Raw genomic sequence first — 55,903 nt, 5'->3', positions numbered from 1 at the left:
TTCAACAGGATCAAGCAGATGCGCGGCCTCGCCAGCCGCTACGACCGGCGCCCAGACAACTTCCTCGCAGCCCTCAAGCTCGCTGCCGTCCGCATCTGGATCAATGCGTTATGAGTCCGCTGCCTAGCAGGCTGTTTACGGCATCCGGCTGGAGCGGCCGCGGAACATGCCGATGACGGCCGAAACCAGGAACAGGATGATCGCGACGAAGAAGATGATCTTCGCGATCTCGATCGCCGTGCCGGCGATGCCGCCGAAGCCGAGAACAGCAGCGATCAACGCCACGACGAGGAAAGTAAGCGCCCAATTCAGCATGCCCGGTCTCCTTGATCGATGTTGCGGACGACGCCGCGTCACCGATACAACGAGGCCGGGAACTTCCGGTTCCCTGCCGGTTCACATGCGATTTGAAAGCTCCGGCGCGATGGCGCGCGCCTCGGCGACCAGGGCGGTGACGATCGGCGTCATTGGCTCGCGATCCAGGACCACCAGGCCCATCTGGTGGAGCACTTCCGGTTCCTCGATCGGAATCGAGCGGATATTGGGCGGGAAGGCGAACACGTCGGCCAGCGTCTTGGCCACCACGCTCGCCCATTGGCCGGTGCGCACATGGGAGAGCAGGGCGATGGTGGAATTGGCCTCCAGCATCGGCACGGTATTGTGGCCGGCGGCGTGGAGCTGGCGGTCGACGATGCGGCGGTTCTGCATGTCGGGGGTCAGCAGGCACAGCGGAACCTGTCCGATCTCCTCCCAGGTGACGCGCGCCCGGTCGCCGAGCGGGGCGTCGATCGAGGTGAGGAAGCGGTAGCCTTCCTTGTAGAGCGGCACGGTCTTCATGCGCCCGAGCGGATCGTTGTCGAGATAGGTGACGCCGGCATCCGCCTCCAGATTTTCGAGGAGCCGGAGGATTTCGTTCGAGGTCGCCGACATCAGCGTGAAGCGCACGTCGCCATGCCGGGCATGGAACGGGGTGGTGAGTTCGGAGAGCATCGGCATGGCGGTGGGGATGGCGGCGATGCGCAGATGGCCGGAGAGCCCCTTGCGCAGCGCGGCGATTTCCTGGCGCATGGCGCGGGCGTCGCCGATGATGCGCCGGGCCCATTGCAGCGCGCGCTCGCCCTCAGGGGTGAAGCCGATGAAGCGTGAGCCGCGTTCCACGAGCCGCACGCCGAGCGTTTCCTCAAGTTGCTTGAGGCCGGCCGAGAGCGTGGGCTGCGTGACCCCGCAGGATTCGGCGGCGCGTCCGAAATGGCGTTCCTTGGCGAGGGCGAGCAGCAGTTCAAAACGGTCGAGCACGCGAGGATCCCGGCACAGCGTATGAGGCGATAGTCTCTCTCTATCAGACTATCGGTTCGCCGAGCAGGTGCGAATTGGAGACATGAAAGACAAGAGTGCGACGCTCGCCTTTCCACTCGGCACATCCGGTCGCCGCCATGAGAGGCGAACGAACCGGCCTATTCCGCCGCCCCATGCGCGAAGGGCAGCGTGCCCGCGCGGGAATCCTGGTTGGCGGCCGCGGGCGGCGTCTCGAATTCGAGCTGCTCGATCCGCGCGCCGCGCCGGGCCACCTTGTCGGCCGAGATCAGCGCCTGCGCCACATCCTCGCCCGCCTGTCCGAAATGCTTCTGCAGATTGCCAATGCGCTCGCGCAGCCGCGCGACATCGGCCACCAGCGCCCCGCATTCGGCGCGGATGAGGTCGGCCTGCTCGCGCATGCGCGCATCTTTCGAGATCGCCTGCACCACCTGGATTGCCAGCATCAGCAGCGAGGGCGAGACAATGACGACGCGGGCGCGGAAGGCGCGCTGGATGGTCTCGTCGAAATGCTCGTGCAACTCGGCATAGACCGATTCCGAGGGCACGAACATCAGCGCAATGTCCTGCGTCTCGCCGCTGACCAGATAGCGGTCGGCGATGTCGGAGATGTGCTTGGCCACGTCCTGCCGGAGCCGGTTTTCGGCCTGCTTTCGCGCTTCCGGAGTCGATGCCTCGCGGAACGCGGTCACCGCCTCCAGAGGGAATTTGGAATCGACCAGAAGCGGGCGCGCATCGCCCGGCAGGAACACGGCGCAATCGGCGCGCCGCCCGCTCGCCAGCGTGTACTGGAAGGAAAAACTGTCGCGCGGCAGCCCGTCGGCGACGATCGCCTGCAGCCGGCCTTCCCCGAACGCGCCGCGCGCCTGCTTGTTGGCCAGCGTCTCGCGCAGACTCATGACCTGGCCGGACAATTCGCCAAGGCTGGCGCGCGCCTGGTCGACCAGCGCCAGCCGCTCGTTGAGCCGCACCAGATTCTCGTGCGTGCTCTCGCTGGCGCGGGCGAGGCTCTCGCCGATGCGGTGCGAGGAAGCGTCCAGCCGCTCGGCGACGGCGCGGGCCAGTTCGCCCTGCCGCTGGGCGAGAAGCTCTGCCATGGATTGCACGCGCCCCGTCGCCTCGGCCTGTCCGCGCGCCAGCTGGAGCAGGCGTTGCTCCATCTCGTCCGCCCGGCGGGCCTGTTCGTCGGCATCGAGGCTGCGCGCCCGCGCGCCGCGCACCAGCGCGACCAGCACGGCAAGCAGCAGCGCAAAGCCGGCCGCCGCACCGCCGATGACCAGTTGCGCGAGCGTGATCGAATAGGCGCCGAGGACGAACACGATCTGTTCCATCCGTCCTTCCTAGCAGATTTCGTCAAACATGCGAACGAAAAGTGAACATTAGCGCAGGCGCTCCGTTGACCGGCGCGCCCGCGTCGCTTATCTCGGCGTCATGTCGATACGTCCGCTGGTCATCATCCCCGATTCCCGCCTCCGTCTCGTGTCCGAGCCGATCGCGCGCGTGAACGCGAAGACGCGCGCGCTGGTCGAGGACATGTTCGAGACCATGTATGACGCGCCGGGCATCGGGCTCGCCGCGATCCAGATCGGCGTGCCCGAGCGGGTGGTGACCATCGATGTCGGCTCCCGCACCGAGGGCGACGAGGAGGGCGAGAAGCGTCCGATCGCGCTGATCAATCCCGAGATCGTCGCCGCCTCGGAGGAACTCTCGGTCTATCAGGAAGGCTGCCTGTCGATCCCGGAATATTACGAGGATGTCGAGCGCCCGGCGCGGGTGAAGGTCCGCTACATGGATATCGATGGCGAGATCCGGGAGATCGACGCCGACGGCCTGCTCGCCACCTGCGTGCAGCACGAGATTGATCATCTCAACGGCGTGCTGTTCATCGATCATATTTCCAAGCTCAAGCGCGACCGCGTGGTGAAGAAGTTCACCAAGCTCGCCAAGGAAAAGGCCCGGGACGGCGCGTAAGCCGCGTCTTCCGCAAAGGGGAAGGCCATGCGCATCGTTTTCATGGGCACGCCGGAATTCGCGGTGCCGACGCTCGCGGAGATCGTCGGCAGCGGCCATGAGGTCGTGGCCGTCTATACCCGTGCGCCCGCGGCGGGAGGGCGTCGCGGGCTGGAGCTGGTGCCGTCTCCCGTGCACCGCACCGCCGAGCGCTTCGGCATTCCGGTGCTTCATCCCGCGAGCCTGCGAGGCGAGGCGGCCGCGGAGGTCTTCGCCTCCCATGAGGCCGATGTCGCGGTGGTGGTGGCCTATGGCCGCATCCTGCCGCCCGCCATTCTCGCCGCCCCCGCGCTCGGCTGCCTCAATCTGCACGCCTCGCTGCTGCCGCGTTGGCGCGGTGCGGCGCCGATCCAGCGCGCGATCATGGCGGGCGATGCACAGACCGGCGTCGCGGTGATGCGCATGGAAGAGGGGCTCGATACCGGGCCGGTCGGCCTCACCGAGCGTGTCGCCGTCGGGCCCGACATGACGGCGGGCGAGCTGCACGACCGGCTGATGGGCATCGGTGCTGATCTGATGGGCCGGGCGCTGGCGGCGCTGGAGCGCGGGGCATTGCATTTCACGCCCCAGCCGGTCGAAGGCGTGACCTATGCCGCCAAGATTGAGAAAGGCGAGACCCGTATCGATTGGTCGCGCCCGGCACAGGCGGTGCACGACCATATTCGCGGTCTCGCCCCGTTCCCCGGCGCGTGGTTCGAGCGCGATGGCGCGCGGGTCAAGGTGCTGCGCTCCACGCTGGCGGCGGGTTCCGGGCGGCCGGGCGAGGTGCTGGACGAGCTGACCATCGCCTGCGGCGAGGGCGCGGTGCGCCTTATCGAGGTGCAGAAGGCCGGCAGCCGAGCGATGCCGGTTCAGGACTATCTGCGCGGCAATGCGGCGAGTGCCGGGGAAGTGCTGTCATGAACGCCATCCGCCCGCTGGTGCCCGGCGATCAGGCGGGATGGCTTGATCTCTGGCGGGGCTATCAGCGCTTCTATGAGGTCGATCTGGCGGAGACGGTGACCGCGACCACATGGTCGCGCCTGCTGGACCCGCGCGAGCCGGTCTGGGGTGCGCTGGCCGTCGAGGGCGACGCGGCGCTCGGGCTGGTGCATTACATCTTCCATCGCTCGACGTGGAGCGAAGGGGCGGTCTGCTATTTGAACGACCTGTTCGTGGCAGACGCCGCGCGTGGCCGCGGGCTGGCGCGCCAGCTCATCGAGCATGTGTATGAGGCCGCCCGGCAGGCGGGCTGCGCCAAGGTCTATTGGCTCACCCACGAGACCAATGCGACCGCGCAGGCGCTTTATGACAGGGTCGCCGAGCGCAGCGGCTTCATCCAGTACCGCAAGATTCTGTGAGGCGGAGCCCGACCGGGACGACGGCGTAGGCGGTGCCGTCGTCCCGGTCTCGTCGCATCACTTGCCCGGCTGGGCGACGACGCGCAGATAGGGCTTCAGCGTCTTCCAGCCTTGCGGAAACTTTTCCTTCGCCGCCTCGTCGCTGACGGAAGGCACGATGATCACGTCATCGCCGTCCTTCCAGTTCGCCGGGGTGGCGACGGAATGCTGGGCGGTGAGCTGGAGCGAGTCGATCACCCGCAGGATCTCGTCGAAGTTGCGTCCCGCGCTCGCCGGATAGGTCAGTGAGAGCTTCAGCTTCTTGTCCGGCCCGACGACGAACACCGAGCGCACGGTCATGGTGTCGGAGGCGTTGGGGTGGATCATGTCGTAGAGGTCGGCGACCTTGCGGTCCTGATCGGCGATCAGCGGGAAGTTCGGGGCATAGCCCTGCGTCTCCGCGATGTCGGCCGACCACTTGGCGTGGGCCTCCAGAGGGTCGACCGACAGGCCGATCACCTTGACGTTGCGGCGGTCGAATTCCGGCTTCAGCCGCGCGACCTGGCCGAGCTCGGTGGTGCACACCGGGGTGAAGTTCTTCGGATGCGAGAACAGCACGCCCCAGGAATTGCCGAGCCATTCGTGGAACTTGATCGGCCCCTCGGTGGTCTGGGCCTCGAAATCGGGAACGACGTCGCCGAGCCGGATGGACATGGGCACTCTCCTGATGCGAATATTACAATAAAACAATGTTGTATATATCATAATACTCAATTTGCTCCGTAGGAAGGGGCGCGCGCATCGCGGATACCGGAACCAAAGCGGGGCTTGAGCGTTGATGCCTCGGAATTTGGTGAAGCGGCACGATGGGCCGCCGCGTTCGGGAGAGAACAGATGCTCAGGATTATTGCGATTTCCGCTGTGGCGCTCAGCATGGCGGCCTGCACCACCACCGAGCGTCGCGCCGGCACCGGCGCGCTGATCGGCGGCGGCACCGGCGCCGTGATCGGCGGCATTGCCGGCGGCGGCACTGGCGCGGCGATCGGCGCGGGCGTGGGTGCGGCCAGCGGCGCGGTTATCGGTGCGGCAACGACCCCGCGCGAGTGCTGGACCCGCGACCGCTGGGGCAATCCGATCGCGGTGCGCTGCTGAGCCATCGGCGTGAGTTGAAGGAGGAAGGGCCCCGCGAGGGGCCCTTTGTCTTTTCCCCGCGCTACTGGCTCGCCCAGAGGATGCGGGCGATGAAGGCGAGCTCCTGTTCCTGGAACAGCCGGTCCTCGTGATCGGGATTGAGCGAACGCAGTTCGATGGTCTTGGCGGTGCGGCGTTTGAGTTCCTTCGCCAGCACCTCGCCTTCGCGCGTCTTCACGATCACCCGGTCGCCGCGCCGCACCGTGGCGGTGGGCGAGACCACCACGATATCGCCGTCGCGATAGAGCGGCATCATGGAATCCCCGGTGATTTCCAGCGCATAGGCGTGCTCGTCGCCCACATCGGGAAACATGATCTCTTCCCACGAGCCGCCGGCCGGAAAGCCGGCATCGTCGAAGAACCCGCCCGTGCCGGCCTTGGCGAGGCCGATCAGCGGGATAGCCCGGCCGGCCGGCGCCGTGCCGTCAACCATCTGCATGAAATCGTCGAGCCCGGTGCCGGTGGCGGCGATGATCTTGGCGATGCTCTCGGTGGAGGGCCAGCGCTGGCGCCCGTCGCGGGTCGAGCGCTTGGAGCGGTTGAAGGTGGTGGCGTCGAGCCCCGCGCGCTTGGCGAGGCCGGAAGGACTCAACCCGTGGCGCTCCGCCAGCCGGTCGACCGCTTTCCATATCTGAGAATGGGTCAGCATGGGGGCACGTCTCTCTGGTGTGAACGATGGACGCGAGCCGAATCTTGATCCTGAAATAGGAATTTATACCCTATTTCCGACAAAGTACAGCACGCTTGCACCGGTCGTCCCTCCGGTCTAGAGGTCGGGTTATCCGCCGTGGCGGCCATGCGGAGCTGTCCCTTGCCCGATCTCATCTACAAGATTGCCCCCCGTTCCCTCTGGGAGAGCGCGGAGCGCGCCGGCTTCTTCGAGGGAGCCCCGGTCGATCTGGCCGACGGCTACATCCATTTTTCGACCGCGGCACAGGTGCACGCGACCGCGGAGCGGCATTTCAAGGGGCAGGATGACCTCGTGCTGGCGGCGATCGATGCCGGCCGGCTTGAGGCCACGCTGCTGAAATGGGAACCCTCGCGCGGCGGGCAGCTGTTCCCCCATCTTTATGGTCCGCTGCCACTGGCCGCCGTGGCATGGGTTCGTCCCTTGCCGCTGGGGCCGGATGGGGAGCATGCCTTTCCGGCCGATTTGTTTCCCGGCGATAATGGCTGAGGCCGCACACGGAGCGCAGCCGTCATGACCTCCCTTCTCGACCTCGCCCTGCCGTTCGCCCGGCTGCTGGACCCGGAGACCGCGCACGGTCTGGCGATCCGTTCGCTGTCCTGCCTGCCGCCGCGCCCGGCGCCGCCGGATGACGCGCGGCTCGGCGTCGAGGCGTTCGGCCTGCGCTTTCCCAATCCGGTGGGGCTGGCGGCGGGCTTCGACAAGGAGGCGCAGGTGCCGGATGCCATGCTCGGCGCCGGTTTCGGCTTCGTCGAGGTCGGTACCATCACGCCGCTGCCGCAGCCGGGCAATCCGCGCCCGCGCAATTTCCGCCTCACCGAGGACCGCGCGGTGATCAACCGCTACGGCTTCAATTCCGGCGGGCACGGTCCGGCGAAGGCGCGGCTGACGGCGCGGCGCGGCCGGCCGGGAATCGTGGGCGTGAATGTCGGGGCCAATAAGGAGGCGAGCGACCGCGTCGCCGATTATGTCGCCGGCATCCGGGCCTTCGCCGGTCTGGCCAGCTATTTCACCGCCAATGTCTCCTCGCCCAACACGCCCGGCCTGCGCGATCTGCAGGAGGAGCGCGCGCTCGACGAGTTGCTGGCGCGGATCATCGAGGCGCGGAACGAGGCGGCGCCCGGCGTGCCGCTGCTGCTCAAGATCGCGCCCGATCTCGCGCTCGCCCATCTCGACGGCGTGGTGCAGGTCGCCCGCCGTCGCGGCATTGATGGGCTGATCGTCTCCAACACCACCATCTCCCGCCCTGCCACGCTGCGCTCGGCCCATAAAAAAGAGACCGGCGGCCTCTCGGGGCGCCCGCTGTTCCCGCTGGCGACACGCATGCTGGCGGAAACATATGTGCGGGCGGATGGCGCCTTCCCGCTGATCGGCGCCGGCGGCATCGACAGCCCCGAGACCGCGCTCGCCAAGATCGAGGCCGGGGCCAGCCTGATCCAGATCTATTCAGCGCTGGTCTATGAGGGGTTGGGGCTCGCGGAGCGGATCAAGGCAGGGCTGTCGGCGCGGCTCGCCCGCGAGAATCTGCCGCTCGCCGCGCTGGTTGGGCGTAAGGCGGCCGCGCGCGTCGCTGAACCCTTTCCGGCCTAAGGGAAGGAGCGCCTGACCAGCGCCGGCATGCGCAGCGCCTGGAACACGCCGCGCCCGGCCATGAAAGTAAGGTAGGCGATCCACAGCCCGGTATTGCCGAGCTGCAAAGTCAGCCACCACACCAGGAAGAACAGCCCGACCGCCGGCAGCATCAGATTGCGCATGTCGCGCGCCCAGGTGGAGCCGGCATAGATGCCGTCATAGGCAAAGGCGGCGACGCCGAGCAGCGGCGTCAGCGCCGCCATGGGCAGGAAATCCCGCGCCACCTGCCGCACCGCTTCATTGGCCGCCAGCAGGTCGATGATCGCTCCACCGCCAAAGATCAGCGCCAGACTTGCGGGGAGAGCGAAGGCAAAGCCCCAGAACAGCACCAGATTGACCGCGCGGCGGAAACCGGTGCGGTCGCGCGCGCCGATGCTCTGGCCGCAGATCTGCTCGGCGGCGGTGGAGAAGCCATCGAGGAAGAACGCGGTCACCATGACGATGTTGTAGAGCACGGCATTGGCGGCCAGCGTCACGTCGTCATGGCGCGCGCCCTGCGCGGTGAAGAACAGCAGCACCAGCATGAGCAGGCCGGTGCGGATCATGATGTCGCTGTTCACCGCCACGGTCTCGATCAGCCGCGCGCGCTCGACGATCCTTGACCACGGCGTGCGCCAATCGCGCCCGAGCAGCAGCCGGGCGCAGGCGAGGCCCGCCACCGAGCCGGCGACCTCCGCCAGCACATTGGCGATCGCGGCGCCGGCGATGCCGAAATCCCAGTACAGGACCAGCAACACGGTCGCGAGCGCGTTGACCGCGGCGATCAGCACCTGAAGGCCGAGCCCGACATCGGTGCGCGCGATGCCGACCAGCCAGCCGAGGATGGCGAAATTTCCGATGGCGAAGGGAGCGGCGAAGATGCGTACCGAGAAATAGACCCACGCCGCCGCGCTCACCGCCTCGCTGGTGCCCATGGCGGTGAAGGCGAAATGGCCGACCGGCACATGCACCACGATGATTGCGAGGCCAATGGCGACCGAGATCGCCAGCGCGCGGGCCAGCACCGCCCGGATTTCCGCCGCGTCGCCACGGCCGAGTGCCTGCGCGGTGAGGCCAGCCGTGCCCATGCGCAGCGAGCCGAACACCCAGAACACGAAGTCGAACAGCAGCGCCCCGACCGCGACCGCGCCGAGCAGCGCGGCATCGCCGAGCCGTCCGATGGCGCCGGTGGCGATGAGGCCGAGCAGCGGCGTGGTCATCTGCGCCAGCGTCGCCGGCAGGGCGATGGCGAGGAAGCGGCGATGCGTGACGTCGGCGCGCCCGGCGGCGGCGCCCATATGGGCGGTGGTCACGGGCTCAGCGCCCGCGATTTGCGATGCGCATCAGCAGCCAGAGCGGGATCACCACCACGGCGCCGAGCAGGAAATAGCCCCACAGCCGGCCGATGGCCTCGAAGCTGAAATTGAACAGATTGAACACCAGCCGCTGCAGGCTTTGCAGAATGTTCAGCGGATCGAGGCCGAGCGCGCTCAATATCACGCCGATCACCACGGAAAGCACGATCAGCCGGAGCAGCACCCACACGGGCGAGCCGCCCATGAAGCGGGAAAGCGGGTTGTCGGCCATGGAAGCGGCTCCATACGCGGGGCGAACGAGCCATTCACCTAGCATGCGGGCCTCAGGATTGGGAGGCGCCGGCCGGGCTCGCCAGCAGCGCTTCCAGCGTCGCCAGCCGGTCGGCCTCGCCGGGCGGCTTGTCCCAGCGCAGCCGGGCGATGCGCGGGAAGCGCATGGCGAGGCCCGAGCGGTGGCGGGTGGAGCGCGCCAGCCCCTCGAACGCCACTTCCAGCACCAGCCCGACGCTCGTCGTGTGCACCACCTCGCGCACCGGCCCGAAGCGGCTGACCGTGTTCTGGCGCACGAAGCGGTCGATCTCGATCAGCTCGGCGTCGGTGAAGCCGAAATAGGCCTTGCCGACCGGCACCAGTTCACCGGCTTCGGTCCAGACCCCGAAGGTGTAGTCCGAATAATAGGAGGAGCGCTTGCCGTGGCCGCGCTGGGCATACATCAGCACGGCGTCCACCGTGTGCGGATCGCGCTTCCATTTCCACCATGGCCCGGTCGGGCGGCCGGGCAGATAGAGGCTGTCGGCGCGCTTGATCATCACGCCTTCCACCGCCTCGGCGTCGGGCCCCGCGCCGTGCCCCGCCGGCTCGGCCCGCGCCTGCGCCAGTTGCTCCCAGCTTGCGAAGGCGATGAGCGGGGAGAGGTCGAGCGGCTGCGCCGGCGCGCGCGCCACCAGCGCCTCCAGCCGGGCGCGCCGCTCGTCGAAGGGCAGGGCGCGCACATCCTCGTCGCCATCGACCAGCAGGTCATAGGCGCGGATATGGGCGGGGAATTCCGCGATCAGCTTGGTGGACACCACCTTCCGGTTCAGCCGCTGCTGCAGCACGTTGAAGGACTGCACGCGCCCCTCGCGCAGGATCAGCAATTCGCCGTCGACCACGCCCTCGAACGCCAGTGCCTCGGCGAGATCGGGGAAGGCGCCGGAAATATCCTCGCCGGTGCGGCTGTAGAGCCTTGTGACCATGCCGCCGTTCAAGTCCCCTAACTCCCGCGCCCGCACCGCCTGCACGCGGATGCCGTCCCATTTCCACTCCGCGCGATAGGCGGCGGGGTCGAACGCGGAGAGGTTCGCCTCTTCCAGCGGATGGGCGAGCATGACCGGGCGGAACGGGGCCGGGTCCTGCGTCTGCGGCCGCTCGCCCCTTCCCTCGGCCCAGGCGAACAGCTCTTCATAGGGCGGGACAAGGCCGGGCCAGACCAGCTCGATCTCGTCCGGCGTCACCTCGCCCAGCGCCGCCACCGCGGTCTTGGCAAGGCGGGCGGAGACGCCGATGCGCAGGCCACCGGTGATCAGCTTGAGCAGCGCCCAGCGTCCGGTTTCGTCCAGCCGGTCGAGCAGCGAGGCGAGAACGGCCGGCATCTGCGTGCGCCCGGCATGGCTCAGCGCCTCGATCACGGCGGAGAGCGGCAGATCGGGGGCCGGGGATGTCTCGGCCACGGCAGCGGCTCCCGCCGGCGCCGGCCACATCAGCGCGACGGTTTCCGAGAGGTCGCCGACATAGTCATAGGAAAGCGCGAACAGCACCGGGTCGGTACGCTCGGCGATGAGCTGGCGGATCAGGCCCGGCTTGGCGTTGCGGAACGACAGCGCGCCGGTCAGCGCCGCCAGCGCGAAACCGCGCTCGGGGTCGGCCGTATGGCGGAAATAATCCGCGATCAGCGCGATCTTGCCATTGCGGCGGGGCTCATAGACCAGCCGGTCGAGCAGGGCGGCGAAGCGGTTCACGGCGCCTCCTCCGCTTGCGGCGTGGCGGCGGGGGCGCCCTCGGCCTCCTCCTCGCCATAGCCGACCATGTGGAGCGGCTGCGCGCGCAGGCCGGCAAGGCCGGCCCAATGCACCAGAGCGTCCTCCTGCCCGTGGGTGACCCAGAGTTCCGAGCACCCGGTGGCGAGGATCGCGGCTTGCAATTCGTTCCAGTCGGCGTGGTCGGAAATGATCAGCGGCAGCTCCACGCCATATTGCCGGGCCCGCGCGCGGATGCGCATCCAGCCCGAGGCGAAGGCGGTGACCGGATCGGGGAAGCGCCGCGACCACACGTCGCCAAGCGCGCTCGGCGGGGCGATCACCACCGCGCCGGCCATTTCCGCCGGTTTCGCCTCGCGGGCAAGGCGCACCGGCCCGAGCGGGATGCCCTGCGCGGCATAATAGGCGGTGAGCCGCTCCGCCGCGCCGTGCAGCAGGATCGGGCGCTCATGACCGGCGGCGCGCAGCAGCGCGATGACGCGCTGCGCCTTGCCGAGCGAATAGGCGCCGACCAGGTGCGCGCGCTCCGGGAACAGCGCCAGCGATGCCATGAGCTTGGCCGTCTCCGCCATGGCGGGCGGATGGCGGAACACCGGCAGGCCGAACGTGGCCTCCGAGATGAACACCTCGCAGCGCACCGGCGCGAAGGGCGCGCAGGTCGGGTCGGCGCCAGGCTTGTAGTCGCCCGAGGCGACGATGGTCAGGCCCTGCCAATCCAGCGCGATCTGCGCGCTGCCGAGAATGTGGCCGGCGGGATGGAAGGTGATGCCGACGCCGTTCATCTCGATCCGGGCGCCATAGCTCGCGGCCTGGGTGGTGCCGGCGAAGTCCTCGCCATAGCGGATCGCCATGATGTCGAGCGTCTCGCGGGTCGCCAGCACCGCGCCATGACCGGCCCGCGCGTGGTCGGAATGGCCATGGGTGATCAGCGCCCGCGCGACCGGGCGCACCGGATCGATGAAGAAATCGCCGGGCGGGCAGTAAAGCCCTTTCGGTGTGGGATGAAGTAGCTCTATCGGACGCATGTCGCTCCAGATATAGGGCGTGCGCCCGTCAATTTCGCCGGTGCATTCATCGATGGCAGTCCCGAGGGTTCCATGGCCGCCGTTCCGCTCTTCCTGTCGTCCGGCGATCCGTCGGTGGACCGGCGCATCGAGTGGGCGCGCGCGCTGCTGGAGGAGGGCAACCCTGCGGATGCCGCCGAGCTCCTCGTCGAGGCGCTGCGGCGGGAGAACGGTTATGCGCCCGGCTGGTTCCTGCTCGGCGAGGCGCGCGAAACCGCCGGCGACGCGGTGGGTGCCGCCGATGCCTTCGCCCGCGCGCTGGAGCATGACCCTCAGGACCGTCTCGGCGCCGGGCTGCGGCTGGCGCGGCTGACCGGCGGCGCGACCCCGGACATGAGCCCGGCCTATGTGCGCACCCTGTTCGACCAATATGCCGATCGTTTCGACGATGCGCTGGCGCGGCTCGGCTATCGCGGGCCGGAGCTGATCGACCGGGCGCTGGAGGCGGCCTGCCGCGCGCTCGGCCAACCTTATGCCTTCGCGCGCGCCCATGATCTGGGCTGCGGCACCGGGCTGGTCGGGGCGCGGCTGGCGGAGCGCGTCGGTTCCATGTGCGGGGTGGACCTGTCGCCGAACATGGTGGAGCGCGCGCGCCGGCGCGGCTGCTATGACGAGCTGGTCGCGGGCGACATGGTGGAGTTTCTGCGTGCCCGTCCCGGCGAAGACGCGGACCTGATCTTCGCGGGCGACGCCTTCTGCTATCTCGGCGATCTCGACCCGATCCTCGCCGAAGCGCACCGCGTGCTTGAGCCGGCCGGGCTGCTGGCCTTCACCGTCGAGACGCATGACGGGGACGGCATCCTGCTGCGCGAGACCATGCGCTACGCCCACACCGCCGACTATGTGCGCGCCGAGCTTGCGGGCGCCGGGTTGGCGCTGGCGAGCCTCGACGCGGATTCGACCCGCAATGAATCGGGCCAGCCGGTGCCGGGGCTGGTGGCGGTGGCGCGCCGCGTGGAGTGAACGTTAGGTGGCTCTTGGTTGTATTTGTGAGAAATTCAATTCTTAGTTGAAATCCGAACTTCGCTATTCGATGATACCGCTTCCGGCATGGGGAGCGTGGCGATGGCCGACGAGATCGAGGCAGGCAGACATCCGAGCCTGCCTGTGGCAGCAAATTCCACCACCTTTCCTCATTCCACCACGTCCCCCGACAGGCCCCCGCCTCATCCGCTCGATGGCGAGTGGCATCTTCACATTGACGGGCAGGTGTTCGGCCCCTTTACCGGCCACCAGCTTCGCGATTTCCTCCGCGAAGGCCGCCTGTCAGAGGACACCGACGTGGCGCGTCTGGGATCCGAGGAGTGGACCAAGGCGATCGACGACAAGGCGCTGGCGCCGCTGTTCGGCCCCCGCCGAGACCCGGCCGCCGTAGCGGCGCCGCCCTCCGTTCCGGTGAATGCTGGCAAGGGCGCAACCGTCGTGCAGGTCACCAACCACATCGCCGCGCCCGAGCCAAAACCGGTGCTGATCGTCGATGGCGGCGACGCGGCGCCGAAATCCGCCGGCCTCGCTCTGGTCCTGTCCATCCTGATTGTCGGGCTCGGGCAGATCTATAACGGGCAGGTCGGCAAGGGCATCCTCATGTTCTTCGGCTGCATCCTGCTGTGGTTCATCTTCCTCGGCTGGATCATCAATATCTGGTCGTGGATCGACGCCTATCAGACCGCGAAGGCGATGAACCTCCGATATATGCGCAATCTGGCGCTCGGAGTGGTTCGTTGAACCGGGGGCGGCAGGCGTCGTTCGCACGCTGCCCGCGCTGCGCTTTCCCGATCACCGAACGAACGCTGACCTGCGAGCATTGCGGGGGCTTCGTCCCGGCCGGGGAAGTGGCGGTGAGCGGCGTCCTAGACCGACTCTCCCTGCTTTTTCTGGGGCGGCCCGTCGCCACCGTTCCGCTGCCGCAGCTTGCCTTGTGGCTGGCGTGGGTTCCGCTGTTCATCGGGCCGCCGGTCGCCGCGCTGGTCATCGTCGGCTTGAAGGTCGGGCGGGATTGGAGAAGGCTGCACGCACGCGAATGGCGGGACCCGGCGCTCATCGCGGGGCTCAATATCGTGCTGAGCCTTCTGATCTGGAGCTATGCCGCGCAGGAGATCGCCGGGCTGGCGCGCGCCGGCGTCTCGGCGGCAGGCGCGCTGTTTCAGGAGGCGCGGCCGGCGCCGGCCCCGCGCGGCATGGCGATCTAGCCGCCAGCGCTTCCCCACAGCGAAGCGTGGAACTTTTGCAGAACATTCGCTAGTTTCACCGGCGTGAGCACCGACGCCGTTCTGTCCCCCGACGAGTTTCTGCCCGAGACCTTCCTGCGCTGGTTCGCCGCGCGGGGCTGGGCGCCGCGCGCGCATCAGCTTGAACTGCTGGCCAAGGCGCGGGCCGGGCGCTCCACTCTGCTGATCGCCCCGACCGGCGCGGGCAAGACCCTCGCGGGTTTCCTCCCGACGCTGGTGGAACTCGCCCGCCCGGCCAACCGGCCGCGCGGGCTCCATACGCTCTACATCTCGCCGCTCAAGGCCTTGGCGGTGGATGTCGCGCGCAATCTGGAGCGGCCGGCGGCGGAGATGGGGCTGCCGGTGCGCATCGAGACCCGCACCGGCGACACCCCCGCCTCACGTCGCCAGCGCCAGCGCCGCGACCCGCCCGACATTCTGCTCACCACGCCCGAGCAGATCGCGCTGCTGCTGGCCTCGGCTGACGCACCATTCCTGTTCGGCACGCTCCAGCGCATCGTGCTGGATGAACTCCACGCGCTGTCCGGCTCGAAGCGCGGCGACCTGCTCAGCCTCGGCCTTGCGCGGCTGCGCGCGCTGGCGCCGGAGGTCCAGACCGTCGGCCTTTCCGCCACGGTGGCGGACCCCGAACGCCTGCGCCGCTGGCTGGTGCCGCAGCAGGGGGGCGGCGAGATGGGGGATGTTGTCATCGCCCCGCCCGGCGCCGCGCCGGACCTCTCCATGCTCGACAGCGCGGCCTATGTCCCTTGGGCCGGGCACACGGCGCGGCATTCGCTGGCGGAGATTTACTCCCTGATTGGCCGGCACCGCACCACGCTGGTGTTCGTCAACACCCGCATGCAGGCCGAGCTGCTGTTCCAGGAGCTGTGGCGGATCAACGAGGAGAACTACCCGATCGCGCTGCATCACGGCTCGCTCGACGTCTCGCAGCGCCGCCGGGTCGAGGCGGCGATGTCGGAGGGCCGGCTGAAGGCGGTGGTTTGTACCTCCTCGCTCGATCTCGGCATCGACTGGGGCGATGTCGATCTCGTGGTCAATGTCGGTGCCCCCAAGGGCTCCTCGCGGCTGATGCAGCGTATCGGCCGCGCCAACCATCGGCTGGACGAGCCGTCGCGTGCGGTACTGGTGCCGGCCAATCGCTTCGAGGTGCTGGAATGCCGCGCGGCGCTGGAAGCGGTGCGGGCCGGGGCCCAGGACGGCGCCGTGGAGCGCGCCGGGGCGCTCGACGTGCTGGCGCAGCATGTGCTGGGCATGGCGTGCGCCGCGCCGTTCGAGACGGACGAGCTCTATCGCGAAGTGGTCTCTGCCGAACCCTATGCCGCCCTGTCGCGGGCGGATTTCGACGATGTGGTCGCCTTCAACGCCACGGGCGGCTACGCGCTGCGGGCTTATGAGCGCTTCGCCCGCATCCGCCAGCGCAAGGATGGGTTGTGGCGGGTGGCAAGCCCGCAGGTGGCGCAACAATACCGGCTGAATGTCGGCACCATCGTCGAGGCGACCATGCTGAAAGTGCGCCTCGCCTCGGAGAAATCCCGCTATGGCGGGCGGGTGCTGGGCGAGGTCGAGGAGTATTTCGTCGAGACCATGAGCCCGGGCGACACCTTCGTCTTTGCCGGCGAGGTGCTGGAATATCGCGCCATCGTCGAGGACGAGGTACGGGTGGTGCGCACCGCCGCCAAGGACCCCAAGGTGCCGTCCTATGACGGCGGCAAATTCCCGCTCTCCACTTTTCTCGCGAGCGGGGTTCGCGCGATGCTGGCCGATCCCGCGCGCTGGAAGGCGTTGCCGGCGCAGGTGCGCGAGTGGCTGGAGATCCAGAGGCTGCGCTCGCGCCTGCCGGGCCGCGAGGATCTGCTGGTCGAGACGTTTCCGCGCGGCGGGCGCTACTACCTTGTCGCCTACCCGTTCGAGGGCCGGCTCGCCCACCAGACGCTCGGCATGCTGCTGACCCGCAGGCTGGAGCGCGCCCGGCTGCGCCCGCTCGGCTTCGTGGCGAACGACTACGCCATCGCGGTCTACGGCCTCTCCGACCTGTCGCTGGCCATCGCCCAGGATCGGCTATCACTGGACGGTCTGTTCGACGCCGACATGCTCGGCGACGATCTGGAGGACTGGCTGGCCGAGGCGGCGCTGATGAAGCGCACCTTCCGGCAATGCGCGGTGATTGCCGGGCTGATCGAGCGGCGCTTTCCCGGCAAGGAGAAGAGCGGCCGGCAGGTCACCATGTCGACCGACCTCATTTACGACGTGTTGCACCAGCATGAGCCCGGCCACGTGCTGCTGCGCGCGGCGCGGGCGGACGCGGCGACGGGATTGTTGGACATTCGCCGCCTCTCCGACATGCTGATGCGCATCAGGGGTCGAATCGACCATGTGGCGCTCGGCCGGGTCTCTCCGCTGGCGGTGCCGGTGATGCTGGAGATCGGCCGGGAGATGGTGGCGGGCGAGGCGGCCGATGCGCTGCTCGCCGAGGCCGAGGAAGATCTGATCCGGGAGGCGATGGGTGAGCTGGGCTGAGGCGGACATGACGGAGGAAGCGCCGCCGGAAGGCGAGGCGATCGAACTCGCCGGCGCCCGGCTGCTGCTGGACGCCGCCGGCGCGCTGTTCTGGCCGGCGCAGGACATGCTGATCGTCGCCGACCTGCATCTGGAGAAGGGCTCCGCCTTCGCCGTTCGCGGCATTCCGCTGCCGCCCTATGACAGCCGGGCGACGCTGGCGCGGCTCGCCGGCATCGTGGCCCGCCGCCGTCCGCGCGTCATTCTTTTCCTCGGCGACAGCCTGCATGATCGCGGCGCCGGGGGGCGGCTCGGCGATGTGGAGCGCGATATGCTGGCGGACATCTCGCGCGGGCGCGACATGGTGTGGGTGGCGGGCAATCACGATCCCGACCCGGTGCCGCAGCTCGGCGGGATGCATCTGCCGGAGTTGAAGCTCGGCCCACTGACCTTCCGCCACGAGCCGGCGGGCGGGGATGCGCAAGGCGAGGTGGCCGGGCATTTCCACCCGGTGGCGCGGCTGGTGCGGCGCGGCCGGGGCATAAGGCGCCGCTGCTTCGCCAGCGACGGCCGGCGGCTGGTGATGCCGGCGCTGGGCGCCTATGCGGGCGGGCTGAACATTCGCGATGCCGCGCTGGCCGGGCTGTTCGCCGGCCCCTATGCCGCGCATCTGGTCGGCGCGACGCGGACCTACCGCATCGCCCACCACGCCTGCCTGCCGGACCGGTAGGCCGGTCTCTCAGCGCGAGGCGGTCTTGCGGGGAATCGAGGCGTCGAGGTCGATGCCCGAGCCGCTATTGGCCTTGGCGTCGACCATCAGCGGCGCCCAACCCTCGATCGAGGCGCGGGCGGCGTCGAGCGACTTGGCGTCCATCTTGCGGGCAACCTCGTCGCGCTTCACGGCGGCTTCGTTATCGCCGCTGGACGCAGCCAGAGAGAACCACTGCCAGGCCTCGGCCAGATTGGTCGTCACCCCGAAGCCGCGCGCGTAGAGCACCGCGAGATTGTACTGGCTGTCGCGCACACCGCGCTCGGCGGCGCGGGTGAACCATTCGGCGGCGCTGCGGTAATCCGGCTGGCCGTCGACGCCGGCCGCCAGCAGCACGCCGAGATTGTGCATGGCGCGGACATTGCCCCCGGTCGCGGCCTGCTCGTAGAGCTGGCGGGCACGGGCAATATCGCGCGGCACCTCTGCCATGCCCTTCTCATAGATCGCGCCGAGCCGGTAGGCGGCCGGGACCGAGCCATTGGCGGCGGCGTACTGGAACCACTCGGCGGCGCGGGTCACGCTCGCCGGCACGCCGTTGCCTTCCATGAAGCGGTGCGCGATCTCATACGCCGCGCCGGCGTCGCCGGAGAGCGCGGCCGCGCGCAGGCCCGGGCTGCCGATGCCGCCGGGAAGCTCCGCCGGCTGCGACATGCTGGAGGGCTGGGGAGCGGGAGAAGGTGCGGCTGGGGCCGGGGCGGGCGCCGCCACCTTGGGCGCGGGAGTCGCGGCCTTGCCGATGGAGCCGGTGATGTCGCCCGGCGCCATGGCGGGCTGGCCGCGCGCCGGCTGGCTGCGCGCGGTCATCGCCGGAGCGGGGGCATTGCCGCTGGCCTGAAGCTGCGCCTGCCGCATGGCGCCGAGCAGGTGCCATGATCCGAAGGCCAGCGCCGAGCCGCACAGGCCGATCAGCAGCATGGCGCGGATGCGGGCGAGCCAGCGCGTGGGCCGCTCGCGCTGCTGGCGGTGGCCGATATGGTGATGGCTCGACGGCAGCACCGGCGCGGCGCCCTGCGTGGCGCGGCGCGCGCGGGCGATGAACTCGACGCGGGCCGGGGCACCGTCATCATTCACCGCGTCGGGCACCGGCGGCGCGGGATGAAGCGCGTCGAGGTCGACCGGCGTGCCCAGCTCGTCGTCGAAATCGCGCGGGGAGGGCGCGACGACGGGTGGTGCAGGTGCGATCTCCGGCGCGGCTGCGCGCGCGGGCGTCGCTTCGGGTTCGACTTCGGGCTGCGCTACGGCAGGGATCGGCGCAGGGGGCGCGACCGGCGCCGCCGCGGCCTGCGGCTGGGGAGCCGGGACGGCCGCGACCGGAACGATTGCCGGGGAAGTGGGGGCAGGAGCGGAAGCGCGGACCAGTTCCTCAAGCGCGGCCCGCATCATCTGCGGCGCGAAGGCCTCGCGCGGGGCGGCGGCCGGGGCCGGCGAGGGTGCGCGCGCCGCGGGCGCCGAACTCGCCGCCGAGGCACGGCTCGCCTCGATGGTCGCCATCTCGCGCTTCAGAAGCGCGGCGCCGGGCGCGGGGCCGGTGTGAACGCCGGAGCGGGAAGGGCCGGGCGTGCGCGGTCCGGAGCCGGCGACCATGGTGGCGCGGGTCTCCTCGACCTGGATGAACAGGTCGTTGAGCGTGCGTTCGATGCCCGAGAGCTGCCCGGTGATCTGGCCGGAAATCTGGCCGGCGATCTCGGTGGCCGGGGCGCCGATGCCGTCGAGCTTGGTTGCAAGCGCCGCGATCTGGCGGCTCAACGTCTCGAATTGCTGGCTGGTGGCAACATCGGGCGTCACCGCCGGGCGCTCGATGCGTGTGAGGCGCTCGGTCAGGCCCTGGAACATGGCTTCCATGCCCGCCGGGGGCTCGCGGCGCACGCTGGCGACATTGAGCTGGATGGCATCGAGCCGGCGGAAGATATCGTCGACCGGGATGGCCGGCACCTTGGCGCCATGGGTCTCGATGCGGTCGGCGATCCGGTCCAGCCGCTGCTCCAGCGGCGCGACCAGCGTGCGCATCATGGTTTCCTGCGCACCGGACAGGTCGGCGATCTTGCCCGCCAGCAGCGCCACCTGTTCAGCGAGGCGCTGAACCGAATCGGCGGAGAGCGTGCGGGCGAGCAAGTCGCGGATTTCCGAGGACTGCGCCTGAAGCCGGCTGATGGCGGAGGCGTCGATCGATTTGGCGTTCAGCAGGTCGATCTTGCGCGCCAGCGTGTCGATCCGGCCGGTGACGACCGTGCTGTGCTCGGGCAGGCGCAGCGCACCGATGGTCTCGCGCAGCGCGCCCAGTGTGGCCTTGATGTCGTCATTGGCCGCGCCGCTGCGCTCCACGCGCTCGGCAAGGCTGGCAACGGTGCGCTGCAGTTCGGCCACCGCACGGCGCGGGGCGAGCTGGTCGAGCGCCTCGCGCATCTGCGACAGTTCATGATGCAGCGCGGCGATCGCCTCATTCGCGACCGGGGCCTCGGGAGCCCTGGCTTCCGAGGCCCGCGCGGAGCGCTCCAGGTTCAGCTCGGGGCGCGGCGCGCGCGGCAGCGTCGGATAGGCCGGCAACTCGCGCGGCGCCGGCACGGCGGGCTCGCGCGGCAGCGGCTGCTGGAAGGCGGGCTGAGCGGCGACCGGCTCATGGATGGAAACATCGCGTGTGCCGCGGCCGGCGGCGAGCGCGTCGAGTTCGTTCTGGCGCGCGGCGATTTCCGCCACCGCCGCCTCGATGCCGTCGGCGGTTACGGGCGCGGAATCGTAGGCCTGCGTCGTGGCGTCCGGCGCATGCAGGATGTCGTCGAGCTGGCGCCCGAAGCTCGCGGAGGCGAGGGGATCGGCGGCGCGCAGATCCGGCCGCCGGGGCGGCGTCTCGACAGCGGGGCTCTCGGCCGCTCGGGGGCGCGCGGCTCCAATCTCGCTCATGCGCTCGTTAATGTGGCGGATCGCGGCTTCCAGCTTCGCCTCGGCATAGGCGGCGGGCGAGGGGCGGCCGGGTGTCGGGTCGGCGATCGGGGCTGGCGCGGCGCGATCGGCGAGCTGCTCGATCTGGCTGGCCAGCTCCTGCACGCGGCGGTGCAGGTCGGCGACGCTGCCGGGGCTGCCCGGCGCGGTGTCGGCGGCGAGCGCCTGCGCGCCGAACAGTTGCGCCCGCAGCCACTGGTCGAGGGGAAGGCCGGCACGCTGCGCGGCGTCGCGCATCGCGGTCCAGGCTTCCGTTGAAATCTGCCCGGTGGAAGTGGGGGCTTGCTGCCTCACCGTTCTCTCCGTCGCGTCGGGCGCTGGACGCGGCGGGAATCGCCGGCGCAGCGCAGGAAGCTACCGGGGGCAACTCTTTCGATTTTTGGTAAATGTGGCGTTAATGCCGCAGGACCGTGGCGAGCCGTGGGACGTGTTTCACCGGCGCATCGCGATTCATTCCACACACGACGCAGGGCGTGTGCGGCTCGTGATTTGCGCATCTACCAATGGTGCAGTGCGGCGCGCGAGCGGTTTAACCTGCCGGAACGTAAAGGTGCGTGCGGCCATGCCTGCGGCGTCAAAACGGAATTATGATAGTAAAATCAATTATTTGAATTTTCGTTTAACAGTAAGTTGCCCTAAGGGAGGGTGCGAGTTTCTCCCCCTAGGGCAACTGCGCCCGTACAGTTCATGGCAACGACGCTGACCTTCCCCGTCACACCCGGAGTTGCCATTATGGATTTTACCTCCTTCGAGGCAGACCGCTCGCTTGACGCCTCCGTCCCCGCCGCCGGCGAGACCGAGCTGTTTACCATTGGCGACCTCGCCCGCGAGTTCGACATCACCCTGCGCGCCCTGCGCTTCTATGAGGATAAGGGCCTGCTGTCGCCGCGCCGCGAGGGCCTGACCCGGCTCTACAGCGCCGCCGAGCGTGCCCGCCTCGCCATCATCCTCAAGGGCAAGAAGCTCGGCTTCACCCTCGCCGAGATCAAGTCGATGGTGGCGCTGCGCGAGGGCGGCCCGGTGCCGGCCGGCGGCCTTGCCTTGACCCGCGAGAAGTGCGTCGAGCAGCTCGGCCTGCTGGAACAGCAGAAGCGTGAAGTGGAAGAGGCGATCGGCGAGCTCCGCCAGATGATCGCGGCTTTCCCGGTCCGCGCCGCCGCCTGAGCGACGACCCACCGACATGCAAGCGGCGCCTTCGGGCGCCGTTTTCATGTGCGGGCAGGCGGCGCCTTCGGGCGCCGTTTTGTTTTGCGGGGAGAGGCCGGCGGCTGGACTTTCCGGCGAGGGACGGACCGTTTAGCGTGACAGACCGTCACCTTCCGTCATTGCCGAGTGCCGCGTCCATGTCCCGCCACATCGATTATTACTTCTCCGTCGTCAGCCCGTGGGCGTTCCTCGGTCACGACGCCTTTCTCGACGTCGCGCGGCGGCACGGTCTGCGCGTTTCGTTCCGGCCGGTGTTCCTGGGCGAACTGTTCTCGCAGACCGGCGGCCTGCCGCTGGCCAAGCGCCACCCCGCGCGCCAGCGCTACCGGCTGGTCGAACTGAAGCGCTGGCGCGAGGCGCGCGGCATCGATTTCAACATTTCCCCCGCGCATTGGCCGTTCAATCCCGCGCTTGCCGACGGGCTGGTGATCGCGGCGATCGAGGGCGGACACGACGTCTCCGCGCTGGTCGGCCGGATGTGTTCGGGCGTCTGGCAGAGGGAGGAAAACCTCGCGGATCCGGCGACGCTGGCGGCGGTGCTCGCCGAACTCGGCCTGCCGGCGAAGCTGCTCGACGCGGCGTCGGGCGAGAAGGCCGCCGTTGCTTATCAGGCGAATCACGATGCGGCTGTGGCGGCGGATGTGTTCGGCTCGCCCGCCTATGTGCTCGACGGCGAGGTCTTCTGGGGTCAGGATCGGATCGATCTGCTCGATGCCGCGTTGTCCAGCGGACGGGCGCCGTTCACGCCGTGACGGCGGGCGGCGCCTCTCCTGCCGGGAGGGCCGCCGATGACCTCGAATCTCGTACATCTTGCCATCACGCGCGCCGCTTGCCTGGGCGTCGGCCTGGTGCTGTCGGTGGCCGGTGCCTCGGCCCAGGACAGGGTAGAGGCCGCGCCGCAAGCGGATGGGCGCTTCACGATTCAGCCGGTCGACGGCGGCATTCTCAAGCTCGACACGCGCAGCGGCGCGATGTCGTTCTGCCGCGCGCGCGGCGCTCCCGCCGGCGCGACCTCCTGGGTGTGCGAGGCGGTTCCCGAGGATCGCGCGGCGCTGGAAGCCGAGATCGCGCGCCTGCACGCCCGCATCGCGACGCTGGAACAGCAGGCCGTGCCCGACATCATGGCGCCACCGGCGCCGGTGCCCGGCACGCCGCCCGGCAGTGCGCCAACCCCTCCGCCGCAAGCCGGCAAGCCGATCCCGGAAGAGGAGCGGACCCGGCTGCGCGAGGCGATGGATCAGGCGATCGACATGGCGGAATATGCCTTCCGCCGCTTTCGGGACATGGTGGACCGGCTGCGCAGCGAGCCGCCGCAGGGCGAACGGCTCTGAACCAGGCGTATCGGCGTCGGCCTCATGCGGCGGAGATGAAGCCGTGAATGCGCGCCAGCGCAGCGTCGGCCAGCGTGCCGGGGAAGCCGATGAACACATGGCAGCCGCCGGGGAATATCTCGAGTTCGGCGCGGTTGCCCGCCGCCAGCCAGCGTGGCGCCATGAACAGCGTGTCGTCCAGTAGCGCATCGCGGGTGCCGACCGTGAACAGCGCGGGCGGCAGGCCGGACAGATCGCCATGGAGCGGGGAAATGTCCGGCGTCGCCACATCGCCGCCCTCGCGCAGATAGTGGCCGACGAAGACGTTGATGTCGCGGGTGTTCAGCACCAGCGGCTCGTCGCCCCATTGCCGCGCGCTCGGCGTCAGGCCGAGGTCGTAGCAGCCGGCGTGCAGGCTGGCGGCGCGGAACGGGGTGAGACCGTGGCGGTCGCGCAGCCGCAGCAGGGTGGAGACCGCGAGATTGCCGCCCGCCGATTCCCCACCAATGGCGAAGCGATCGGTGCCGAACTGTGCCGGCCCCTCCCGCACCAGCCACAGCGCGGCGGCCTCGCAATCGTCCGGTCCGGCCGGGTAGGGGTGCTCGGGCGCGAGGCGGTAATCGACCGAGACCACGGCAAAGCCGGTGCGCTCGACGAAACGGTGGTTGAGTCCGTCATTCTCGCGGGCCGATCCCAGCGTCCAGCCGCCGCCGTGAAAGTGCAGATAGACGCCCTTCGGCGCCTCGGGGCTGAGGATGCGCAGCGGTACCGGGCCATGCGGGCCGTCGATCTCGATCACCTGCGCCAGCGGGCTTTCAGGGGCGAGCGGGAACGGGCCCTTGCCCTCCAGCCGCAGCTTGCGCAAAACCGCCATCGGGTAGATCCAGCGGTCCGGCACCGCGCCGAGCGCCTTGACGATGCCGGCATTGATGGCGCGGGTGTCGGGAGCGATGGCGGCGGGATCGAACAGGGCGGGGTCGAGCTTGAGCACGGCGGCGGACATGGCAGGTTCCGGCAAATGTCAGGGAAGGAGCGGCTGTCGCCAGGAAGGCGCGCAGCGCGGCGGGCACCAGCGGGTGAGCATGGCCTATCCAAGACCAGCCATGGCCATTCGTCCAGCACCCAGAGATAGGGAAACACGCGATGAGCCTGCTACGTTATGACGATCTGCGCGAGACGGCGGTGACGCGGCGGGTGACCGCGCGCCTTGTGGTCGACACGCGCGGGCGCGGATTTACCGAGCTCACGCGGGAGGTTGCGGGCTTCCTGGAGCGGATCGGCGCCGGCGATGGCGAGGTTTCGCTGTTCTGCCGCCACACCTCGGCGTCGCTCACCATTCAGGAGAATGCGGACCCAGATGTCCGCGTCGACCTGCTGACCGCGCTCGACCGGCTGGCGCCGGAGGACGCGGGCTGGGTGCACGACATGGAAGGCCCGGACGACATGCCGGCCCATGTGAAGGCGGTGCTGACCGGCATCAGCGTCACTGTCCCGGTGATCGCGGGGCGCATGGCGCTCGGCACCTGGCAGGGCATTTACCTTGTCGAGCACCGGGCGCGGCCGCATCGGCGCGAATTGGTGGTGGCGTTTGTCGGAGATCGTAACTAAAGGTCGTCATGTGACAATCATGCGCGGTGGCGGCCGCGACGAACGGCGCTTGCGTGTGGTGGTCGGGCGAACCAAGATCTGCGCGCGCAAATGCGACGAAGGGCGTATAGGTAGGGGCGAGGCATGGGTCATATGCCCGCGCCGGTGGAAGGGGCCGCTGCAAGGTGGACACGACGACGAGTTTCCGGCTGGCCATCGCCGATGATCACCCGCTGTTCCGGGGCGCGCTGCGTGAAGCGGTGCTACGTCAGTTTCCGGCGGTCGAATTGTTCGAGGCGGGCGGCTTCGAGGACCTTCAGGCCCTGCTGGAGCGCGAGGCCGACATCGATCTCGTGTTGCTGGACCTGACCATGCCCGGCGTGCGCGGCTTTTCCGGCCTGATGTATCTGCGCGCGCAATATCCCGGCATTCCGGTGGTGGTGGTCTCGGCCAATGAAGAGGCCGGGGTGATCCGCCACTGCATGGAGTTCGGCGCGTCCGGCTTTATCCCGAAGACCAGCGCGGTCGACACCATGCGCGAGGCGGTGGCCGCCGTTCTGGAAGGCCGGGTGTGGACCCCGCCGGATATCGACCTTTCCACCGATGGCGACCGCGAGACCAAGGCGCTGGTGGCGCGGCTCGCGACGCTAACCCCGCAACAGGTGCGGGTGCTGATGATGCTGTCGGAAGGGCTGCTGAACAAGCAGATCGCCTATGAGCTCGGGGTTTCCGAGGCGACGGTGAAGGCGCATGTCTCGGCAATCCTGCAGAAGCTGGGCGTGGAGAGCCGCACCCAGGCGGTTATCGCCGCGTCCAAGATCGAAGGCGGCACCTGGGCGCAGACCGCGAACTGAGTGGCGCCGGCACCCGCGTCATTCATCAACCGCGCCGGTGTCGCGGCGGCGCCTGCGGTTGCGTACTGGATGTCAGGGCCTCGTGGGGAGCGCCGAACCCGAGCCTGCGCACCGAGCCCCGAGGCTTTCCCGATCGCCGCCAGGACTGAACGAACGCGGATCGGTACGCCCCGCGCCGGCGATGGCCTCGGCCGACAGCGCAAGCGCCTTGCCGCTTTTCGGAGCGCTATCTCCTTCATGGGACCGACGCCGGACGTGCTCCGGCCTCGTTCCGGAGGCCGTCCAATCCCTCCTCGCGGCCGCTCCCTGTGGAGAGTGGCCGGGCAGGAGCGCGTGCCTCTTTCATCACGGATCATCAACAGGCGTGTCGGCATCGGCGCCGTCGATTGTCTCGTCGTGCCTGCCTGCCTTATATTGCAGGCGCGGAAGGACGGCCGGTCGCCGCTGGCGCCAGCTCGCCGTGTCACCCTGCTTGCAGATGGCAAAAGGTTCGGCGGCGAACGGGCAGATGTAAGCGCGTTCGCCAGGCCGGTCGGCCGATCATGCCGTTTGAGCATAAGGGCAGCCGACGCCGGGCCGGGCGCCTCTCCGGGAAGCGCGGCCTGCCCGTCAGTCTTCGGACGGTGCTAGGTGCGCCGTCTGCACGCCGTTATTCATCTTCTTGAGCTCGTTGACATATTCCTCGGGCACCAGCAGGTGCGAGGGCGTCTTCAGGCCCATATAGGTGGCGATCTGGCCAATGAACCAGGTGCAGTTGGTGGTGCCCGCGTTCCAGAACGGCGTGGTGTCCTGAAGTTTGCGTATATAGGCGAAGACCTTCTGCGCATCCTCGGCGGAGAGGTAGACGCGGTAATTCGCCGTCAGATATTCTTCATCGAGATCGCCATAGCTCGCGCCGGTCTCGGACTTCACCCACATCACGTGGCCGAGAATATAGGGCACGACGCTGTCGGTGGCCGGATGAAGACCGGCGACGTCCACCTCGCGCTGCGTCGACTTGCCGAACCAGGTGAAGGCATGGCCGTAGGACGCGGCGGTACGGGCACGGAAATCGACGTAATAGGGGCCGGGCACGATGTCGCCATTGGGGCTCATCAGTTCCGGATCCGGCGGCCGCGGCGCCACCAGAGGCAACTGGGCTGCCGTTCGCCGCGAGGCGGCCGTGCCGTTCTGCTGCATCTTGGCGGCGGTCGCCTGTTGCGACGTACCTCCGGCGCCCTGCGTCGATGCGCTGGCGGACAGGCCCGGCACAGCAAGGAAACAGATGGCGCTCAACGCAACAGCAAAAAGGTCGCGCATTCCCGCCTCCGGAGAGACTTTCATGGCAACACCCCGTCCAGTCATCAGGAATAATCTACCGGCTTAATTCGGCCTTCGCGGCAGACGGGTGGCCCGCTGCCGCGAAGGCCGGAAACGGATGCCGTATCCGGTTCCGAAAGGCTTATCAGCCCTTGGTGACGATCGGCTCGGGAGCCTTGCCAACCGGAGCCTTGCCGATCGGGGCCTTGCCGATCGGAGCAGCTTCGGCCGGAACCGGCTGGGGCTGGGGCAGGTCGGCGGCCAGAGCGGCGCCGATCATGGCCAGGGAGGACGAGATCACAAGAAACGACTTCAGCATTGGTATTCCCCTAATAGGCTCCGGCCCAACGATCCCCGCCAGCCGGCTCACCGAACTATTCCACGGCACAATATGCATACATGGTGCCGCCATCTGTGCAATTGCGCGCGCCGCAAACTTGCAACCAGACATTGGGTTTTTTTGTGATGTGGCAAAAATGGCGCGCGTTATGGGGTTTCCGCCTGCCTCATGGCACTTGGGTATTGCCTCCATCCCCGTCCTTGGACGAAATCGACGGGCGCCATGGCCGTCGCGGCCAGGCCGCCTGAAGACCCTCCGGGAATCGCCGCGCCTTGTCCTCGACGGGAAGAACCATGTCACGCCGCCGCCTGTTCTGCGTTTCCGCCCTGCTCGCCACGCTCGCCGCCGTCGCGCCGGGCCATGCCCGCGAGACCGTGCCGTTCAAGGATGACGGCCTGCGCCCTGGCACGATCGTGGTGAAGACCAAGGAGCGCAAGCTCTATCTGCTGGTCGGCGACGGCAAGGCGATCCGCTATCCGGTCGCGGTCGGCCGCCGCGGCAAGCAGTGGAACGGCGCGGTGCGGATCGACGCGAAATATGTCGAGCCGGCCTGGTCGCCGCCCGAGGAGGTGCGCCGCGACAATCCCAAGCTGCCCGACGTGATCCCCGGCGGCACGCCGGAAAATCCGATGGGCGCGCGCGCGATGACGCTTTCGGGCGGCGGGCAATACGCGATCCACGGCACCAATGCGCCGAAGTCGATCGGCACCTTCGCCTCCTATGGCTGCGTGCGCATGCATAATGACGACATCATCGACCTCTACGCCCGCGTGCGGGTCGGCACCGCCGTGGTGATGGATCCCTGACAGGGACTCCTTAAGGCGAGCCGCCGCCTATTCCGCGGCGATCCGCATTGCGCGCCACTGCGCCAGCAACGCCCGCAGCGCCGCGGGGCGCACCGGCTTGTTCAGCACCTCCATCTCGGTCTCGCGCGCAGTGTCGCGCACCCGGCGCGAGCGGTCGGCGGTGATCAGCGCGGCGGGCAGCGACTGGCCGAGCTTCCAGCGCAGATGCTTGGTGGCTTCGATGCCGTCATTGTCGTCGAGGTGGTAGTCGATCAGCAGCGCGTCCGGCCGCAGCCGCTTCTCGCGCAGCGTCGCCAGCGCCTCGCCCACTTCGGACGCCTTGATCACGCGGCAGCCCCAGCCGGTCAGCAGCGTCTCCATGCCGTCCAGAATGGCGGGGTCGTTGTCGATGCACAGCACGTTCAGCCCGGTCAGGGTCCCGGCCGGCGCGGCGGCGGGCGGGGATTGGCGCTCCAGCGCCGGGATCGGCGGGGCGGAGGGCACGTCGACCATGAACATGGTGCCGCGCCCGGGCGTCGAGACCAGCTGGAGCGGATGATCGAGCACCCGCGACAGGCGCTCCACGATGGACAGGCCGAGCCCGAGCCCGCGCGCGGCCTTGGCGCCCTGGTCCAGCCGCTGGAATTCCTTGAAGATCAGCTTCTGCTTGGAGGGCGGCACGCCGAGGCCGGTGTCCAGCACCTCGACCCGCGCCCGCCCGCGCCGGTGCCGCACGCCGATCAGTACCCGGCCCTGCGGCGTGTATTTGATGGCGTTGGAGACGAGGTTCTGCAGCAGCCGGCGCAGCAGCCGGCGGTCGGAACGCACGGCGGCGCTGGTCGGCACGAAGGTGAGGCGCAGGCCCTTCTCCTTGGCCAGCGGCGCGAATTCCAGCTCAAGCTGGCGGAAGATCTCGTCGAGCCGGAATGGGGCGATCTCCGGCTTCATCGCGCCGGCGTCGAGGCGGGAAATGTCGAGCAGCGCGCCGAGAATCTCCTCCACCGCTTCCAGCGAGGCGTCGACATTATGCGCCAGCCGGCCTTCCTCGCCCCGGCTGTCGCGCTCGACGAGGCTGGTGGCGTAGAGCCGGGCGGCGTTGAGCGGCTGGAGAATGTCGTGGCTGGCGGCGGCGAGAAAGCGGGTCTTGGAGATGTTGGCCTCGTCCGCGGCCGCCTTGGCCTGGGCGAGCTGGGCGTTCAGGTTTTCCAGCGCCTTGGTGCGCTCCTTCACGCGGCGCTCCAGCGTCTCGTTGGCGCGCTCCAGCGCCTCGGCGGCCTCCACCGTCGCGGTGATGTCGGTGAAGGTCACCACCACGCCGCCATCGGGCATGGTGTTGACGCGCACCTCCATCACCACGCCGCGCGGTGATAGCCGCTCCTGGAAGGTGACGTTGCGCCGGGCGTAGCGGCTGAGCTTTTCGCGGACGATCTCCTCGACCGGGCCGGGGCCGAACAGGCCGCTCACCGCGTTGAAGCGCAATATGTGGTCAATGCCGACGCCGATCCGCACCAGCTCGGAGGGCAGGTCGAGCATGTCGCCGAACTGGCGGTTCCAGCAGATCAGCCGCAGGTCGCGGTCGAACACCGCAATGCCCTGGCGAACATGGTCGAGCGCGGTCTGGAGGATTTCGCGGTTGTACTGGATGGCGGCGGAAGCATCGTCCAGCAGCTTCAGCGCCGCCTTGGTGGAGACGGTGCGCTTGCGCAGCATCAGCGACAGCACGAGGCGCGAGGAGGCGGCGCCGATCGCGGAGGCGAGCAGGTGCTCGGCATAGCGGATGAGCTGGAAATCCGCCTCGCGGCTCGGCTCCAGCGAAAGCCCGCGCATCGCCGCCACGCTTTCGAACGAGGCGCGGGTACGGTCCTCGCCGAGATAGCGCGCCACCGTCCCAATGAGCTCGCCCACCGTGACCGGTGAGCGCCACAGCCGGAACGAGGGCGCGGAGGCCGAGCGGTCCGCCTCCACGAACACGCTGGCCTGGAGGCGCTCGATCGGCGCGGGCTGGCGCATCAGCGAGACCGCGATGAACACGATGAAGTTGATCGACAGGCTCCACGCCACGCCATGGGTCAGCGGCGAGGCGCCGAGCCCGAACAGCGATTGCGGGCGCAGCCAGCTCACCGCGAACGGCCCTTCCGCAAGCAGGCCATGGGTGAACAGGCCGGATTCGACCAGGCTCGGCAGCAGCAGCGTATAGGCCCAGACCATGACGCCCGCCGCGATGCCGGCAATGGCGCCGAGCGCGGTGCCGCGTCGCCAGACAAGGCCCAGCAGCAGGGCCGGGCCGAACTGGGCGACGGCGGCGAAGGAGAGCAGGCCGATCTGCGCGAGCTGCGCCTCGCCGGTGACGCGGTAATACAGATAGGCCAGCAGCAGGATCGCGAAGATCGCGATGCGCCGCACGGTGAGCAGCATGTAGCCCATGTCGCGCGGGGGCGAGGCGGTGCCGTCATGGGCCGTTCCGCCGTCATCCGTTCCGGTGCGCCGGCCGCGCACCATCAGCGGCATGAAGATGTCGTTCGACACCATCACCGCCAGCGCGATGGTCTCGACGATAACCATGGCGGTCGCCGCCGACAGCCCGCCGACAAAGGCGATGAGCGCGATGGACTTGGCCCCGACCGAGAGCGGCAGGGCCAGCACATACATGTCGCCGTCGATGAAGCCCGGCGGAAAGGCGACGAGGCCGGCAATGGCGATCGGCACGACGAAGACGTTTATCAGCACCAGATAGAGCGGGAACAGCCAGGAGGCGGTGCGGATTTCCCGCTCCGAGGTATTCTCCACCACGGCGACGTGGAACTGCCGCGGCAGCAAAATGATGGCGAGCGAGGACAGCACCGTCATCGCCAGCCAGTCGCCGAGCGAGAAGCCGTCGGTGAGCACCGGCAGCACGCCCTTTTCCTCGGCCTGCGCCAGGAGGTCCCCCGGCCCGGCGAACATGATGAAGGTCACGAACAGGCCGACGACGAGGAAGCTGACCAGCTTGACGATCGACTCGGTCGCCACCGCCAGCACCAGCCCTTCCTGATGCTCGGTGGCGTCGATGTGGCGGGTGCCGAACAGAACGGCGAACACCGCCATCGCCACGGCGACCAGCAAGGCCAGGTCGCCGATGACCGGATAATGCAGGCCGAGCCCCTCGAAATCGCCGAGCATCGCCACCAGCGAGCCCGACACCGCCTTGAGCTGCAGGGCGATGTAGGGCAGCGAGCCGATGATCGCGACCAGCGCCACCAGCGCGGCGACGCCCTGGCTCTTGCCATAGCGCGCGGCGATGAAGTCGGCGATGGAGGTGATGTTCTGGGCTTTGGCGAGGCGCACCATTCTGAGCAGGAACGGCGCGCCGAAGGCGAAGACCAGCATCGGGCCGATATAGATGGTGAGGAAGTTGAGCCCCTGCGTGGTGGCAAGGCCGACCGAGCCGAAGAAGGTCCACGAGGTGCAGTAGACCGCGAGCGAGAGCGCGTAGATATAGGGCCGGCCCTGCCCCTTGGGCGCGCGCGGCAGGCGGCTGTCGCCGAAGCTCGCCACGGCGAACAGGAAGCCGATATAGACCAGGGCGACGGCGATGATGACCCAGGCCTGAAGCATGGGGTCTCCGAACGGAACTGCGACCGTGCTACTTATGCGCTCGCGCGTGCCTCATCGGCAAGCGGGCGGCTTTTGCCAAAGACCGCTTGCCGGCACCGGACGCGCACGACAGACTCCGCGCGAGGGTCGGCGAATCGCAAGGGGATGTGCCATGTCCAAGGTCTTGAACGAGTTCCGCGAATTTGCCGTGAAGGGCAATGTCGTCGACCTCGCGGTCGGTGTCATCATCGGCGCGGCCTTCGGCCGGATCGTCGAATCGGTGGTGTCCGACCTGTTCATGCCCATCGTCGGCGCGGTGCTCGGTGGGCTCGACTTCTCGAACTATTTCGTCGGCCTGTCCTCCAACGTCACCGCCACCTCGCTGGCGGCGGCGCGCGAGCAGGGCGCGGTGTTCGCCTATGGCAACTTTCTCACCATCGTCATCAACTTCCTGATCGTGGCGTGGATCCTGTTCCTCGTGGTCAAGGGCATCAACCGGCTGCGCCGCAAGGCGGCCGAGCAGCCCGCTCCTCCGGCCCCGCCGACCAAGGAAGAGGTGCTGCTGACCGAAATACGCGATCTTCTGGCCAGGAAGGCGTGAGATCGCGCCGAAGGACATGAACGTGTCCTTGCCGAGCGGTTTGCGGCAGTTCGCGCGGCGCCACGGCAGGCTGGCGCGCCAGTTCTTCGTGTTCGGCGTGGTCGGCGGCATTTCCGCCATAGCGCATTTCAGCGTGCTTGCGCTGCTGGTGGAGACCGGCATGGCGGGTCCGGTCGCCGGATCGGCGGCCGGCTTCGTCGTCGCCGCTACCATGTCCTATGCGATGAATCGGGCCTTCACCTTCAACGCCACGCGCGGCCATGCCGAGGCGGCGTGGCGCTTCGCGGTGGTCGCCACGGCGGGCTTCGTGCTGAACGCCGTGCTGATGGAGCTGTTTGCGGCCCGGCTGGGCATCTACTACCTTCTCGCCCAGCTTCTCACCACGCTGATCGTGATGGTGTCGAATTTCCTCGGCTATCGTCTCTGGGCGTTCGCGCATACGGACGCGCCGCATGAACGGTGACGGCGCGGCCGGCCCTTTTCCCTGAAGAAGTTGGAACGCATGACCACCTTTACGCGCCTCGCCATTCCCGATGTCGTGCTTGTGGAGCCACGGCGCTTCGGCGATGCGCGCGGCTATTTCTGCGAAACCTACAAGAAGTCGGCCTTCGATGCGTTCGGCCTCGATCTCAGCTTCGTGCAGGACAATGAATCGCTGTCGCGCGTGGTGGGCGTGGTGCGTGGGCTGCATTTCCAGACGCCGCCCTTCGCGCAGGCCAAGCTGGTGCGGGCTGTGCGCGGCGCGATCTTCGACGTTGCGGTCGATATCAGGAAGGGCTCGTCAAGCTACGGCGCATGGGTGGGCGCGACGCTTTCCGGCGAGAACGGCCACCAGCTGCTGGTGCCGCGCGGCTTCGCCCATGGCTTCTGCACGCTGGAGCCCGATACCATCGTCGCCTACAAGGTCGACGCGCCCTATTCGCAGCCCCATGACGCCGGCATTCTGTGGAACGATCCGGCGCTGGCCATCGAGTGGCCGGTCGCGGCCGAGGCCGTCACCTTGTCGGACAAGGACCTCGCGCTGCCGCTTCTGGCGGATTATCCCACGCCCTTCGCGCTGTAATCGTCGGCAACGGGGCGGTCAGATCGCGTCGGTGCGCGGGGCGAGGCTCCCGCGCGGGGCGGGGGCGTTCAGCGCATATTCGTTGTCGCGCTCCAAATTCGGACTGAAATGCGGATCGGTGCGCGTCGGCATCTCCCACAGCTCCTCGAAGCGTGCGCGCTCGGCGAGCCGGTTCGGCCGTTCCTTTCCGGTCGCGTGGCCGCGGGAGGCGGATTCGTGGTGGATGAGCCGCGCGAACGGGGTGAACACCACTTCAAAGCCGGCGCGGCGGGCGCGCAGGCAGAGATCGACATCGTTGCATTCCTCGGCGAAGCGCGCCTCGTCGAGCGGGCCGGCGGCATCGAGGCAGTCGCGCCGGATCATCAGGCAGGCGCCGGTGACGGCGGACAGGTTCTGCCGGACCAGCAGGCGCTCCCGATAGCCCGGCGCATCGGCACCGGCATGGGGAAACCAGTGGCTGCCCGCCCCGCTGCGCAGGCCGATGATGAAGCCGGCATGCTGGAGGCTTCGGTCGGGATAGAGCAGCTTGGCGCCGACGATGCCGGTCGCCGGCAGGCTGGCCAGCGCCACCATCTCGCCGAGCCAGCTGGGCTCGACGATCTCCATGTCGTTGTTGAGCAACAGCAAAAGATCGCCGCGCGAGGCCGCGATGCCGGCATTGCACAGGCGGGAAAAATTGAAGTCGCCGTCATCGCGCACGATCCGGGTCGCCGGCCACAGTCGCGCCGCCTCCTCGAACAGCGCGAAGGTCGCGGGTTCGACCGAGCCGTTGTCGACGATCACCAGCTCGAAAGGACGATAGGCCGTCGCCGCGATCAGGGTGCGCAGCGTGGTGCCGAGCAGGCCGGCGCGGTCGCGGGTCGGGATGATGATCGAGACCAGAGGCGCGGGTTCGGGCAGCGGGTAGAGGGGGCGCAGATGGCGCCCGTTCGCGCTGGTCTCCACCGGCACGGAAAGCCTTTGTGACAGCGCCCCTGCCGCCAGCCGCGCCGTCGCCTCGTCCGCGAAGCCGGGCGCCCGCGCCGGACCGGACCAGGCAACGCGCGGCACATGCCGGATCGCGGCGGGCGGCAGGCCGTCGAGATAGCGCAGCGTGAGATCATAGAGCGCCGCGCCACCGAATTCCGGGCGCAGCGGGAAGGCGCGCAGCCGCTCCGCCCGCATTACGCGGAGAGAGCCGACATAGTCCATGGCCTGCAGCAGGTGCCGGTTGAAGGCCGGCTTGAACACAGGGGCCTCGGGCTGGCCGAAGCGGTCGAGCCCTTCTTCGTCCGTGTAAAGAAAATCGCAGTCGGGGTGATCGGCGACGGCCGCGCGGATCAGCGCCACCGCGTCGCGCGTCGGCGTGCCGTCGGCGTCGAGCGGCACGGCGAGGCCCTCGCCGATACCCGCGAGCGCCGCCGCCAATGCCTCGGCCTCGCTGACGCCCGCCGTTGCAACCAGTTCGCCATGTGGCCCGACCGCCGCCTTCAGCGCCGCGCCCTCGCGCGCGAGCCGCGCCTCGGGCACGCCGACGCGCCAGCGGAACTGCCGATCGGTCTGCCGGGCGAGCGCCGCCGCACAGGCCGCGAGCCGTTCGAGCGAAATCGTCGCCGCACCGCTCGCGAAATGCACGGTCGTCGCGCCGTCCGCCGGTGCCGCCGGGGCAAAGGTTCCGACATGCTGCTGGCGGAAGCGCTTATAGGCCGGCAGGCCCATGAGCGCGGCGGCGGGGGAGGCCCAGATGACGCGCTTCAGTTCGCGGCGCATCAGCCGGGCTACGCGGTTCGCCCCCTTGAAGCCGCCGGGCGTGCGCTGGCGCAGCGCCGCGAGCAGGAGCCGCCAATGTTCCAGCGGATAGTAGCCGAGCCTAGCCGCCCCCGCGCCCGTCCCGTTGAGCACGAGGCCTGCGGCGTCCGGCGGCAGAAGCACGCCTTCGAGCCGCCCCGGGGCCAGTATCTGCGCGCACAGGGGCTTTCCGGTCTCGTCCACGATATCGAGCCGCTGCGGGCCATCGGCCTCGACCAATGTCAGCACCGCCGGCAGCGGCCGGGGGCCGGGGCGCAGGCGACGCGGAAGCGGCAGCTCCTGCCGGTCTGCCGTGCGGCGCGAGGCGGAAAGAGGCAGGGGGGAAATCGTGCTCGCGCTTATGAACATTCCAGGACGACTGAACAGTGTATCGGGCCAGAGGCCGGTTCGAGGCGGGCGATCAGCAGAGCGCAGCGTTGCTGATGTCTCGTGTGTACATGCCCCGTGTGTATTAGAACCAGCATAGATTGACAGGTGAAACCGCAAAATCGGACAAGACACCCGTCATCCGTCACCCGCGAGACGATGCGCGCGGGGCAGACCTCCGAAACGGTTTCCGAAGGATCGCAAGCCTGCCATGTCGACGCCGATCAACATCGCCGTCCTGGTGCCATGCCACAATGAGGCTTTGAGCATCCGTGCCGTGGTCGAGGACTTTCGCGCCGCTCTGCCGGGTGCGACGGTCTATGTCTATGACAACAATTCCACAGACGACACCCTCCGCATCGCCGCCGATGCCGGCGCGGTGATCCGGCAGGAGCGGCGGCAGGGCAAGGGCCATGTGGTGCGCCGGATGTTCGCCGACATCGAGGCCGACGTGTACGTGCTGGTCGATGGCGACGACACCTATGACGCCAGCGTGGCACCGGAAATGGTTCGCCGGGTGGTGGAGCGCAATTGCGACATGGTGAACTGCGCCCGCGAGGCGGTGGCGGACGAGGCGTTCCGGCGCGGCCACCGGTTCGGCAACTGGATGCTCACCTTCCTGGTCAGCCAGATTTTCGGGCGCCAGAACAACGACATGCTGTCGGGCTACAAGGCTCTGTCGCGGCGCATGGTGAAGTCGTTCCCGGTCAAGAGCGAGGGATTCGAGATCGAGACCGAACTGCTGGTGCACAGCCTCGAACTCGGCCTGCCGATCGACGAAATCTCCGCGCCCTATCGCGAGCGCGGCGCGGGCTCGCATAGCAAGCTCAACACCTATCGCGATGGGCTGCGCATCCTGCGCCTCATCAGCCACCTCATTCGCGAGGAGCGCCCGCTTCCCTTCTTCTCGGCCATTGCCGGTCTGCTGCTGGCGGCGGCGCTGGTGCTGGGCGTGCCGGTCTTCATCGAGTTCGAGCGCACCGGGCTGGTGCCGCGCCTGCCGACCGCCGTGCTGGCGACCGGTCTGGTGCTCTCCGGCTTCCTGTCCTTAACCATCGGCCTGGTGCTGGACGGGGTGGCGCGCGGACGGCGCGAGAACAAGCTGCTCGCCTATCTGACGCAGCCCGCGCCGCGCCGGGAGTGAACGTGGCGACCGTTGAATTGCAATTCCCGGTTAGTTTGACTACCAGCAACACGACGCACGGGAATTGGCGAAAGCTGATTCAGGGGGAGCCGGGCAGGCATGGCAGAAGATAGGACGGCAGGGCGCGCCGGTGCCAAGCCGGGCGCCGCCATCCGGCGCAAGAAGAAAAAACCGGGATTTCTGCGACGCCTGCTGGCCATGCCGTTCCTTCATTCCGACGGACGGCCGAGGAAGTGGCTGTACCGGCTGCTGTTCCACCGGAACGGCGCACCCTGTCGGCGCACCCGTTTTCTGGTGCAGAACAGGGCGGGCCGCCCGCGCATCTGGTTCCGCCGCTGGCTCGACGAACTCACCCGCAAGCGCCTTCTGGCCTCGGGCGGTCTCGATGTTCCGATCCTCTGGTTCTTCATGGGCGACACGCTGGACTGGCTGTCCTCGCATGAGCATGTGACCGGCGTCGGCCGTGTGACCACCGAGCTGTTCATCGGCGGTCTGGACGGGGCGCGTCCGCCGCTGTGGTATCCCGCCGTCGCCGGCGGCTCGGGCGTGCGCGCCTGGCGTCCGCCCGGTGCGGACCGGAAGCGCAAGGGAAAGGTCAAGGCCGCCGTTGACAATGCACGCCCCGCCAACGCCGCGCTGCGCGCGTTGCTTGACCGCGTGCCGTCGCCTCATGTCGAGCCCAAGGCGGGCGATCATGTCCTGTTCACCGGCGTGGTGTGGAACGCCCATTATGTGAACCTGTTCCGCAAGATCACCGGTGAGGGCCTGACCTTCAGCGTGCTGGTGCACGACATCATCCCCATCCTCGACCCGTCGCTGAGCGAGCCGCGTGCTCTCGCCGAGTTCACCGAATGGCTCGACGTGGTGATGTCGAAGGCGCAGATGGTGTTCGTGTCCTGCGCGAGCGTGCGCGCGGATATCGAGCAATGGTGCGCGGCGCGCGGCATTGAGCGCCGGGCGCCGATCGTGGTCATCCCCTTCGGGCCGAGCCTCGCACCGGCGGCCGCCGGACGGACGGAGCTGCGCGACGGCATAGCCGCGCCCTATGTGCTCTCGGTCGGCACCATCGACCGGCGCAAGAACCAGGTCTTCCTGTGCCGTGTCTGGCGGCGGCTGCTGGACGAGAAGGGCGGCGCCCAACTGCCCATGCTGGTTCTGGTCGGGAGGGACGATCTTGATCTGGCGCGTTCCGCCGATGTTGCGGCGCTGCGGGCGGCCGGGCGCATCGCGCTGCTGAGCGACGTGAACGACGACGAGCTGGACCGGCTGTATCGCGACTGCCTGTTCACCGCGTTCCCCTCGACCATGGAGGGTTACGGCCTGCCGGTGGCGGACAGTCTCGCCTATGGCAAGCTGCCGGTGACCTCGGACCTTGCCCCGATCCGCGATTATGCCGGCGATCTTCCGTTCTATTTCGATCCGCGCGACGAGGACGGTGCGACCCGCGTGTTCCGCCGGGCGATCGAGAATGGCGAGGAGCGGGCCGCCGCCGAGCAGCGCATCGCTGCGTGGCGGCCGGGGAGCTGGAGCGCGGCGGCGGATGCGCTTTATCGCCCGCTCATGCTCGCCCTTGCCGCCCGCGCCGGCGCCGACAAGCTGCTGCCGGGCCTGCGCCACGGTCTCACGCAAGCGCAGCTCCACGAGCGGGCGCGGCCCTGGTGCAGCCCGACGCCGGACGTCTCGATCCTGGTGATCAACTGGAACGCCGCGGCGATGACGCGGCTGTGCATCGAGCATATCTGGGCCCACACTCAGGGCCTGACCTATGAAATCCTGATCGCCGACAATGGCAGCCGGCGCAGCGATCTGGCGCTGCTCAGCGATGTCGGCCCCGGCGTGCGGCTTTATCCGCTCGGGGTGAACCGCTTCTTCGGCGAGGCCAACAACATCATTGCCGAGAAGGCGCGCGGGCGCCTGCTGTGCCTGCTCAATAATGACGTGTTCGTCTCGCCGGGCTGGCTGGAGACGCTGGTACGCGAGTTGGAAGGCAATCCGGACATCGGCGCCGCCGGCCCGGTGTTCCTTTTCCCGGACAATACGGTTCAGGAAGCCGGCGGCAGGCTCGGACCTTCCGGCATTCCCGACCGCCAGCTTCGCGGGGAGCCGGCGGAGGCGATCGCGGGCCATGTGTCGCAGGATGTCGACTATATTTCCGCGGCCGGGCTGGTGATGCGCCGGGAAACGTTCTTCGAGGCCGGCGGTTTCGATCTCGCCTTCGAGCCGGCCTATTACGAAGACACCGACCTGTGCTTCAAGCTCGCCGCGCTTGGCCTGCGCGTCCGGCTTTGCCCGTCGGTGACGGTGGTGCATCTGGAAGGCTATTCCATCAACGAGGAGGCATTGCCCTCGCAGAGCAAGAAGGCGCTCGGCGACCTCAACCGCGCCAAGTTCCTCGCACGCTGGGGCGCCTATCTCGAAGCGCGCGATCCGGCGGAACTGGCAAAGGCGCGGGCGCGATTCATGCCGCGCCCCGCCGGGCCGGCCGGCCGTCACGCGCGCCGGGCGCTGCTCTACACAGCCTACAACCTCACGCCGGGCGGGGGTGAGCGCTATCTGCTGACGATCGCCGCCGCGCTGACCGCCGATCACGAGGTGACGCTGGCGACACCCCATCCCTATTCCCGGTTGCGGCTGAACGAGCTCGGCACCCTGTTCGGGCTTGACCTGTCGGCCTGCCGCCTCGTCACCGAGCCCGAACTGGAGGCGCAGGCGCCGTTCGACGTGATGGTGACGATGGGCAATTTCGTGCTGCCGCCCATAGGCGGGCTGGCGGCGCGCAATTTCTACCATTGCCAGTTCCCGTTCCGCCCCGGAAAGGGCGAGCGGTTCGATCCCGAGACCCTGGCGAACTACGAGGCGTTCATCGTCAATTCGGGCTTCACCCGCGCGGCGGTGGAATCGCAGCTCTACCAGCGCGCATTGCCCGACCGGCCGGTCCATGTGGCCTATCCTCCGGTGCCGCATTATCGCGGCGACGCCGACGCCAAGAAGCCGATCATTCTCAATGTCGGGCGTTTCTTCGTCGGCGGGCACGCCAAGCGGCAGGATCGGCTGATCGAGGCATTTCGCGTGCTGCGTCAGCGCGTGGGCGGCGAGGTGGAACTGCATCTGGCGGGCTCGTCCACCCCCGGCGCCGAGCATATGGACTATCTGCGCGAGCTGCAGGATCTGGCCGACGGCCTGCCGGTGGTGTTCCACGTCAATTGCTCGACCGAGGAACTGGACGCGCTGTATCGCGATGCGGCGATTTACTGGCACGGCACCGGGCTCGGCGCCGATCTCGTCGGTCGCCCGGAACTCGCCGAGCATTTCGGCATCGCCATCGTCGAGGCCATGTCCGCGCAGTGCGTCGCCTTCGCGCTGAAGGCCGGCGGTGCGCCCGAGATCATCCATGACGGGGTGGACGGCTTCCTCTACGAGGACGAGGCCGAGCTGGTGGTGCGAACGGCGGAGCTGCTGTCCGGGCCGGTGGAGACGCGTGTGGCGATCGGTCGCCGCGCCGGGGACCGGGCGGCGGCATTCGCGCCGGAACGGTTTACGAGCCGTATCAGGGAGCTGGTCTCATGGTCGCCCGCGAGCCGGGATTAGCCGCGCTCGGCGATCGCCTGGAGCACGGGCTCGCCATAGTGAGCCGTCCGCCCTGTCCGGCCGCGCTCCATCCGCTGCGCGACCGGCTGGCGCAGCACGGCCTCCTGCTGGTGTTCGCGCTGTTCGTGGTGTTCTTCGGCGTAGCGGGCTTTATGCTCGGGGGCGACGGCACGCCGGATCTGCGCATCTATCACCGCTATAACGGCTTCGCGGCGGTCACCGGCGGGCGCCCGCAGGACATCGCGCCCGCGCAGCTCCAGAGCTTCTTCTATCCCGGGCTCGACGCGCTGTATTTCCGGCTGACCGACGCGCTTAATGCCTGGCCGCGCCTGCTCTCGGTGCTGATGGCGCTGCCCTATGCGCCGGCGGCCTTCCTGATCTTTCTCGCCGGACGGCTGACCCTTCCCGACGACTGGCCGCGACGCGACGGGCTGGCGGCGGCCGGGGCGCTGTTCGGCATCACCGGGGCGGCGGCGTTTTCCACCCTCGGCACCACGATGAGCGAGATCGTGCCGGGCCTGCCCTTTCTCGCCGGTCTGGCGCTATGGCTGTCGGGTGTCGCGCGTCCGGGCAGGGCGGGCAGCGGCGGCTTCGCGAGGATCGCGGCGGCGGGCCTGCTGTGCGGGGTGACCGTCGGGCTGAAGCTGACCACGGTGCCGCTGTTTGTCGGCCTGTTCCTCGCGGTGTTCCTGTCGGAGCTGCCGCGCGGAAGGCGCGCCATTGCCGCGGCCGTCGTGTTCGGCGCCTGCGGCGTGCTGGCGACGCTGGTCGTGGCGGGTCCATTCTGGTGGAGCAACTACCAGCTCACCGGCAATCCGGTGTTTCCCGCCTACAACGACATCTTCCGCTCCGACTGGGTGGGGCCGGGGCGCTGGACTGACGAGCGCTTCAAGCCGCAGGACTGGCCTTCGATCCTGCTCTATCCGGCGAGCTGGGCATTCCGGCTGTCGAACCGGGCCATCGAAATCCACATGCGCGACCCGCGCATGCTGATGCTGCTGGCGGCGGTGGCGTTGATCGCACTGAAATTCGTCGTCGCCGGTCGTGAGGCCTGGCGCGAGCCGAGCACGCGGCGGGCCGGTCTGGTGGCGGTGTTCCTGTTCGTCGCCTTCGTGCTGTGGCAGGTCCAGTTCTCGATCTACCGCTATCTGTCGCTGATCGAGAGCTATTCGGGAATCGTCATCGTCGCGGCCGCGCTGATGTGGGGGGAGCGGCGCTACGCTTTCATCGTCGGCTGGCTGCTGATCTGCCTCGGCGCCTATGCCGTCAAGGCCACCTCCTACCCCTGGTGGAGCCGGTCGCTGCCGGCACCCCATGCCTATGAGGCCTCGCTGCCGGCGGTGCCGGACGGCGCGCTGGTGGTCTTCCTCGACACATCAGCTCTGTCGCATGTCATTCCCGGTCTTCCGCCAGGCGTTCGCGTCATTACGTCCAATAGCAACCTGGTGCGGCCCGGCGATCCCGGAACGCTCTCTCGCCGGATCGACGCGACGATCCGGGACTTTCAGGGGCCGATCTGGGGATTCGAGAACACACGCGACTTTCCCGGCGTGGCCGACGCGACGCTGGCCTATCACCACCTGCGCCGGACGTCGGATTGCGCGCCGATTCGCACGAATGTCGATGAGGCTCCTCATCGCGGCTGCCGGCTGGAGCGGGTGGCGGAGCCCGCATCAACGCCCTGAGACGACCGCGCGCCGTGCTGGTGCGCCTGCCTTGTGCGTAATTCTTCGCCAGCGCCGAAAGCCTTGGTGCAGGCCGGAATTGCCGAGGTTTGCGGCTTGACCTTGCATGGTTAACTGTTCGATATGAAATCGGGGTCGAGGTGCAGAATCCGGCTCACCGCGTCCATTCTACAGAGATCGAGAAACTTCATGTCGTCTAAAGTTGAACGTAACGGTAAGGTCGCGCTGATCACTGGCGTTACCGGACAGGACGGTGCCTATCTCGCCGAACTGCTGCTCGGCAAGGGCTATGTTGTTCATGCCATCAAGCGGCGTTCCTCGTCGTTCAACACGGGCCGCATCGAGCACATCTATCAGGATCCGCACGCGTCTGACCCGCGTTTCATCCTGCATTACGGCGACATGACCGACTCGACCAACCTGATCCGCATCGTGCAGCAGGCCCAGCCGGACGAAATCTACAACCTCGCCGCGCAGTCGCATGTGCAGGTGTCGTTCGAGACTCCTGAATATACCGCCAATGCCGACGCGATCGGCGCGCTGCGCCTCCTGGAGGCGATCCGCATTCTCGGGCTGGAGAAGAAGACGCGCTTCTACCAGGCCTCGACCTCCGAGCTCTACGGTCTGGTCCAGGAAGTGCCGCAGTCGGAAAAGACGCCGTTCTATCCGCGCAGCCCCTACGCCGCCGCCAAGCTCTATGCCTACTGGATCGTGGTGAACTACCGCGAGGCCTATGGCATGCACGCCTCCAACGGCATCCTGTTCAACCATGAGAGCCCGCTGCGCGGCGAGACCTTCGTCACCCGCAAGATCACCCGCGCCGCGGCCGCGATCCGCCTCGGTCGGCAGGACAAGCTCTATCTCGGCAATCTCGACGCGCGCCGCGACTGGGGCCATGCCCGCGAATATGTGCGCGGCATGTGGCTGATGCTGCAGCAGGACGAGGCGGACGACTATGTGCTCGCCACCGGCGAGACGACGGAAGTCCGTAATTTTGTCACCTGGGCGTTCGAGGATGTCGGCATCGATATCGAGTGGCGCGGCACCGGCGTCGACGAGAAGGGTTACGACAAGCGTACCGGCAAGGTCGTGGTGGAAGTCGATCCGCGCTATTTCCGTCCGACCGAGGTCGAACTGCTGATCGGTAACCCGGCGAAGGCCCATGCCAAGCTCGGCTGGAAGCACGAGACCCCGGTTCGCGAACTGTGCCGCGAAATGGTGACCGAGGATCTCAAGGTCATGGAAACCTCGACCATCATGAAGGAAGCCTGAGCATGTACGATCTCGCGGGCAAGAAGGTTTGGGTGGCCGGCCATCGCGGCATGGTCGGCTCGGCCGTGGTGCGCCGCCTCGGCTCGGAACCCTGCGAGCTTGTCGTCTCCGACCGCAAGACGGTCGATCTCAAGCGGCAGTCCGATGTCGAGGCGTTCATGGCCGACACCCGGCCGGACGCGGTGGTGCTGGCGGCGGCCAAGGTCGGCGGCATCCTCGCCAACGATACCTACCCGGCTGACTTCCTCTACGACAACCTGATGATCGAGGCGAACATCATCGACGCCTCGCACCGGGTCGGCGTGGAGAAGCTGCTGTTCCTCGGCTCGTCCTGCATTTACCCGAAGCTGGCGGCCCAGCCGATCGAGGAGAGCTCGTTGCTCACCGGCCCGCTGGAGCCGACCAACGAGTGGTACGCCATCGCCAAGATCGCCGGCATCAAGCTCGCTCAGGCGTATCGCAAGCAGTATGGCTACGACTTCATCTCGGCCATGCCGACCAATCTTTACGGCCCCGGCGACAATTTCGATCTCAATTCCAGTCATGTGATGCCGGCGCTGATCCGCAAGGCGCATGAGGCCAAGATCGCGGGCGCGCCCTCGATCACCATGTGGGGCACCGGCACTCCGCGCCGCGAGTTCCTGCACTGCGACGACTGCGCCGACGCGCTGGTTTTCCTGCTGAAGAATTATTCCGGCTATGAGCATGTCAATGTCGGCTCGGGGGAGGACGTCACCATCCTTGAGCTGACGCAGCTTGTCTGCGAGGTGGTGGGCTATACCGGCGAGATCGTGCACGACTTTTCCAAGCCGGACGGCACGCCGCGCAAGCTGATGAGCGCCGACCGCCTGCGCGAGATGGGCTGGGCGCCGAAGATCGAATTGCGGGCGGGCATCCGCGATGCATACGACGCCTTCCTCACGGGGCATTATTCCGAGCGGGTGCAGGGCTCCGCTGCCTGAACGTCGTCGGCGCGGCGGGTCGTGCGGAATTCTTAGCCGGCATCGGGATTGGTCGGTGAGCCGTGGGGCCACTGCCTTGTTGCCGCATCGGAATCTGGAACATGGTGCGCTTGCGGGGCGGTGACGAAAATCCCCAGATCTTGCCGTCCGTCCGGGCCTCCAATGTTGCGGAATGGTTAAAGGCGCACTAGTACTGAGCCTGTGACCGCGCCCTCAACGCGCGGCGGGTTCTTGCTTTCACGTAAAGGCAGGCGGACGAAGAGTGCCATCGCCGTTCGCATCGATAGAGATCGGTTCTCCCGCAGCTATTCGGGTGGCGCGTCAGGTCCGCCGGGGGGCGGCTCGATGGCGTGAGGCCGTCAGGTGCGGCTTGTGAGTGGGCTTTGCTTCGGCCGCCCTGAACTTGTCGCCATCTCGGGCCTGTCAGTGCTTCCTGAAAATACTGTGGAGAAGGTCTGGTCGCGGGGGGTGCCGCCGCGCGCCCGCGATGTCGTCTCCGTGATTTCTCCCCAATTCCGTCTCTGTATGCCGGTTTCGGCCGGTTTGGATCGCAATCTATGATTTCTTACGCCCAGAATTTCGAAGATGTCATGATTGCGCGGCTGTTCCCTGAAGATTATCGGGGGACTTACATCGATCTTGGCGCCGCCGATCCGCTCTATGTATCGGTGACGAAGCATTTCTACGATGCCGGCTGGCGCGGCATCAACATCGAGCCGCTGCCGCGCTTCTTCCGGCGACTTGAGGCTGGGCGGCCCGAAGATATCAATCTTCAGGCGCTCGTTGGCGACGAGACCGGTGTCGCGACGTTCTATGAGATCGTCGACTACCCGGAAAACTCGACGATGGACAAGAACGTCGCCGACATGCTCGCCGCGCAGGGTCATGTGGTGCGCGAGCAGACCGTGGACATCGTGACGCTCCGCGATGTCTGCGAGCGCCATGTCGGCGAGCGGCAGATCGACTTCCTCAAGATCGATGTCGAGGGTGCGGAACTCGCGGTGCTCAAGAGCGCCGACTGGACCCGCTTCCGCCCGGTTCTCGTCGTGATCGAAGCCGTGGTCGTCAATGGCACCGAGCCGACCTGGCAGGAATGGGAATATGTGCTGGTCGAGAACGGCTACGAGAAGGTCTGGTTCGACGGGCTGAACAATTTCTACCTGCGCAAGGAAAGCCTCGACCTGCGCAAGCATTTCGTGCTGCCGCCGGGCGCATTCGACAATTTCAAAGTCGCGAACTTCGTGCCGCGCGGCTGGGACGAGGGCCCGGTCTTCGGCGTGATCGAGGAGGTGATCGACGAGCTCAATGTCGACCGCCGCGGCAAGCAGGACGCGATCGAAGGCCTGCTGGAACAGATGAGGGAGGCCGGCGAGACCATTACTCGCCAGCAGCAGGAAGTGGAGCGACTGTCGGGTCGGCTCGCCGCCATCGAGAAGGAGCATCTCGACGGGCAGGCCGCCGTGCGGAAGATGTCGCGGGATCTCGCGGCATCCATGACGCGGACCCATGACGCGGTGCGTAAGGCCGAGCGCGAATTCGACGACCGGCGCTGGGGTTGCCGGCTTCCGCGCGCGATCGCTGCGGTTAAAAAATATGGCGAGTGGCTGTTCCAGGGAATTCTATGCCAGGAATTCCCCTTGCTCCCGGCCAAGCCGCGCCCGCGCATCAGCATCGTGACGCCGGTGTTCAACAATGCCGATACGATCCGCGAGACGATAGAGTCGGTTCTGAACCAGAAGAATGTCGAGCTCGAATATATCATCGTCGATGGCGGCTCGACGGACGGTTCGGTCGAGATCATCCGCGAATATGCCGATCGTCTCACTCATTTCATCCATGAACCCGACCATGGCATGTATGACGCGATCGCCAAGGGCTTCATCTACGCGACGGGCGACATTTTCGCCTATATCAATGCTGACGACGTGTACGAGAATGGCGCGCTCTCGCGCGCCGTGGACGCGTTCTCCCGTTATCCGTCCTATCAGGTCGTGTATTTCGAAGACAGCGTGACGGTGAACGGGTGGCGATTCCCGAACATCAAGCAGAAGTATGTCGATTTTTATCGGCTTTACCGCCGCCACATCCTGTTTCAGGACGGGGTGTTCTTCACACGGCGCGCGTATAATTACGTAGGAGGCCTCAATCGTGGCCTGCGGGCGGCCGGCGACTGGGACCTCTGGGTCCGTCTCGCCTTCCATTTCCCGTTCAAGAAGCTGACCGGCAATGTCAGTTCCTTCCGTGTCCGGCCGGGGCAGCTCAGCCAGAACATGGACGTCTATTATGCCGAGATGGACGAGCGGCGCCGGGCGCTTCGCCGGGAAATCCCGCGCATCGAATGGTGGCTGCGCTATCCGCGCTATGTCTTCAACAACGCCCGCAACAAGATCCGGCGCTTTATCGAGCGCTTCAACAAGGACCGGCAGCTTTTCTTCCCGATCCCGTTCAAGGAGCTGCCGCCGCCGCCCGGCCTGGCGCCGGCTCACTTTCCTCAGGCGCCTGTCAGCCCGATCGACCAGCTGCCGCCGTCGGCGCTGCTGTTCAGCACCCGCGACACGCGCTTCGGCGACAAGCTGATCAGCTACGTCTACTACCACAAGGAAGAAGACGTGGTGTCCTACTATCCTCCGCTCAGCCGCGAGGAACTGAAGGACCTTTACGCGCGCAACTACAATAATCCCAATCCCGAGATCAGCTACCCGGAAGAAGGCTATGGCAGCCCCTATCGCAAGTTCCGGGCGCGCCGCAGCACGCTGAGGAAGCTCGCCCGCGCCAAGCTGTCCAAGCGGACCCGCGAATATGCGATCCGCAAGGGTCTGTTGACGTGGCCCGACCAGTCGCTCGAAGAAATCAACATCATGCTGAAGGCGGCCCGGCCCGGCACGGGCACGGGCGCGCGTCTCAGCTTCCTCGATGTCGGCTGCTTTGACGGCAAGCTGCTGGATCGCCTCGCCGAGCTGAACACCTGGGACACCTGCGGGTTGGAGCCCAATGCCGATGCGGCGGAGATCGCGCGCGGCAAGGGGCACCGCGTCTGGACCGCCGAGGTCGAGGACGCGCTGACGCTGGTGCCGCCGGAGGTGAGGTTCGACGTCATCTTCCTCGGCCAGACCATCGAGCACTTCAACGATCCGCTCGCCGCGATCCAGCAGCTCTCCTCGCTGCTGGCCGAGAATGGCGTGATCATACTGAGCACGCCGAACCTCGATTCGATCCAGATCGAGATGTTCGGCCCCACCTGGTCGCATTGGCACGCGCCCTATCATCGCCATCTGTTCTCGGCCAAGAGCCTTGGCCTGCTGGCCGACCGCGCCGGCATGAAGATGGTGAAGCACCGCACCTGGTCGCATCCCGGCTGGTCCTGGCTCAGCATCAAGATGCACGAGATCGGGCTCGGCGGCTTCGTGCCCCACGGGGTGGTGGTGCCGCCGGACGACATCCGCCGCGCGGAGAGCCTCGCCATCATCTGCCGCGTCCTGTTCGACTGGCGCGGGCGTGGCGACTACATCTATGCGGCGTTCAAGAAGAAGATAGATTGATCATGAGTTACTCGAAGATATCTATCGTCACGCCGTCCTATAACCACGCCCGCTTCATCGAGAGGACGGTGCGGTCGGTCGTCGGCCAGCGCTATCCGAACCTCGAATACATCGTCATGGATGGCGGTTCGAGCGACAATACGGTCGACATACTGAAGCCCTACGAGGCGCATATCTCGCACCTGACCTCGGCGCGGGACGGGGGGCAGTCGGATGCGATCGCCAGCGGCTTCGAGCGCTCCACCGGCGAGATCATGGCCTGGCTCAACAGCGACGACATGCTGGCGCCCGGGGCGCTCGACTATGTGAACTGGTTCTTCAAGAACAATCCCGATGTCGATTTCATCTATAGCCATCGCCTCGCGGTCGATGCCGACGACAAGGCGATCTGGTACTGGCTGCTGCCCCGGCATTCCTCCTATCTGATGAGCCGCTGGGACCTCATCCCGCAGGAAACCTGCTTCTGGCGCCGCTCGCTCTGGGAGAAGGGCGGCAATGTCGATCGCAGCTTCCAGTTCGCCATGGATTACGACCTGTTCGTCCGCTACATGAAAATCGGACGGTTCCGGCGTGCGAACCGCTTCCTCGGCGCGTTCCGGCAGCATGACAGCGCCAAGACCAGCCAGCTCCTCGCGACTGTCGGCGCACGGGAGATCAACCGGGTCTGGGTGGACAACGGCATGAAGCCGCACTTCTTCTCGCCGCTGCTCGCGCACCGTTTCTCCAAGAGCGTCACTTGGCGCGGCATGCGCTTCGCCTTGAACGGCAAGGTGTTGCCGGGCTGCCTGTCCGGTATCGGCTACAGCTATGATCGGGTGTGGGCCGGGCAGTTGCTCGGCGGCTGAAGCGACTGTCGCCTGCGTCCGTCCGGCCATAGAGGCGTGGGCGGGGCTGTCACGGCCCCTTGCGTGGGATGCTAGGTTGTCCGCGAGGGCAGCGAATCGGACTGGGCTTGATGGGTGACGTGTCGCAAAAATCGGGAGGTTCCTCCGGGCGCCGCAAGCGCGGCATTAGGGACTACCTGTCCGGCAAGCTGAAGTCGCTTCTGGGCAAGAAGCGACGCGACAGTCTGAAGACGATGCGCGGGACCGACATCTCCCTGGTCATTCGGCTGGTTTATAATCATTTCCTGCAGCGTGATCCCGACCGCCGGGGCTATGCGCATTATCGCGATCAACTCTTGCGGGGCATGCCGCTCTCCAAGTTCATCGGGGAGGTCGCGGCCAGCGCAGAGGACGGCCGGCGCCTCGCCGACGCCGACGAGATCACGAGCGGCACGGACGGCGAATTCATTCTCGACCTCGGCGAAGCGCTGTTCCGCAACGGCGCCGCCAAGCCCCGCGACATCGAGTTCTACAAGCATGTGCTGCGCGAGCAGAACGGCAGCCGCGAGGCACTGGTCCGCCAGTTCGTGAACGAGTATCTCGGCCGGCTGCGGCATCCCGATCCCGGCTCGGGCATCGAGCAGGTCTGGATCATGGGGACCGACCGCTTTCTGACCCGGCAGATGTGGGACGAGCGGGTCGCCGCGCTCGGAATAATGCCGGCCGCGCCCGAGGTCGTGCCGCTGGAGCAGCGCCATTTCACCCATTCCGGTCACTATCGGGTCTCGGCGATCGCGAGCCTCTATCGCGGCCGCCAGTTCATCGAGAGTTTCCTGGAGAACATCGTCCATCAGACGCTGTTCGCCGAGAGCGAGCTGATCATCATCGATGCGGATTCGCCCGAGGGCGAAGCCGAGATCATCGAGCGCTACCAACGCGTCTATCCCAACATCGTCTATCGCCGGATCAATTACCGTATCGGCATCTACGACGCCTGGAACGTCGGCATCGGGCTGGCCCGCGGCGCATACATAACCAACGTCAATCTCGACGATCTGAGGCGCCAGGACTCCTTCGAGCTTCAGGCCGCCACGCTCGATGCGCACCCGGAAACCGATGTGGCGTATCAGGACTTCTTCTACAGCATGGACAGCGCGTTCGGCTTCGACGAGGTCGCGCGCTGCGACTTCAGGAGCGACCTGCCGCTGGTGACGCGCAATAACATGCTGGAGTTCAACTCCCCGCATAATGCGCCGATGTGGCGCAAGAGGCTGCATGACGAGATCGGCCTGTTCGATACCCAGTACCGCTCGGCCGGTGATTATGAGTTCTGGCTCAGATGCCTCGCGTACGACAAGAGCTTCTACAAGATCAACACGCCCCACGTCGTCTACTTCCAGAACCCCACGGGCCTGTCGACCTCGGCTGAAAGCCGGGGCTATGAGGAGGGGCGGCGCATCTGGCGCCACTATGCCCGCCGACTCATCTCGCCCTATCTCACCATGTCGCGCGCCGCCTTCGAGAGCCGGATCGGATGGACGGGGCCGCGCGACTGGGGGGCGTCGAGCTATGACCTGGTCCACGAGAGACTGAGGGTGCTGGGCGACGAGGCCAAGCGCGGGGGCGGCGAAGGCGCCGCTTCCGGCCGTTTGGGAGCCGGGGCATGAGGCTGCTGGTCGACACATTGGCCTATGCGCTCGGCCGGCCCGGCCTGACGCGGGTCTGGTCGGCGCTGCTGCCGGCGCTCGCCATGCGCACGGATGTCGATCTGGTGCTGCTGGATCGAGGCGGATGCCCGGATGTTGCCGGCGCCCGCCGCATCGCTTTCCCCTCCTATCATCTCGGCAACACTGCGGAGGATTCACGTTTCATCGACGCCGCCGCGCGGATGGTCGGGGCCGAGGCCTTCGTCTCGACGTGGCACAGTTCGCCGCTGACGATCCCCTCGGTCGCACTGGTCGCCGACATGATCCCCGAGCGCGAGCAGTTCGATGTGAGCCTGCGCATCTGGAAGGAGAAGGAGACGGCGCTGAGCTTCGCGTCGGCGTATCTCTGCCTGTCCGAGACCGCACGGGCCGATCTCACGCGCGTCTACCCCTCGATAGATGCGAGCCGGATCGCCAGTTGCGCCCCCCCGCTGGACCTGGGCGTGTTTCGCCCGCGCGGCGACGCCGAGATCGCGGCGTTCCGCGCCTCGCACGGCGTGCCGGAGCGCTATCTCGTGCTGCGCGGAGGCAACGAGGCACGCGCGGCCGATAACGGCGCGGCGATGCTCGTCGGCGCCCTGAAGCGGCTTAAAGGAGAGGCGGTGCATGTCCTGTGCGTTGGCCGTCCATCCTGGTTCGCCTTTTACCTGTCCGCCCGACTCCCCTCCCATGTGACGCTGCAATGCCTCGATATCGGGGGAGAGGAACTGGCCCGCGCCTATTCGGGCGCTTTGGGGTTGATCTATCCCTCGCCCACGGAGGCGATGGAACTGACCGCGATCGAGGCCATGGCCTGCGGCTGCCCGGTGATTGCCGCGCAGGTCGCGCCGTCGGGGTTCGACACGGAGGACCCTGTCCTCGCCTTCGCCGATGGCGACCACGCCGCACTGCTGTCAGCGCTTGTCCCGCTCGACGACGCGGATGGACGACGCCAGCTCGTGGCGAACGGTCAGCGCAAGGCGGCGGCGATGGGTGGGGGCGATCTGGCCGGCACGCTTCATGGCTTGCTGGAGCAGGTGGTCGCGGATTCGCGGAGCGAGCGGATGCAGATGTTCTTCCGCCGCTGGAGCGAACTGCGCACCCTCCAGGCCGACGTCGATATTGGCCTTTAGAAGTAGTCTGAGAGCGCATTAACGTAGCGAAATAAGGACGTCCTTTCCCACAGCGGCTCCGATATTCGCAAGCATCATGCCGGGGGTATTCCGGTGGCGTCCAAGCCATGCAACCTCGACGTTTTCTCCTTTCCAATCTACAAGCTGCACGCTATAGAAACTCTAAGGGACAGGGTTGTGGAGGCGTAGTTGGCAAAGTCTAAATTTGCTGTTCGCTTCAAACGTTCAATCGCCAAGAGGATTGTTCGTTTGATTACGAAGTATTACAATGATCCGTCCACAGAAAAGGGTCTCCTTACTATAGCTGACGCTCAGGCAAGTTTCGCGGGCGTTCATGCCCGTCTTGAGCAGACGGCCGGGTTTGTCGCGTTGGCCGATGCGCGTATCGGCGAGGTCGAACGTATTGTGGCCTATTGTGCCCAGCAGGCTGCCGCTTCCGATCAGGCTATGTCGAGTTTCGTCGATCGTTGTGTGGCATTGGAGCACATGCTGACCAAGCAGCAGGCCGAGGGCGACGCCAAGCGCCAGGCGCTGGAGGCGAAGTCCGTCGCCTATGTGACGCAGAATGCGGCGATGAAGGAGCAGATGGCCACCCTGCAGGCGGAGCGTAAGGCGCTGCTGGATCAGGTGCGCGGCCAGCAGGCGGAAATCAAGGTGCTCAGCGAGAAGCTGTCGGCGGCGCAGACCCAGAGCACAAAGGGCGATGAGGCCTTGGTCAAGGAAAGGCAGGAACTTGAGTTCCGCCAGGCCGCGATGCGTGAGGCGCTTCTGCGCTCCAGCAGTCAGGTGGAACTCATCAAGGATCTGCTGCTGAGGGATGGCGCGCTATGAGCGGGGACGCAGCGCCAGCGCCTTTGCCGCCGGAGACGTCGCGCCTCGACCTTCTGGAGTTGTATCGCCGTAAATGGCGAGAGGGCGACTGGGAAGACCTCGCGACCCAGGATCTGGTCGCCATCGAGGCGCATCCCGAGCGCGCCCGTCTGACCCTTTTCGTCGCGGCGGCGCTGTCGCAGGTCGGCGACCTTGCCGCGGCGCGTTCGCTGCTGCGTCAGGCGGCGGCCTGGGGGTGCAAGCGCCCGCTCATCGCGAACATGATGCTGTCCATGGTCCATAACAGCCTCGGGCGCGCGGCTGCGAGCATCAAGGACGATGCCGGCGCCGACGAGCATTTCGCCGCCGCGATCCGATTGGTCGAGCCGCATGAGGACGCGGCGCTGCTGGCGCGAGGCCGCCGCGTGCGCGAGACCGCGCGCATGGGGCTGCTGCCCGACGCGAGCGATCTGCTGAACGCCGACTGGAAGCAGGCGCGCAAGGAGCCGGTGAACTACGCGGCCCGGCTCGCTTCCATGCGGACCGAGATCGACCTGCTCAACCATGAGCTCGCCCTGTCGCTCAAGCGCGGCCAGATCATGAACCCGCAGGCCCGATCGGGCCCGGAAACGCCCGAAAACCTGGAGGCCCGCGCGGTCTCCCAACTTGGTCAGGACCTCTGGGTGCTGGAGAGGACCGGCTACAAGCGCGGCGGCTTCTTCGTCGAATTCGGCGCGACCGATGGCGTCAAGCTGTCCAATTCCTACCTGCTGGAGACCGAGTACGGCTGGAACGGCATCTGCGCCGAGCCGAATCCTGAGCTGTTCCGCCAGCTCCAGCAGAACCGTTCGTGCATCACCTCCCCGGCCTGCATCGGCGGCGTCACCGGCCAGGAGGTGGAATTCATCCTGGCCGATGCCTTCGGCGGCATCGCCGAATATGCACAGGACGACCCGCATGCCGAGCGCCGCGAAGCATTCCGGCAGGATGGCCGCGTGATGCATGTCACGACCGTCTCGCTCGATGATTTCCTCGTGCAGCACAACGCGCCGCGCGAGATCGATTTCATGTCGATCGACACCGAGGGAAGCGAATACGAGATTCTCAGTCACTTCCCCTTCGACCGCTGGCGCATCCGGCTCATGACCATCGAGCACAATCGCACGCCGATGCGCGAGAAGATCCAGCAGTTGCTGGAGCCGCTCGGCTACAAGCGAACCGAGATGGGCTTCGACGACTGGTATGAGCTTGAGGACTGACGGCGCTTCGCCGGACCGTCAGCGCTCCCGCGACAGGTCGGCGGCGAGATGTTGAGCCCATCGGCGAACGCCCGACATTCCGCGGCGGGTTCGGGAGGCGCTTCGGTACGATTGTTTGGGGTGGGCGCGGTTGTTTCCCTTGCGGGCTTGGGAAGATGAGGCTGGGACGTTGAAGGGGAAAGAGCAGAAAACCTATCTGGCCTATGAGCTCGAAGGCGATCGACTGGCGCGCGCGGGGCGGCTGGATGCCGCGCGTGACGCCTACGGCCTCGCGCTGGAGCTGAAGCCCGACGCGGCATGGATAGAGGCGAAGCGGGATCGGCTGGGCGAAAGCGCCCCTCCGGCCGACGAGGCCTATGGCGACGCGCCGGGGCGGGCGCTCTATCTGTTCGTACCGTTCTACACGCCGAAAGACGCGGCGCGCGCCGAAGAGCTGCTGTTCTGCCTTGACCGGAATCTCGCCAATGGAGCCTTCGCGCAGATCGTGCTGCTGGTGGACGACGACACGCCGCCGCCCCGCTTCGATTTCCGCCTGAAGATGATCCGGCTGGACCACCGGCCGACCTATCAGGACTGGATCGAGGCCAGCCGACGCATCTGCCCCGGACGCATCTCCATCCTCGCAAATAGCGACCTGTTCTTCGACAACACGATCGGGCGGATTTCGGAGATCTTCGATCGCGATCCCAGGGCGTTCATCGCGCTCAGCCGCTTCGACAAGGAAGGCGACCGCTCGGTCCCCCATCCCCATCCGCACTGGTCGCAGGATACGTGGGCCTTTATCCCCGACGCCGGGGACGACACGTCGCTGGACGCGAATTTCGCCGTGCCGCTCGGCGTGCCGCGCTGCGACAACAAGATCGCCTATCTGTTCTCGGTGTTCGGCTATTCGATCTACAATCCCTTCCCGTTCGTGCGCTCGGTCCATGTGCACGAGACCAATCTGCGCCACTACGACAAGAAGCGCGATCGCCGGGTCTCGGGCGGCGTGGCCATGGTCCATCCCGGCGAAAGCCTGACCGACCCGGCCCGGCTCGACGTGGAAATCTGGTCGCAGAACGTCTCTCAGTTCGCCTCGCTGCGCTTCAACCGCACCTTCGAACGCTGGGACGAGGAATATGGGCGGGAGATGACGCCGCGCCCGGCATGGCTCGGCTATGACGACGAGTGGCAATATCCCGCGATCACCGAGAAACATGCCTTCGAGCGGATGCGCGCCAGCCTTCCGGAGGAGAAGGCGCTGTACGACACCGTTTATTTCGGCTTTCCCTTCGCCACCTTGATCGACCTGATCAACACGGTCGGCCCGAACAACCCGCGCACCCGCGAGCTTCAGGGGCGGCTCGACGGATTTGCCGAGAAGTTGAGCCTCTACAAGCGCGTGGTCACGGTGTGCCAGCACATACGGGGGCGCGATACCGGCCACCTGTTCGCCAAGGCCGGGATCACCGACCTGTTCTGGTCGCATAATGTGGTCGGGGAAACCTCCTTTCCCAAGGCGCCTGCGACGCGGGTGCTGCCCTTCCCGCTCTATCCGGTGCAGCAGGTCGCGACCGACGACGCTGACATCCGCCGCACGCGGCGCTGGTTGTTCTCCTTCGTGGGGGCGAAGGCGACGCCGGTCTATCTCACCAAGTCGCGCAACATGATCATCGATCTGCTGAAGGACGATCCGCGCGGCATGGTGGTCGATCGCGACGCGTGGCACTACCAGCAGATCGTCTACGATCATCAGATCATGCAGCGGTCCGAAACGGCGACGGGCCTGGTGAACGACTGCCACTCGTCGGACTTCAAGGCGATCATGAACGATTCGGTGTTCTCGCTGTGCCCGTCCGGCAGCGGGCCGAACACGATCCGTCTCTGAGAATCGGCGGTGAACGGGTCGATCCCGGTCATCCTCGCCGATATGTGGCAGCCGCCGGGGCCGAAGGAGCTGTGGGAAGAGGCGGTGGTGTTCTGCGCCGAGGCGCCCGATGCCATCCGCGCGCTTCCCGACCGGCTCGCCACGCTCGCCGACGACAAGAATGTCATCCGGCGCAAGCGCGAAGCGCTGAAGCGGCTGCTCGACCGCTATGGCCCGGACAATTTTGTCCACGACATTCTGGCCCTGTTCCCGTCCGCCGCCAAGGGCGCGTAAAGGGCCTGTCGCCGCCGGCTGTCGGCGCGGCCGCCGTGAACAGCGGCTGCAGGCCGTGCGCACTCGTCCGCGGTCGCGGCAAATGCTATGAGACCGTTTTTGCAGAGAAGCTCCCCCATGTCCGCCCAGCCC

General features: G+C 67.4%; 48 protein-coding genes and 1 pseudogene. 34 read left to right on the top strand and 15 right to left on the bottom strand.

Going from position 1 to position 55,903, the window contains the following annotated elements:
- Positions 1-114 (top strand): annotated as a pseudogene (locus VRZ77_RS16835) (IS5/IS1182 family transposase); the annotation flags it as partial.
- Positions 115-135: 21 nt separating this feature from the next.
- Here VRZ77_RS16835 and VRZ77_RS16830 read toward each other — a convergent pair.
- The 3 genes from VRZ77_RS16830 to VRZ77_RS16820 form a co-directional block, all read right to left on the bottom strand.
- Complete coding sequence (locus VRZ77_RS16830; RefSeq protein WP_414593763.1) at positions 136-315, bottom strand: DUF1328 domain-containing protein; 180 nt, start codon at positions 313-315, stop codon at positions 136-138.
- 81 nt (positions 316-396) lie between these two features.
- Positions 397-1,296: a LysR family transcriptional regulator gene (locus VRZ77_RS16825; protein WP_414593762.1), complete on the bottom strand. Its 900-nt coding sequence runs from the start codon at positions 1,294-1,296 to the stop codon at positions 397-399.
- Between the two features lie 158 nt (positions 1,297-1,454).
- Positions 1,455-2,645, bottom strand: a complete 1,191-nt coding sequence (locus VRZ77_RS16820) for a DNA recombination protein RmuC (protein WP_414593761.1) — start codon at positions 2,643-2,645, stop codon at positions 1,455-1,457.
- Between the two features lie 100 nt (positions 2,646-2,745).
- Here VRZ77_RS16820 and def point away from each other — a divergent pair, with 100 nt between their 5' ends.
- From def to VRZ77_RS16805, 3 genes are read left to right on the top strand one after another with little or no spacing between them, the layout of a single operon-like run.
- Positions 2,746-3,285 (top strand): peptide deformylase, encoded by a 540-nt coding sequence (gene def / locus VRZ77_RS16815; RefSeq protein WP_414593760.1) that lies wholly within the window; start codon positions 2,746-2,748, stop codon positions 3,283-3,285.
- A 27-nt stretch (positions 3,286-3,312) separates the two neighbouring features.
- On the top strand, positions 3,313-4,227 hold the full coding sequence (fmt, locus tag VRZ77_RS16810; RefSeq protein WP_414593759.1) for a methionyl-tRNA formyltransferase: 915 nt from the start codon (positions 3,313-3,315) through the stop codon (positions 4,225-4,227).
- Positions 4,224-4,664: an N-acetyltransferase family protein gene (locus VRZ77_RS16805; RefSeq protein WP_414593758.1), complete on the top strand. Its 441-nt coding sequence runs from the start codon at positions 4,224-4,226 to the stop codon at positions 4,662-4,664. The genes fmt and VRZ77_RS16805 overlap by 4 nt, the downstream gene beginning before the upstream one ends.
- A gap of 57 nt (positions 4,665-4,721) precedes the next feature.
- Here VRZ77_RS16805 and VRZ77_RS16800 read toward each other — a convergent pair whose 3' ends face one another.
- Complete coding sequence (locus VRZ77_RS16800; protein ID WP_414593757.1) at positions 4,722-5,357, bottom strand: peroxiredoxin; 636 nt, start codon at positions 5,355-5,357, stop codon at positions 4,722-4,724.
- A gap of 180 nt (positions 5,358-5,537) precedes the next feature.
- On the opposite strand from VRZ77_RS16800, the gene VRZ77_RS16795 reads away from it, so the two are divergent.
- Positions 5,538-5,795, top strand: coding sequence for a YMGG-like glycine zipper-containing protein (locus tag VRZ77_RS16795; protein ID WP_414593756.1), 258 nt, complete (start codon positions 5,538-5,540; stop codon positions 5,793-5,795).
- Positions 5,796-5,856: 61 nt separating this feature from the next.
- On the opposite strand, the gene VRZ77_RS16790 is transcribed toward VRZ77_RS16795, so the two are convergent.
- A complete protein-coding gene (locus VRZ77_RS16790) occupies positions 5,857-6,483 on the bottom strand; it encodes a S24 family peptidase (RefSeq protein ID WP_414593755.1) in 627 nt (208 codons plus the stop codon).
- A gap of 147 nt (positions 6,484-6,630) precedes the next feature.
- On the opposite strand from VRZ77_RS16790, the gene VRZ77_RS16785 reads away from it, so the two are divergent.
- Together VRZ77_RS16785 and VRZ77_RS16780 are read left to right on the top strand one after the other, a co-directional pair.
- On the top strand, positions 6,631-7,011 hold the full coding sequence (locus tag VRZ77_RS16785) for a DUF952 domain-containing protein (RefSeq protein WP_414593754.1): 381 nt from the start codon (positions 6,631-6,633) through the stop codon (positions 7,009-7,011).
- A gap of 24 nt (positions 7,012-7,035) precedes the next feature.
- The gene (locus VRZ77_RS16780) at positions 7,036-8,112 is read left to right on the top strand and encodes a quinone-dependent dihydroorotate dehydrogenase (protein ID WP_414593753.1); all 1,077 of its coding nucleotides are present in this window, start codon (positions 7,036-7,038) and stop codon (positions 8,110-8,112) included.
- Here the strand turns inward: VRZ77_RS16780 and VRZ77_RS16775 are convergent.
- From VRZ77_RS16775 to VRZ77_RS16760, 4 genes are read right to left on the bottom strand one after another with little or no spacing between them, the layout of a single operon-like run.
- Positions 8,109-9,431 (bottom strand): MATE family efflux transporter, encoded by a 1,323-nt coding sequence (locus tag VRZ77_RS16775; protein ID WP_414593765.1) that lies wholly within the window; start codon positions 9,429-9,431, stop codon positions 8,109-8,111. The genes VRZ77_RS16780 and VRZ77_RS16775 overlap by 4 nt on opposite strands.
- A gap of 19 nt (positions 9,432-9,450) precedes the next feature.
- Positions 9,451-9,720, bottom strand: a complete 270-nt coding sequence (locus tag VRZ77_RS16770) for a DUF6460 domain-containing protein (RefSeq protein ID WP_414593752.1) — start codon at positions 9,718-9,720, stop codon at positions 9,451-9,453.
- Between the two features lie 52 nt (positions 9,721-9,772).
- The gene (locus VRZ77_RS16765) at positions 9,773-11,446 is read right to left on the bottom strand and encodes a cisplatin damage response ATP-dependent DNA ligase (protein WP_414593751.1); all 1,674 of its coding nucleotides are present in this window, start codon (positions 11,444-11,446) and stop codon (positions 9,773-9,775) included.
- Entirely contained in the window at positions 11,443-12,489 is a 1,047-nt protein-coding gene (locus VRZ77_RS16760) for a ligase-associated DNA damage response exonuclease (protein WP_414593750.1), read from the bottom strand. The genes VRZ77_RS16765 and VRZ77_RS16760 overlap by 4 nt, the downstream gene beginning before the upstream one ends.
- A 72-nt stretch (positions 12,490-12,561) precedes the next feature.
- Here VRZ77_RS16760 and VRZ77_RS16755 point away from each other — a divergent pair, with 72 nt between their 5' ends.
- The 5 genes from VRZ77_RS16755 (at position 12,562) to pdeM (ending at position 17,982) form a co-directional block, all read left to right on the top strand.
- Positions 12,562-13,491 (top strand): methyltransferase domain-containing protein, encoded by a 930-nt coding sequence (locus VRZ77_RS16755; protein ID WP_414593749.1) that lies wholly within the window; start codon positions 12,562-12,564, stop codon positions 13,489-13,491.
- A 102-nt stretch (positions 13,492-13,593) separates the two neighbouring features.
- Complete coding sequence (locus VRZ77_RS16750; protein ID WP_414593748.1) at positions 13,594-14,253, top strand: GYF domain-containing protein; 660 nt, start codon at positions 13,594-13,596, stop codon at positions 14,251-14,253.
- Between the two features lie 113 nt (positions 14,254-14,366).
- Complete coding sequence (locus tag VRZ77_RS16745; RefSeq protein ID WP_414593747.1) at positions 14,367-14,717, top strand: hypothetical protein; 351 nt, start codon at positions 14,367-14,369, stop codon at positions 14,715-14,717.
- A 63-nt stretch (positions 14,718-14,780) separates the two neighbouring features.
- The gene (locus VRZ77_RS16740; protein WP_414593746.1) at positions 14,781-17,273 is read left to right on the top strand and encodes a ligase-associated DNA damage response DEXH box helicase; all 2,493 of its coding nucleotides are present in this window, start codon (positions 14,781-14,783) and stop codon (positions 17,271-17,273) included.
- 7 nt (positions 17,274-17,280) lie between these two features.
- Entirely contained in the window at positions 17,281-17,982 is a 702-nt protein-coding gene (gene pdeM / locus VRZ77_RS16735) for a ligase-associated DNA damage response endonuclease PdeM (protein WP_414593764.1), read from the top strand.
- Positions 17,983-17,991: 9 nt separating this feature from the next.
- Here the strand turns inward: pdeM and VRZ77_RS16730 are convergent, their stop codons facing one another.
- The gene (locus VRZ77_RS16730) at positions 17,992-21,252 is read right to left on the bottom strand and encodes a hypothetical protein (protein ID WP_414593745.1); all 3,261 of its coding nucleotides are present in this window, start codon (positions 21,250-21,252) and stop codon (positions 17,992-17,994) included.
- Between the two features lie 438 nt (positions 21,253-21,690).
- On the opposite strand from VRZ77_RS16730, the gene VRZ77_RS16725 reads away from it, so the two are divergent.
- The 3 genes from VRZ77_RS16725 to VRZ77_RS16715 all read left to right on the top strand — a co-directional run bounded on the left by VRZ77_RS16725 (position 21,691) and on the right by VRZ77_RS16715 (position 23,495).
- Positions 21,691-22,122, top strand: coding sequence for a MerR family transcriptional regulator (locus VRZ77_RS16725; RefSeq protein ID WP_414593744.1), 432 nt, complete (start codon positions 21,691-21,693; stop codon positions 22,120-22,122).
- Positions 22,123-22,301: 179 nt separating this feature from the next.
- Positions 22,302-22,916, top strand: coding sequence for a 2-hydroxychromene-2-carboxylate isomerase (locus tag VRZ77_RS16720; RefSeq protein ID WP_414593743.1), 615 nt, complete (start codon positions 22,302-22,304; stop codon positions 22,914-22,916).
- Between the two features lie 36 nt (positions 22,917-22,952).
- Positions 22,953-23,495, top strand: coding sequence for a hypothetical protein (locus VRZ77_RS16715; protein WP_414593742.1), 543 nt, complete (start codon positions 22,953-22,955; stop codon positions 23,493-23,495).
- Between the two features lie 22 nt (positions 23,496-23,517).
- Here VRZ77_RS16715 and VRZ77_RS16710 read toward each other — a convergent pair whose 3' ends face one another.
- Positions 23,518-24,477, bottom strand: a complete 960-nt coding sequence (locus VRZ77_RS16710) for an alpha/beta hydrolase (protein ID WP_414593741.1) — start codon at positions 24,475-24,477, stop codon at positions 23,518-23,520.
- Positions 24,478-24,617: 140 nt separating this feature from the next.
- On the opposite strand from VRZ77_RS16710, the gene VRZ77_RS16705 reads away from it, so the two are divergent.
- Together VRZ77_RS16705 and VRZ77_RS16700 are read left to right on the top strand one after the other, a co-directional pair.
- The gene (locus tag VRZ77_RS16705; RefSeq protein ID WP_414593740.1) at positions 24,618-25,082 is read left to right on the top strand and encodes a secondary thiamine-phosphate synthase enzyme YjbQ; all 465 of its coding nucleotides are present in this window, start codon (positions 24,618-24,620) and stop codon (positions 25,080-25,082) included.
- Positions 25,083-25,246: 164 nt separating this feature from the next.
- Positions 25,247-25,915, top strand: a complete 669-nt coding sequence (locus VRZ77_RS16700) for a LuxR C-terminal-related transcriptional regulator (RefSeq protein WP_414593739.1) — start codon at positions 25,247-25,249, stop codon at positions 25,913-25,915.
- A gap of 609 nt (positions 25,916-26,524) precedes the next feature.
- Here the strand turns inward: VRZ77_RS16700 and VRZ77_RS16695 are convergent.
- Both VRZ77_RS16695 and VRZ77_RS16690 read right to left on the bottom strand, forming a co-directional pair.
- Positions 26,525-27,259: a hypothetical protein gene (locus tag VRZ77_RS16695; RefSeq protein ID WP_414593738.1), complete on the bottom strand. Its 735-nt coding sequence runs from the start codon at positions 27,257-27,259 to the stop codon at positions 26,525-26,527.
- Positions 27,260-27,359: 100 nt separating this feature from the next.
- Positions 27,360-27,533 carry a hypothetical protein gene (locus VRZ77_RS16690; protein ID WP_414593737.1) on the bottom strand — a complete coding sequence of 58 codons (174 nt, stop codon included), beginning with the start codon at positions 27,531-27,533 and terminating at the stop codon, positions 27,360-27,362.
- Positions 27,534-27,847: 314 nt separating this feature from the next.
- Between VRZ77_RS16690 and VRZ77_RS16685 the strand changes: the two genes are divergently transcribed.
- Positions 27,848-28,360 carry a L,D-transpeptidase gene (locus VRZ77_RS16685; RefSeq protein WP_414593736.1) on the top strand — a complete coding sequence of 171 codons (513 nt, stop codon included), beginning with the start codon at positions 27,848-27,850 and terminating at the stop codon, positions 28,358-28,360.
- A gap of 27 nt (positions 28,361-28,387) precedes the next feature.
- Here VRZ77_RS16685 and VRZ77_RS16680 read toward each other — a convergent pair whose 3' ends face one another.
- Complete coding sequence (locus VRZ77_RS16680) at positions 28,388-31,933, bottom strand: NahK/ErcS family hybrid sensor histidine kinase/response regulator (protein ID WP_414593735.1); 3,546 nt, start codon at positions 31,931-31,933, stop codon at positions 28,388-28,390.
- Positions 31,934-32,084: 151 nt separating this feature from the next.
- On the opposite strand from VRZ77_RS16680, the gene mscL reads away from it, so the two are divergent.
- The 3 genes from mscL to rfbC are packed head-to-tail and all read left to right on the top strand — an operon-like array spanning position 32,085 to position 33,576.
- The gene (gene mscL, locus VRZ77_RS16675) at positions 32,085-32,513 is read left to right on the top strand and encodes a large conductance mechanosensitive channel protein MscL (protein ID WP_414593734.1); all 429 of its coding nucleotides are present in this window, start codon (positions 32,085-32,087) and stop codon (positions 32,511-32,513) included.
- A gap of 22 nt (positions 32,514-32,535) precedes the next feature.
- Positions 32,536-32,976 carry a GtrA family protein gene (locus VRZ77_RS16670; RefSeq protein WP_414593733.1) on the top strand — a complete coding sequence of 147 codons (441 nt, stop codon included), beginning with the start codon at positions 32,536-32,538 and terminating at the stop codon, positions 32,974-32,976.
- A gap of 39 nt (positions 32,977-33,015) precedes the next feature.
- Positions 33,016-33,576: a dTDP-4-dehydrorhamnose 3,5-epimerase gene (rfbC, locus tag VRZ77_RS16665; RefSeq protein ID WP_414593732.1), complete on the top strand. Its 561-nt coding sequence runs from the start codon at positions 33,016-33,018 to the stop codon at positions 33,574-33,576.
- Between the two features lie 18 nt (positions 33,577-33,594).
- Here rfbC and VRZ77_RS16660 read toward each other — a convergent pair whose 3' ends face one another.
- Entirely contained in the window at positions 33,595-35,712 is a 2,118-nt protein-coding gene (locus tag VRZ77_RS16660; RefSeq protein WP_414593731.1) for a glycosyltransferase, read from the bottom strand.
- 229 nt (positions 35,713-35,941) lie between these two features.
- Between VRZ77_RS16660 and VRZ77_RS16655 the strand changes: the two genes are divergently transcribed.
- From VRZ77_RS16655 to VRZ77_RS16595, 13 genes are all read left to right on the top strand, one after another.
- Positions 35,942-36,874, top strand: a complete 933-nt coding sequence (locus VRZ77_RS16655; RefSeq protein ID WP_414593730.1) for a glycosyltransferase family 2 protein — start codon at positions 35,942-35,944, stop codon at positions 36,872-36,874.
- A gap of 99 nt (positions 36,875-36,973) precedes the next feature.
- Positions 36,974-40,462 carry a glycosyltransferase gene (locus tag VRZ77_RS16650; protein ID WP_414593729.1) on the top strand — a complete coding sequence of 1,163 codons (3,489 nt, stop codon included), beginning with the start codon at positions 36,974-36,976 and terminating at the stop codon, positions 40,460-40,462.
- Entirely contained in the window at positions 40,438-42,147 is a 1,710-nt protein-coding gene (locus VRZ77_RS16645) for a hypothetical protein (RefSeq protein ID WP_414593728.1), read from the top strand. The genes VRZ77_RS16650 and VRZ77_RS16645 overlap by 25 nt, the downstream gene beginning before the upstream one ends.
- A 189-nt stretch (positions 42,148-42,336) precedes the next feature.
- Positions 42,337-43,419: a GDP-mannose 4,6-dehydratase gene (gene gmd / locus VRZ77_RS16640; protein ID WP_414593727.1), complete on the top strand. Its 1,083-nt coding sequence runs from the start codon at positions 42,337-42,339 to the stop codon at positions 43,417-43,419.
- Between the two features lie 2 nt (positions 43,420-43,421).
- Entirely contained in the window at positions 43,422-44,381 is a 960-nt protein-coding gene (gene fcl / locus VRZ77_RS16635; protein WP_414593726.1) for a GDP-L-fucose synthase, read from the top strand.
- A gap of 557 nt (positions 44,382-44,938) precedes the next feature.
- The gene (locus tag VRZ77_RS16630; RefSeq protein ID WP_414593725.1) at positions 44,939-47,920 is read left to right on the top strand and encodes an FkbM family methyltransferase; all 2,982 of its coding nucleotides are present in this window, start codon (positions 44,939-44,941) and stop codon (positions 47,918-47,920) included.
- A gap of 2 nt (positions 47,921-47,922) precedes the next feature.
- On the top strand, positions 47,923-48,765 hold the full coding sequence (locus VRZ77_RS16625; RefSeq protein WP_414593724.1) for a glycosyltransferase family 2 protein: 843 nt from the start codon (positions 47,923-47,925) through the stop codon (positions 48,763-48,765).
- Positions 48,766-48,875: 110 nt separating this feature from the next.
- Positions 48,876-50,411 (top strand): glycosyltransferase, encoded by a 1,536-nt coding sequence (locus VRZ77_RS16620; RefSeq protein ID WP_414593723.1) that lies wholly within the window; start codon positions 48,876-48,878, stop codon positions 50,409-50,411.
- On the top strand, positions 50,408-51,562 hold the full coding sequence (locus tag VRZ77_RS16615; RefSeq protein WP_414593722.1) for a glycosyltransferase: 1,155 nt from the start codon (positions 50,408-50,410) through the stop codon (positions 51,560-51,562). The genes VRZ77_RS16620 and VRZ77_RS16615 overlap by 4 nt, the downstream gene beginning before the upstream one ends.
- A 189-nt stretch (positions 51,563-51,751) precedes the next feature.
- Positions 51,752-52,393: a hypothetical protein gene (locus VRZ77_RS16610; protein ID WP_414593721.1), complete on the top strand. Its 642-nt coding sequence runs from the start codon at positions 51,752-51,754 to the stop codon at positions 52,391-52,393.
- Entirely contained in the window at positions 52,390-53,631 is a 1,242-nt protein-coding gene (locus VRZ77_RS16605; protein ID WP_414593720.1) for an FkbM family methyltransferase, read from the top strand. Before VRZ77_RS16610 ends, VRZ77_RS16605 begins: the two co-directional genes overlap by 4 nt.
- Before the next feature lie 169 nt (positions 53,632-53,800).
- A complete protein-coding gene (locus tag VRZ77_RS16600) occupies positions 53,801-55,498 on the top strand; it encodes a hypothetical protein (RefSeq protein ID WP_414593719.1) in 1,698 nt (565 codons plus the stop codon).
- Between the two features lie 9 nt (positions 55,499-55,507).
- Positions 55,508-55,771, top strand: a complete 264-nt coding sequence (locus VRZ77_RS16595; protein WP_414593718.1) for a hypothetical protein — start codon at positions 55,508-55,510, stop codon at positions 55,769-55,771.
- Positions 55,772-55,903 lie beyond the last annotated feature (132 nt).

This window comes from Ancylobacter sp. G4_0304, assembly GCF_047501495.1.
Classification (GTDB): Bacteria; Pseudomonadota; Alphaproteobacteria; order Rhizobiales; family Xanthobacteraceae; genus Ancylobacter.
The sequence above is the reverse complement of the archived record's forward strand: the minus strand, read 5'-3'. Positions and strand labels throughout refer to the sequence as shown.

What these genes read in the sequence shown, in the direction of transcription:
- VRZ77_RS16715 (WP_414593742.1), top strand. Translation starts at nt 22,953, where the DNA reads ATGACCTCGAATCTCGTACATCTTGCCATCACGCGCGCCGCTTGCCTG.
- VRZ77_RS16775 (WP_414593765.1), bottom strand. Translation starts at nt 9,431, where the DNA reads ATGGGCGCCGCCGCCGGGCGCGCCGACGTCACGCATCGCCGCTTCCTC.
- VRZ77_RS16680 (WP_414593735.1), bottom strand. Translation starts at nt 31,933, where the DNA reads ATGCTTCAGGCCTGGGTCATCATCGCCGTCGCCCTGGTCTATATCGGC.
- mscL (WP_414593734.1), top strand. Translation starts at nt 32,085, where the DNA reads ATGTCCAAGGTCTTGAACGAGTTCCGCGAATTTGCCGTGAAGGGCAAT.
- VRZ77_RS16685 (WP_414593736.1), top strand. Translation starts at nt 27,848, where the DNA reads ATGTCACGCCGCCGCCTGTTCTGCGTTTCCGCCCTGCTCGCCACGCTC.
- VRZ77_RS16690 (WP_414593737.1), bottom strand. Translation starts at nt 27,533, where the DNA reads ATGCTGAAGTCGTTTCTTGTGATCTCGTCCTCCCTGGCCATGATCGGC.
- VRZ77_RS16710 (WP_414593741.1), bottom strand. Translation starts at nt 24,477, where the DNA reads ATGTCCGCCGCCGTGCTCAAGCTCGACCCCGCCCTGTTCGATCCCGCC.
- VRZ77_RS16695 (WP_414593738.1), bottom strand. Translation starts at nt 27,259, where the DNA reads ATGACTGGACGGGGTGTTGCCATGAAAGTCTCTCCGGAGGCGGGAATG.
- pdeM (WP_414593764.1), top strand. Translation starts at nt 17,281, where the DNA reads ATGACGGAGGAAGCGCCGCCGGAAGGCGAGGCGATCGAACTCGCCGGC.
- VRZ77_RS16725 (WP_414593744.1), top strand. Translation starts at nt 21,691, where the DNA reads ATGGATTTTACCTCCTTCGAGGCAGACCGCTCGCTTGACGCCTCCGTC.
- VRZ77_RS16660 (WP_414593731.1), bottom strand. Translation starts at nt 35,712, where the DNA reads ATGTTCATAAGCGCGAGCACGATTTCCCCCCTGCCTCTTTCCGCCTCG.
- fmt (WP_414593759.1), top strand. Translation starts at nt 3,313, where the DNA reads ATGCGCATCGTTTTCATGGGCACGCCGGAATTCGCGGTGCCGACGCTC.
- VRZ77_RS16770 (WP_414593752.1), bottom strand. Translation starts at nt 9,720, where the DNA reads ATGGCCGACAACCCGCTTTCCCGCTTCATGGGCGGCTCGCCCGTGTGG.
- VRZ77_RS16605 (WP_414593720.1), top strand. Translation starts at nt 52,390, where the DNA reads ATGAGCGGGGACGCAGCGCCAGCGCCTTTGCCGCCGGAGACGTCGCGC.
- gmd (WP_414593727.1), top strand. Translation starts at nt 42,337, where the DNA reads ATGTCGTCTAAAGTTGAACGTAACGGTAAGGTCGCGCTGATCACTGGC.
- VRZ77_RS16830 (WP_414593763.1), bottom strand. Translation starts at nt 315, where the DNA reads ATGCTGAATTGGGCGCTTACTTTCCTCGTCGTGGCGTTGATCGCTGCT.
- VRZ77_RS16790 (WP_414593755.1), bottom strand. Translation starts at nt 6,483, where the DNA reads ATGCTGACCCATTCTCAGATATGGAAAGCGGTCGACCGGCTGGCGGAG.
- VRZ77_RS16615 (WP_414593722.1), top strand. Translation starts at nt 50,408, where the DNA reads ATGAGGCTGCTGGTCGACACATTGGCCTATGCGCTCGGCCGGCCCGGC.
- VRZ77_RS16795 (WP_414593756.1), top strand. Translation starts at nt 5,538, where the DNA reads ATGCTCAGGATTATTGCGATTTCCGCTGTGGCGCTCAGCATGGCGGCC.
- rfbC (WP_414593732.1), top strand. Translation starts at nt 33,016, where the DNA reads ATGACCACCTTTACGCGCCTCGCCATTCCCGATGTCGTGCTTGTGGAG.
- VRZ77_RS16805 (WP_414593758.1), top strand. Translation starts at nt 4,224, where the DNA reads ATGAACGCCATCCGCCCGCTGGTGCCCGGCGATCAGGCGGGATGGCTT.
- def (WP_414593760.1), top strand. Translation starts at nt 2,746, where the DNA reads ATGTCGATACGTCCGCTGGTCATCATCCCCGATTCCCGCCTCCGTCTC.
- VRZ77_RS16630 (WP_414593725.1), top strand. Translation starts at nt 44,939, where the DNA reads ATGATTTCTTACGCCCAGAATTTCGAAGATGTCATGATTGCGCGGCTG.
- VRZ77_RS16785 (WP_414593754.1), top strand. Translation starts at nt 6,631, where the DNA reads ATGCGGAGCTGTCCCTTGCCCGATCTCATCTACAAGATTGCCCCCCGT.
- VRZ77_RS16655 (WP_414593730.1), top strand. Translation starts at nt 35,942, where the DNA reads ATGTCGACGCCGATCAACATCGCCGTCCTGGTGCCATGCCACAATGAG.
- VRZ77_RS16650 (WP_414593729.1), top strand. Translation starts at nt 36,974, where the DNA reads ATGGCAGAAGATAGGACGGCAGGGCGCGCCGGTGCCAAGCCGGGCGCC.
- VRZ77_RS16705 (WP_414593740.1), top strand. Translation starts at nt 24,618, where the DNA reads ATGAGCCTGCTACGTTATGACGATCTGCGCGAGACGGCGGTGACGCGG.
- VRZ77_RS16620 (WP_414593723.1), top strand. Translation starts at nt 48,876, where the DNA reads ATGGGTGACGTGTCGCAAAAATCGGGAGGTTCCTCCGGGCGCCGCAAG.
- VRZ77_RS16755 (WP_414593749.1), top strand. Translation starts at nt 12,562, where the DNA reads ATGGCCGCCGTTCCGCTCTTCCTGTCGTCCGGCGATCCGTCGGTGGAC.
- fcl (WP_414593726.1), top strand. Translation starts at nt 43,422, where the DNA reads ATGTACGATCTCGCGGGCAAGAAGGTTTGGGTGGCCGGCCATCGCGGC.
- VRZ77_RS16625 (WP_414593724.1), top strand. Translation starts at nt 47,923, where the DNA reads ATGAGTTACTCGAAGATATCTATCGTCACGCCGTCCTATAACCACGCC.
- VRZ77_RS16800 (WP_414593757.1), bottom strand. Translation starts at nt 5,357, where the DNA reads ATGTCCATCCGGCTCGGCGACGTCGTTCCCGATTTCGAGGCCCAGACC.
- VRZ77_RS16750 (WP_414593748.1), top strand. Translation starts at nt 13,594, where the DNA reads ATGGCCGACGAGATCGAGGCAGGCAGACATCCGAGCCTGCCTGTGGCA.
- VRZ77_RS16720 (WP_414593743.1), top strand. Translation starts at nt 22,302, where the DNA reads ATGTCCCGCCACATCGATTATTACTTCTCCGTCGTCAGCCCGTGGGCG.
- VRZ77_RS16645 (WP_414593728.1), top strand. Translation starts at nt 40,438, where the DNA reads ATGGTCGCCCGCGAGCCGGGATTAGCCGCGCTCGGCGATCGCCTGGAG.
- VRZ77_RS16820 (WP_414593761.1), bottom strand. Translation starts at nt 2,645, where the DNA reads ATGGAACAGATCGTGTTCGTCCTCGGCGCCTATTCGATCACGCTCGCG.
- VRZ77_RS16780 (WP_414593753.1), top strand. Translation starts at nt 7,036, where the DNA reads ATGACCTCCCTTCTCGACCTCGCCCTGCCGTTCGCCCGGCTGCTGGAC.
- VRZ77_RS16760 (WP_414593750.1), bottom strand. Translation starts at nt 12,489, where the DNA reads ATGCGTCCGATAGAGCTACTTCATCCCACACCGAAAGGGCTTTACTGC.